Here is a 55,429-nt window from a genome sequence, read left to right as displayed (position 1 = left end):
CGAACGCGAAGCTATGCAGGAAATACGCCTCGCCCGGCTCGATTAGCGGATGCGCCACGGTCGGCACGACGTCGTTCCACCCCATATGCGGCACTTTTGCTTCCATCGTCCCAGGCTCCAGCCGCCGCACGCGTCCCGGAACCCAGCCGAGCCCGGCATGGGTCCCCATCTCCTCCCCCGCCTCGGCCATCAACTGCATACCGACGCAGATCCCGAGAAACGGCGCACCCTCGTCGCGAACCCGCCGGTTCAGCGCCTCGACCATCCCCGGCACCGCGCGCAACGCCGCCGCGCAAGCGCCATACGCGCCCACCCCCGGCAACACGATCCGCTCGGCCTTGGCAACGACGTCCGCATCCGAAGTCACGATCAGATCGACACACCCAGCCGTCCGCAACGCGTTCTCGACCGAATGCAGATTCCCCGCACCGTAATCGATCAGCGCGAGCGTCACGCCAGCAACTCCGCAATCCCCGGCAGGACCATGCTCGCGGTGAACGCGGTGATCTCAGGCGTCGCAAGTCCGCCGCTCACGAACGGATCGGTCGCAACCACCGCCTCGACCGCCGCCTTCTCGCCACGGATCAGGATGACGCCGCCGGTACGCGGAATCTGCCTACCCGACGCCAGGAACACGCCTTCCGCATAGCCCTTGGCGAGCCATGCAACGTGCTCCTTCATCTGCGCATCGATCGCGTCCAGTGGCGCGACGTAGGTCAGTACGACCACGCACAACGGCGCGTCGGTCCGCGCAAACGGCTCGCTCACAAGATCCCCTTGGTCGACGGAATCGCGTCGGCCTTGCGCGGATCGATCTCGATCGCGGTCCGCAGCACGCGCGCGACACCCTTGAATGCCGCCTCGGCGATGTGGTGGTTGTTCGACCCGTACAGCGTCTCGACGTGCAGCGTGATCCCCGCCGCCTGCGCGAAGCTGTGGAAGAAATGCTCGAACATCTCGGTATCCATCCCGCCCAGACGCTTCTGCGAGAACAGATCCTTCCACACCAGCCAAGGCCGCCCGGAAATATCCAGCGCCACCCGCGTCAGCGTCTCGTCCATCGGCGAAAGCGCATCGCCATACCGCACGATCCCCCGTTTATCGCCGAGCGCCTGCGCAAACGCCTGGCCGATCGCGATGCCGGTATCCTCGACGGTGTGATGCTCGTCGATATGCAGATCGCCCTTGGTCCGCACGCGGATGTCGATCAGCGAGTGGCGCGACAATTGTTCGAGCATGTGATCGAAGAAACCGACCCCGGTCTCGACGTCGTACACGCCGGTCCCATCGAGGTTCACGGTGACGTCGATCGCCGTCTCGGCGGTGGAGCGGGTGATCGTGGCGGTGCGCATGCCACCTCCCATAACGTGCGCCACGACGCATGCAATCTTGACCGCCAATCGAATGACGCTACCCAAGGGAGATGACCGATGGACTGCCCGATAGCCTGATTCCGTACGACGAGATCGTACAAGAAGCCCTGCGTGCCGTGGTCGGCCGCGTGCTCGGCTCCGTCGCGGAGGCCGGCGGGCTTCCCGGCGAGCATCATTTCTACATCACCTTCAAGACGCAGGCACCGGGAGTCGACATCCCCAAGCGGCTGATCGAGCGTTTCCCGGACGAGATGACGATCGTCATGCAGAACCGCTACTGGGACCTCATCGTCGACGACGAGCGCTTCTCGATCGGGCTTTCGTTCAATCAGGTGCCCTCGAAGTTGGTGATCCCATACTCGGCGATCACTGCGTTCCAGGACCCGGCGGTAAGCTTCGAACTCCGCTTCCAAGCACAGGAAGGTGCGGAGGACGCGCTTGGCGACCACGACGAAGCGGAAAACGACGGCCCGACCGCAGTGCCGATCGAGGATGGCTCGAACGTCGTAGCCGTGGATTTCAAACGGAAGAAGTGACCCAAACTCCCTCGCCCCTTCGGGGAGAGGGAAGGGGCCCGCCGCACTTGCGGTGGGAAGGGAGAGGGGAGTGAGGCTAAAGCCGCTTTCTCCCAACGCCCCTCACCCTTCCGTCGCCTGCGGCTCCTCCCTCCCTCTCCCCAAAGGGGCGAGGGATCCCGCCAAGCCCCGGAAGGTTCTCCCTCTATGACCACCCGCACAGAAACCGACACGATCGGCCCGATCGAAGTCCCCGCCGCCGCCTATTGGGGCGCCCAAACCGAACGCTCGATCGAGAACTTCCCCTTCGCTCCCCGCGAACGCATGCCGATCGAGATCGTCCACGCGCTCGCGCTCGTCAAACAAGCCGCCGCTCGCGTAAACCGGTCGCACGGCCTCGACGAAACCATCGCCACCGCAATTGACGCCGCCGCGCAGGAAGTCATCGACGGCAAGTTCGACGACCAGTTCCCCCTCGTCATCTGGCAGACCGGCAGCGGCACGCAGTCGAACATGAACGCGAACGAGGTCATCGCCGGCCGCGCGAACGAGGTCCTCACCGGCACCCGCGGCGGCAAGTCCCCGGTCCACCCCAACGACCACGTCAACATGAGCCAGTCGTCCAACGACAGCTTCCCCACCGCACTCCACATCGCCGCCGCGATCGCCACGACACGCCGCCTGATTCCCGCCCTCGACAAGCTCCACGCCGCGCTCGACGCGAAGGCCAACGCCTGGGACGACATCGTCAAGATCGGCCGCACGCACCTACAGGACGCGACGCCGCTGACGCTCGGCCAGGAATTCTCAGGTTATGCGAACCAGCTCTACCGCTGCCGTCACCGTATCGAGCCCGCGATCAGCCACGGCATGGTCATTCTCGCGCAGGGCGGCACCGCGGTCGGCACCGGCCTCAACGCCCCCGCCCGGTTCGGCGACGCGATCGCGCACGAACTGGCGGAAATCACGGGCCTGCCGTTCGTCAGCGCGCGCAACAAGTTCGAGGCGCTGGCGTCGAACGATCCGCTCGTCCACCTTTCGGGCACGCTCAACACGCTGGCGGTCGCGCTGACCAAGATCGCCAACGACATCCGCCTGCTCGGCTCGGGCCCGCGCTGCGGCTTCGGCGAGATCGACCTCCCCGCGAACGAGCCCGGCAGCTCGATCATGCCCGGCAAGGTCAATCCCACGCAGTGCGAGATGCTGACGATGGTCGCGGGCCAGGTGATGGGCAACCACGTGGCGGTCACCGTCGGCGGGATGCAGGGCCATCTGGAACTCAACGTCTTCAAGCCGCTGATCGGCGCCAACGTCCTCCGCTCGATCGACCTGCTCGCCACCGCGATGGAAGGATTCGCCGAACGCTGCGTCGATGGCATCGAACCCAATCGCGGGCGGATCGCGGACCTGCTCGACCGCTCGCTGATGCTGGTGACGGCGCTAGCACCCGAGATCGGCTACGACGCGGCGGCGAAAATCGCCAAATATGCGCACGCCGAAGGGCTGACGCTGAAGGAAGCCGGCCTCGCGCTAGGCCTCGTCGACGCCGAAACCTTCGACCGCGTCGTCAAACCCGAGTCGATGTTGGGCCGGTAATCTCCCCACACCGTCATCCTGACGAAAGTCAGGAACCAGAGCCACGATCGGCCCGCTGAGTAATCCTGGGTCCTGACTTTCGTCAGGATGACGGATGACGGTGGGGCGCGGGAACCCAATCCTCCGCCAAACGCTAACCCGCCACACGGACAGGAGAAATTACGTGGGCGCAACGACCATAGGCGCGCTGATCGGCGCAGGCATCGACTCGCTCAGCGGCGACGACGGCAACGCGGACGGCGCGATCATCGGTGCGATCACCGCCAACGTACTCAAGATCGTCGTGCCCATTGCCGTGACCTACGCGATCGGCTGGGCAGTGCTGCGCGGTGCAGCGGAACTCAAGGACCAGGTTTTCGGGGAGTCAGAAGCATGATCGGACGTATTATCAGTGCATTGGTCGGCCGCGAGATGGGCCGTCGCGACGGCTCGGGTGGCGCCTCGGGCGCAGTAAAGGGCGTCGTGGCGATGGGCCTGATGCGCCGCATGGGGCCGCTCGGCATGATCCTCGGCGGCGGCTACGCAGCCAAAAAGGCGTATGACCGCAACAAGGCACGCAAGGCCGGCTATTAATCCGCCTTCGTAATACCACGCGCGGGCCGCGCATGGGTTGACGCCCATATGCGGTCCGCGGCAAGGGCGCGCATGCCCCACACACTTCCGTCCGACCCGCATGGTTTCCGTCGTCGCGGAGTCCTGTTCGTCCTGTCCTCGCCCTCCGGTGCCGGCAAGTCGACCATCGCGCGCAGATTGCTCGCGGACGAGCACGAACTCGAGATGTCGGTCTCGGTCACGACCCGGTCGGTGCGACCCGGCGAAGTCGACGGCAAGGATTACCACTTCACCGACCTCGAGGGCTTCCGCGACATGGTCGCGAACGACGAGTTTCTCGAATGGGCGCACGTCTTTAACCACCGCTACGGCACCCCCCGCGCACAGGTCGAGGAGCTGCTCGCCGCCGGTAAGGATGTGCTGTTCGACATCGACTGGCAAGGCGCGCAACAGCTATTCCAGATCGCCGGCGGCGACGTCGTCCGCGTCTTCATCTTCCCGCCCTCGATGGAAGAACTCCACCGCCGCCTCACCAGCCGCGGCACCGACTCGACCGAGGTGATCGAAGCCCGCATGTCGCGCGCGGCGAACGAGGTCAGCCACTGGGACGGCTATGACTATGTGCTGGTCAACGACGACGTCGACAGCTGCATCCGCGGCGTGAAGACGATCCTGGCGGCGGAACGCCTCAAGCGCTCGCGCCAAACCGGCCTGATCGGTTTCATCCGCCGCCTGACGCGCTAACCCGCTGACCCGTTCTCCTGCGAATGCAGGAGTCCAGGGTTACAGGCCGTAGCGTTTGGTATCCTGGGCTCCTGCGTTCGCAGGAGAACGCTTAGAGCAGCCCCAGAAACGTCACCCCGACTCCAAACTCCTTGCGCTTCAACTCGCGCAACTGAGTCGCCTGCCAGTCCTCGCCCCACATCTCGACCGACCAGTCCTCGTCGATCCCCGCCGCTGCCCAGGCCGCATCCGCATCGATCTCGCCCTCGATCAACGCCAGCCCGATCACCAGCGACCCGGTCAACGTCACCACCGGCGACAAGCCCGCCAGCCTAAAATCGTCATACGCTGCCACAGCCTCATGAAGCCGCGCGACCGTCGCGTCCGGTTGCGCAACGTGCATCACGCCCGCAGTCACCACGAACGTCACGTCATACCGCCCCCGCGCCCACGCCAGCAGCGGATCCCACGCCGCCGCCTGCCGCTCGACCAGCAAAGGAGGCCCCTCGGCGCGGTAGCAGAGCAGGTCGCTCTCGCCATACGCCGCCAGCCGCGCGGCAAACTGCGCAGGATCGTTCGCGATCGGATCGGTCGCGGCATTGGCTAGGCCGGTCAGCGGCATTGTCCGCGGGTTGATCGTCTCGCCGACCGCGCGCCACTCTTCCGCGACCGCCTCGGCCAGCGCATCGCTCGGCAACGCGAGCGGCCGCCGCCCTGGCGTCCGCACCGGTTTGCCGTCGAGCGTCACCACCCGATCCGTATCGATCGCGACGTCTTTCCAGAACCGCTTCACGCGTCAGGACTCCGCCAGCGATGCGCAAGACTGCGCGGCACGATCGCAATCATCGCCATCGCCGACAGCACGATCGCCGTCCCGAGGATCTTTGGCGCCCAGTCATGCGCGCGCGCGATCAGGATCAGCCCGAGCAGCGCACCTGCCACGCCCGCCATCCGTACGACGACCAACACGAACCAGCGCCGCTGCGCCAATTTGTCCGCGTCGGTCATGGCCGAGCCACCATATGCAGCAGGTCCGGCACGGCCGTCGCGACGACATCCGCCCCCGCGTCTGAAAGCTCGTGCACGTCGTGATACCCCCACGCGACCCCGACGGCGCGCACACCGGCCGCGCGGGCCATGGCCATGTCGAAGCTCGTATCGCCGATCATCGCGGTCGTCTCCACGGCAGCACCTGCCTCGGCGATCGCCGCGAGCAGCATCGCCGGATCGGGCTTCGACGGATGCCGATCCGCGGTCTGCAACGTCACGAACCGATCGGTGATCCCGTGCGCGGCAAGAATATGCGCGAGCCCGCGATCGGACTTCCCCGTCGCCACGCCGAGCGCCCAGCCGTCATCGGCGAGCGTCTCGATCACCTCGGCGATCCCCTCGAACAGTGGCTCGTCGGCCAGCTCACCACTCGCGCGCATCGCATGGAAGGCGTTCTTGTAGTCGGTGGCGAGCGACCGGTGCCGCGCATCGTCCGCCTCCGGCAGCAACACCTGCATCGCCTCGACGAGGCTTAAGCCCACGATCCGCCGAATGTCCGCACGTGGCGGCGGGATCAGCCCGGCGCCCTCGAACGCACGCTCGCAGGCGACACAGATATTCGCTTGGCTGTCGACAAGCGTCCCGTCGCAATCGAAGACGGCAAGACGGATCATGAGATTTTCCAACGCATCGCCGCCTCGTAGATCACGCGTGCACGCGAGGGAACGCCAAACCGGAACGCGCGCGCCTGCGAACGGTTCGTGTCGGATAGCTCTGGAGACTCAACGATGGCGCACGCACAGACCCACACCCCGAACATCTGGGCCGCCGCCGCTGCGGGACTGGTCGCCGGCTTGGCCGCGTCATTGGCGATGGACCTGTTCCAGGCCGGCATCGCCGCGCTGTCCTCATCGGATAGCGATGCGGAACCGGCGACGGAGAAGGCGGCGGACAAAGTGTCGCAGGTCGTGGTCGGCCACGACATCCCCGACGATCGCAAGCCGCTTGCGGGGCAGGTCGTGCATTACGCGCTCGGGGCAGGGCTGGGGGTCGCCTATGCGGTGGCGGCGGAATACCGGCCTTCGGTGACCGCCGGCTACGGCACCGCGTTCGCTGCGGCGACGACGGCGTTGCTCGATGAGGCGGCGGTGCCGGCGGTGGGGCTTGGCGATGCGCCGTGGAACACCACGCCGACCACGCATCTGTATAGCGCGGCGTCGCATATCGTGTTCGGGACGGTGACGGAGGGCGTGCGGCGGTTGCTGCTCGGGTGGCTGAGGTAGGGCGCTAACTGCGCTCACCAGTTCCCCCGCGAACGCAAGGGCCCAGGAGTCAAGCAGCGCGACGATCATGGCCCCTGGACCCCCGCCTTCGCGGGGGAATGCAATGCGCGGAGAAGCTAGCGCTAACCAAATACCCCACCCCGGCGAAGGCCGGGGCCTAGTTGGAACGGTGGCAATAACGGAGCGATGCCCTCCGTCAGCACGTCCCCCAACTGGGCCCCGGCCTCCGCCGGGGTGGGGCAACTATAAGATCAGCGCAAACGTACCCATTTCACCCGCTCCCCTCAGGGGAGAGGGAAGGGGCCCGCGGCCGCTTGGCCGTGGGAAGGGTGAGGGCACGCGTAAGCCGACGAGCATCAACTACCGAGTCCCAGGCCCACTCCGAGGTCCAGGCTTACCAGCCCCGCCCGGACGCCCACGCCCAGCCGGCTTGGCGCCCTCAACCCGAGGCCCGCTCCGCGGCGCTCCGAACTTCGACCCAGCCCCGGTCCGAGGCCCACCCGTCTTCGGCGCAGGCTTGCCCGTCGCCTTCTCCTCGACAACCCCACGCCCACGCCGCTCACCCTTACGGTCTTTCCGCACCGACTTCGCATGCGCCTTAGCCCGCGACTTCATCTGCTCGCGCGTCGGCGCGGTCTTCTCGTCGAGCACCAGGTCGTCGCCCTGCTTCTCCTCGAAACCTAATTGCTTGAGGCTCTCGGCGAAATGCGTCGGCAGCTCGGCAGTCACGTCGATCGACCCGCCATCCGGATGATCGACCTTGATGCGGCGAGCATGCAAATGCATTTTCCGCGAGATCCCGCCGGTCAGGAACGCAGCGGCCCCGCCGTACTTGCCATCACCGACGATCGGATGCCCGATCGCCGCCATGTGCACGCGCAACTGGTGCGTGCGCCCGGTAAACGGCTGCAACTCGACCCAAGCCGCACGGTTGCCCGCGCGCTCGATCACGCGGTACCGCGTTCGCGCCGGTGCGCCCTCGGCCTCGTCGACGTGCATCTTCTCGCCGCCGGTGCCCGGCTGCTTGGCGATCGGCAGCTCGATCATGCCGTCCTCGATCGACGGCACGTCGACCACCAGCGCCCAGTAGACTTTCCGCGCGGTCCGCCCTGAAAACGCCTTGGCGAAGAACGCCGCCGCTCGCGACGTCCGCGCCACCAGCAGCGCGCCGGACGTATCCTTGTCGAGCCGGTGGACCAGCTTCGGCCGCCCCTCGTTGTCGTATTGCAGCCCGTCGAGCAGCCCATCGACATGCTGCGTCGTCTTGGTCCCGCCCTGCGTCGCCAGGCCCGGCGGCTTGTTCAGCACGAATGCCTGGAAATCCTTGTGGATGACCATGCTCTGCGCGAGTTCGGTTTCCTCGTCGGACAGGATCACGCGCTCGCGGACGCGCCTGGGCTTGTCGACGTCGGCGGCGGCCTTGTCGGCTTCGGGCGGCGGCACGCGGAGCATCTGGCCTGCCGCTATCCGGTCGCCCGGCGTCGCACGCGCGCCGTCGACGCGGAGCTGCCCGGTGCGCGCCCACATCGCCACCGTCGTGAAGCTCGTGTCGGGCAGATGCCGCTTGAACCACCGGTCGAGCCGGATGCCGTCATCGTCGAACCCGACGTTGAACTCGCGGAAACCCGTATCGCTATCGCTTTTGCCCGCAGTCATGCGACGGCCCTTACTGCGGAAAGACCCGCGAACAACGCGGCGACCGAACCGATCACCGACACCAAAACATACCCGAACGCGACGCCGAATGCGCCCCGCTCGATCATCGTGACGACGTCCAGCGAGAACGCTGAGAACGTCGTGAATCCCCCCAACACGCCTACGCCGAGCAACAGCCGCCACGTTTCCGAAGCGGTATTGCGGGCGAGTACGCCAACCAGCACCCCCATCAGCAACCCACCGATCAGATTCACGGCAAGCGTACTAAAGGGATAGTCAGGGCCGAGCAACGACAGCATCGCGCGGCCGGTCAGATAGCGCGCGCCGGATCCGACCGCACCACCGACCATGACATAGAGAAGGGGAAGCATTCTCGCGCCCTAGCGTGAATCGGGCAAAACGGAAAGGTGGGGTTGAGGGTAGGGGTGCGCGCGTTATCCGCGTCAGTTCGAGATCACCGTGCGAGCCCTGTCCCAAAGCTTGTTTCCCCGCGAAGGCGGGGACCCAGTCTGGGCTCCCGCCTTCGCGGGAGAACAAGGAGGGAAGAATTGACGCCACCCACTACGCCACCACGCCGCACGCCACCACCCCGGCGAAGGCCGGGGCCCAATTGGAAAGGTCGGAGTAACGAAGGACGGCGCTCAATTAGCAACGTTTCCCAATTGGGCCCCGGCTTCCGCCGGGGTGGTGCACCTATCGCAACACCTCACCGCCCAGCGTTGGAAACCAGATCCACGTCGCTCCCGCCACCAGCCCGCGCCGTCACATACACCACGTAAGCGTCATTCCCCCGAACCCCGCCCAGCACATGCTGCTTGCCGTCGGTGCTATGCCCCGCCGAATACCCAGCCACGCTAGCCTTCGTAAAATACCAGTCGAGCATCTTCTGCATCGGCGCAGCACTCGCGAAACTCACCACGCGAAGGCGACACCCGTCCCGATCCGCCCCAGCAGCCTCGGTCAACCGCGCCGCCGGATACAGCGGCAGGTCCGCCGGCAACCGGTTAGCCCACCCCGCAGAATACCCAATCTTCTGCGCGCAAACCCCGGCATCCGGCGTCGTCTGCCGCTCCGCCAGTGCCCCCAGCGTCAGCGCGCCGTTCGCGGTCTTGCACTCCGGACAGTCGTTGGACGCTGCCGGCGCGCGCTTGAGAGTCCGCGGATCCACCGGATCGGCCTTGAGCGGACCTTCCGGCGGCACCGCGCCACTATCCGGCTGGGGAGGAGGCCGCACCGCGTCGGTATTCGACGACTGCGCCAGCCGGGGATCGACCATGATCTGCCCCCCCAGCGACGACGTCAGCGCCGGATCGCGCGCCGCGCCGTTGGTCAGCTCGGCATCGAGGCTGTTGAGATCCTGCTGGTCGGTCGACGACCGGTCGCACGCGACCAGCGCAAGCGGCAAAAGGATCAGGGCGGGGCGCAGGGGAAAACTCATCACCGCCATCCTATGCGCGAAAGACGGTGAAGAAAGCGTTTTCCGCATGTCCCCAGTCGAGCGCGTGACGCCGATCTTGCCCGAACCCATGCGACTCGCCATGTTCACTCTATGCTGAACATCGTCTCGATCCTCATCGGCCTCGTCACCCTGGTGCTTGGCCTCGTTGCGTTCATCCCGCTGCTCGGCTGGATGAACTGGCTCGTCATCCCGATCGGCATCGTCGGTGCCGCAGTCGGCGCGCTCTCGTCGAGCAGCGGCGGCCGCAACCTCAACATCGTGCTGATCATCATCTTCGCGCTCCGCCTCAGCCTCGGCGGCGGGATCATCTGACGCAAGAAGGGCCCGGCGTTTCCACCGGGCCCTCCTGATTGCGAAACCTACCCGCAATTATTCGGCGAGGTTGTGCTCCAGCGTGATCTCGGCGTTGAGCACCTTCGACACCGGGCAGTTCGCCTTGGCATCCGCGGCGATCGCCTCAAACTCTTCCTTCGAGATGCCGTCGACCTTCGCGTTCAGCGTCAGCGCCGACTTGGTGATCTTGAACCCGTCGCCATCCTTGTCGAGCGTCACCTTGGCGGACGTCTCGAGCGTGCCTGCCTCATAGCCCTTGCCGGCGAGCGCGAAGCTCAGCGCCATCGTGAAGCACGATGCATGCGCGGCCGCGATCAGCTCCTCGGGGTTGGTGCCGGGCTCGTTCTCGAACCGCGTGTTGAAGCCGTAGGGGCTGTCGGACAACACGCCCGACTGGGTCGAGACATGGCCCTTGCCGCTCTTGCCGAGGCCCTCATACTTTGCCGAACCGCTGCGTGTGGTCATCGTTTGATCCTTTACCTGGACAAGAAAAAAGGCGCCGCGGTTTCCCACGACGCCCTTACACAACGCGCAACTATCGAAATAGCGGCATCGATTTAGCCGATGAGTGTCAGCGGCAACGACGGTTATTGTTGCTCGTGCCCTTGTCGATCGCGCGACCGGCGAGGCCACCGAGAACGGCGCCGCCCAGCGTGCCGACCGTGCGGTCGCCGCGGGTGTCGACCGTGCGGCCGAGCAGTGCGCCGCCGACGCCGCCGATGATCGTGCCGGTCGTGCCGTTGTTCTTCTTGCAATAGACCCGGCCGTCGCGACCACGCCATTCGCGACGATCGCGCGCATCTGCGGCCGAAACCGGCACGAGGACGGTCGGCAGGACCATTGCGCTGAGGCCCATGGCCAGAACGAACTTACGCATCATGTAACTCCCTAGTGAATTGATCTGTTGATGTAACGAGGGGACTATACCGCCAGTTGCATGAACCAAAAACAACACGGCGTTCATCTTCGGGACCGGCATCGGCGCATTGCTATCAACAGCCGACGGGCATCATTCCGCGGTCCCGCTTTACGCTGGATGGCAGGCCGGTTAGGCCGCCGCGATGTTGCCCGTGCCCTTGCCCGTCGAGATCCTCCCCGTCGCCGCCCCCTGGTTCGACTTGGCCGGGCTCGCGGTGTTCGCCGCGTCGGGGGCGCTCGCCGCGGCCAAGCGCGGGCAGACGTTCGTGACGCTCGTGTTCTTCGGGCTTATCACCGGCGTCGGCGGCGGCACGGTGCGCGACCTGCTGATCGGCGCACCAGTGTTCTGGGTGCATGACGCACGCGCCGCGAGCGTGTGCCTGGGCGTGGCACTGCTGATCTGGGTGACGCCCGAGCGGTGGTGGAAGGACGAAGCGCTCGGCTGGTTCGACGCGGTCGGGCTGGCGGCGTATGCGGTGTACGGCGCGGCCAAGGCTTTGGGGTATGGCGTGCCACCGGTGCCGGCGGCGCTGATGGGGGTGATGACGGCGTGCGTCGGCGGTATCATCCGCGACGTGCTGGCGGGCGAGCCGTCGATACTGATGCGACCGGAGCTGTACGTGACGGCGGCGGCGCTGGCGGCGGCGAGTTATGTCGGGCTGGTGTTGTTGGGGATGCCGCTCGGGTTGTCCGCGGTGATTGCGGCGAGCGCCGGCTTCACCCTGAGGGCGGCCGCAATCCGCTTTCATCTAGCGCTGCCTGCGTACGGCGGCCGCCGCTAACCTCACCGACCTTTACTATGTTTCCCCGCGAAGGCGGGGACCCAGTCTGGGCTCCCGCCTTCGCGGGAGAACAAGGATGGGTGGGCCGGTGGTTGGGCTTGAGCCGACGGTCCGATCTTACTCGATCCAATCTTGCGCGCCTGATCTCTACTTGTTGAGAGCGACACGCTCCAACGCAGCAACCACCCCGACATTCGCAAATCGCTTCGGCTCCACCGGCGGCACCGCAGGCTCGTTCAACTCACACTGCCAATGCCCGACATCGATCCACTGCCCGTTCTTGTACCCGACCTCCCGGTACACCCCGGCCCGTCGAAACCCGACCGCCTCATGCAGCTTGATCGACGAATCGTTCGGCAGCGCAATCGCCCCGATCGCCTGCGTAAACCCCTGAGCCCGCAGCGTATCGATCAGCGCCTCGTACAACAGCCGCCCCGCACCCTGACGCTGCGCCGCATCCGCGACATACACCGTCGTCTCGCACGCGAACCGGTACGCCTCGCGCTTGTGAAACGGCGCGGCATAGGCGTAGGCAAGCACGCCGCCCTCGGATCCGATCGTCGCGACCAGCCACGGATACAGCCCGTCCGACGCGGCCATCCGCGCGCGCATCTGCCGCGCATCGGGTGCTTCGGTCTCGAACGATACCGTCCCGACCAGCACGTGCGGCGCATAGATCGCCGCGATCGACGCAGCGTCCTCGGGGACCGCCGCCCGGATGACGATCCCGCCGCCGTTGCCAGTTGCGGGGATCGCCATCAGAACCCGATCCGTGCCAGCAGCAGATCGAGCAGCTTGGCATCGCCGATCCCCGCGCTCGTCGGCCCCATCCCGCCACACTCCAGGCAGCGCGCCTGGATCGCGCCCGAGGTCGCCAGCCGCTTCATGTCACCAACGGCGCGCGCGAGCATCTGGCGCCGGTCCGCCGCGACATGCGCGAACGCATCGCCACCACCTGCATCATCGTCGCCGTCACTGCCGAAATCCTGCGCGATCGTCGCGAGGAAGCCCGGCTTCTTCTCCAGATATTCGGCATGCACCTTCGCCGGATCGAGCTTGGCGCGTTTAGCCGCCTCGTCGATCGCGTCCTGCAACGTGCCGAACCGGTCGACCAGCCCGATCTGACGCGCGGTGCCGCCATCCCAGACGCGGCCCTGGCCGATCTCGTCGACCCGCGCCGGCGTCATCTTCCGCGATGCCGCCACGCGCGAGACGAACTGGCGATAGCCGTTCTCGATTCCCGCCTGCGCAATCGCGTCGAACATCGGCGTGGTGCCGCCGGTGATGTCGGGCTGGCCCGACAGCGGCGTGGTCTTCACGCCGTCGCTGGTCACGCCGATCTTGGCGAGCGCGTTCTCGAACGTCGGCACGACCCCGAAAATGCCGATCGAGCCGGTGATCGTGCCGGGCTCGGCGAAGATCACGTCGGCGGGCGTCGACACCCAGTATCCTCCGCTGGCCGCCAGCCCGCCCATCGATACGACCACGGGCAGCTTCTGCCGCTTGGCTTCGAGGATCGCGAGCCGGATCTGCTCCGACGCCATCACCGAGCCACCCGGCGAGTCGACGCGCACCACCAGCGCCTTCAGCGTCTTCTTGGCGAGCCCGTCGAGCACCGCCTTCTCGATCGTCTTGCCTGCCGCCTTGCCGGGGCCGCTCTCGCCGTCGACGATCTCGCCCGCGATCGTCAGTACGCCGATCGAATCGCCCGCCGTGGGGAGGGGATTGGCCTTTACCCACGCGTCGTACTTGATCGCGGTGTAGTTGCCCGCCGGCTTGGTGGCGTCGCTGCCGGCGATCTCCGCCACCCGCCGCCCGAAGCTGGTCCGATCGCCGAGCTTGTCGACGATGCCCGCGCGCAAATTCGCCTCGGCGATGTTGCCGTTCGCCGCGAGGATCACCTTGTCGGGCGCGGTCATGAACTGAGCGATCTGCGCCTTGGGCCGTGCTTTCGCGACGGCCTCGCGCCACTGCGCGAACAACGTGCCGTACAGCGCGGTGCTCGCCGCCTTCGCGTCCTCGCTTTGATCCGCCCGCGTGTAGGGCTCGACGAACGACTTGTAACGGCCGACGCGGTAGACGTGCGCGTTGACCCCGAGCTTGTCGATCAAGCCCTTGTAATAGAGCTGGTTGCCGCCCGGCCCCATGAAGATCGTGCCCCCCAGCGGGTTGACCCAGATCTCGCTCGCGTTCGCCGCCAGACGGTAGCCGCCATCGGTGTACGCGGTCGCATAGGCGAGCACCGGCTTGCCGCTCGCGCGCACCCGCGCCAGCGCATCGCCGACCTCGCCGAGGGCCGCCGGATACGCGCCGCCGAAGCTGTCGAGATCGAGCACGACCACCTTCACGCGAGCATCGGTCCGCGCGGTGTCGATCGAGCGGACCACGTCGCGCAGGCGAAATTGCCGCGTCCGGCTCTGCCCCGACAGTGCTGCGAACGCGGCCTGCTCCTCGGGCTGCTCGACGATCGAGCCGTTGAGGTCGAGGACCAGCGCGCCATCCTTGATCGCCGTGGTGCTCTGCCGCGCGTTGAGCGCCGCGAAGATCAGCCCGAAGAACAATAGCATCGCGATCAGGACGAGCGCATCCTTGATCGCGACAAGGAACTTCCACACGCCCCGCACGAGCCGCCATTTCCGCCGCGGCGGGCGGGCAGGGTCGACATAGGAGGGGGCGTAGGACGGCGCAGCGGTATCGGTCATGGGACGAGAGCTAGAGCAACGGGGCGCACAGGTAAATGCCCTGTATTACGCGTCCAACACAGGAAGCGTTCTAGCCCTCACATCGGCCCCAATCACCACGCAATCCCCCTCCCGCTTGCGGGAGGGGTTAGGGGAGGGGCGTCCTACGAGCACCCGGCCAAGAAACCCCTCCCCCGACCCCTCCCGCAAGCGGAAGGGGAGCAGAAGGCAGCATCCAACCGCCCAAGTGTTCTCCTGCGAACGCAGGAGCCCAGGATACCAGGCACCGCCCTCCGCCACCCTGGGCTCCTGCGTTCGCAGGAGAACGGCAGTGCTGTCGTTCAATGCTCCTCAGCCACGATGCCCGAATACCACGCTCGCCCGAAAAAATTTCACCCCCGGAACCTTTGACATGCCGCACCCCGAGGCACATATGCCGTCCGTTGGCACTCGATAACCTCGAGTGCCAGAAATCTGTCACAATCCAAAAGGACATGGACCCCATGAACTTTCGTCCGTTGCATGATCGCGTGCTGGTGAAGCGCCTCGAAGCCGAAGAGAAGACGGCTGGCGGCATCATCATCCCCGACACCGCCAAGGAAAAGCCGCAGGAAGGCGAAGTCGTCGCCATCGGCACCGGCACTCGCGCCGAGAACGGCACGATCACCCCGCTCGACGTCAAGACCGGCGACAAGATCCTGTTCGGCAAATGGTCGGGCACCGAGGTCAAGGTCGACGGCGAAGACCTTCTGATCATGAAGGAATCTGACATCCTCGGGATCGTCGGCTGACTTCTGCCGGGTTACCTTGGTGTAACCTAATCGTGACTTTTCAACTTATACGAAAGGGCAGCTAGCATGGCTTCCAAAGACGTAAAATTCGGTCGTGACGCGCGTGAGCGCATCCTCCGCGGCGTCGATATCCTCGCCGACGCAGTCAAGGTGACCTTGGGCCCCAAGGGCCGCAACGTCGTCATCGACAAGAGCTTCGGCGCACCGCGCATCACCAAGGACGGCGTCACCGTCGCCAAGGAGATCGAGCTCAAGGACAAGTTCGAGAACATGGGTGCGCAGATGCTGCGCGAAGTGGCCTCGAAGACCAACGACATCGCCGGTGACGGCACGACCACCGCGACGGTTCTGGCGCAGGCCATCGTTCGCGAGGGCATGAAGTCGGTCGCAGCGGGCATGAACCCTATGGATCTGAAGCGCGGCATCGATCTCGCCGTCATCAAGGTCGTCGAGGACGTCAAGGCGCGTTCGAAGCCGGTTTCGGGTTCGAAGGAAGTGGCGCAGGTCGGCATCATCTCGGCAAACGGCGACCGTGAAGTCGGCGAGAAGATCGCCGAAGCCATGGAGAAGGTCGGCAAGGAAGGCGTGATCACCGTCGAGGAAGCGAAGGGTCTCGAATTCGAGCTCGACGTCGTCGAGGGCATGCAGTTCGACCGCGGCTATCTGTCGCCGTACTTCATCACGAACCCCGAGAAGATGACCGTCGAGCTTCAGGATCCCTACATCCTGATTCACGAGAAGAAGCTGTCGAACCTGCAGGCGATGCTCCCGATCCTGGAAGCCGTCGTCCAGTCGGGTCGTCCGCTCCTGATCATCGCAGAAGACATCGAGGGTGAGGCTCTGGCCACGCTCGTCGTCAACAAGCTGCGCGGCGGCCTGAAGGTCGCAGCGGTCAAGGCACCGGGCTTCGGCGATCGTCGCAAGGCGATGCTCGAGGACATCGCGATCCTGACCAAGGGCGAGATGATCTCGGAAGACCTCGGCATCAAGCTCGAGACCGTCACGCTCGGCATGCTCGGCACCGCCAAGCGCGTCACGATCGATAAGGACAACACCGTCATCGTCGACGGTGCCGGCGATCACGACACGATCAAGGGCCGCACCGAAGCGATCCGCCAGCAGATCGAGAACACGACCAGCGACTACGACAAGGAGAAGCTCCAGGAGCGTCTCGCCAAGCTTGCCGGCGGCGTTGCCGTGATCAAGGTCGGTGGCTCGTCCGAGGTTGAGGTCAAGGAGCGCAAGGACCGCGTCGACGACGCGCTGCACGCAACCCGCGCAGCCGTTGAAGAAGGCATCGTCCCCGGCGGCGGTACGGCTCTGCTGTACGCAACCAAGGCGCTTGATGGCCTCGAGGGTGCGAACGACGACCAGACCCGCGGTATCGATATCGTCCGCAAGTCGCTGACGGCTCTGGTTCGCCAGATCGCGCAGAATGCGGGTCATGACGGTGCGGTGGTTTCGGGCAAGCTGCTCGACGGCAACGACTCGAACATCGGCTTCAACGCCGCGACCGACACGTACGAGAACCTGGTGGAAGCCGGCGTGATCGATCCGACCAAGGTCGTCCGCACCGCGCTGCAGAACGCAGCATCGGTCGCAGGCCTCCTGATCACGACCGAAGCGGCCGTGAGCGAAATGGCCGAAGACAAGCCCGCCATGCCCATGGGCGGCGGCGGCATGGGCGGCATGGGCGGCATGGACTTCTGATCCGCAGGGCGGCCGTAGCCACCCTGGCTACGGACTCGCTCGAGGACGGCCGGCGGGTCGGCGGCGCAAGCCACCGATCCCGTCCGACGAAAGCAGCGGCTTTGCCGCTGCTCGGTTCCAAGCCAAACACACCGACCAAAGCAAAGGGCCGGGGAGCAATCCCCGGCCCTTTGTTTGTCTACCCAACCAGCGTATGTCCCCCGTCATGGCGAGCGACCCGCACTACCGGCTGCTGACAGCCGAGGAATTCCTCCAGATCGATTTCGGCGCCGACATGAAGGCCGAACTCGACAACGGCGTCATCCGCATGATGGCCGGCGGCACACGCGATCATTCACGCGTACAGGTGAACCTGACGGCGTTCGTCCGTTCTGCCCTGCGCGGCTCGGGCTGCACACCCTACGGCTCCGACATGGCAGTCCGGACGCAGGATCGATCGGTGCGCTACCCCGATCTCACCATCGACTGTGGCGCGCCCGGCGACCGGCCCGACGATCTGACCCTGTCCGATCCTCGCGTCATAATCGAGATACTATCCCCCTCGACCCGACACTTCGATCTGACCGTCAAGAGAGACGAATACCGCGCGATCGATTCCGTCGACACGCTCGCCTTCGTCGACGTCGATGCCGAGGCGCTGTCGGTTCACCAGCGGATCGAGGGCGGCTGGATCGAGACGTTGTTCTCGACTTCGCTGGACCTCGTCATTCCCTCGCTCGGCCTTACGATCCCCCACGCCGAAATCTTCGCCCGAGACTGACTCGCTACTTGGTCGCTGCCCCGTCCGTGGCAATCTGGTCCAGCGCACGCCACACCACTGGCGCGATGTGGCTCAAGTCGAAGCTGTGATACGCCTCACCGTCGATCGGCACGACCAACGCCTTGCCACCAGCCGCCGCGCGCAACCGATCCGCCGCGGCGAACGGCACGACCTCGTCCTTGCGACCGTGCATCAGCAGCACCGGCACCGTCACGCGACGAATAGCCGCAACATTGTCGAACGCCGCTGCATATAGGCCACGCTCCAGGCCAGGCACGAACCGCGCGAAAGAGTCGAACGCGCCGAGCGTCACGACTCCGTCGACGCCCGCTCCGGCCGATAGATCCGCGGCCACGTGCAACGCCACTGCGGCGCCGAGTCCGTCGCCAAACAGGAAGTGCTTGCCGTCTGGCACGAGCCGTTGCGCCAAATCCACGAACGCGCGGCCATCCTGGTACAGTCCGCGTTCGTCCGGAACGCCCGGATTGTCGCCATAGCCTCGATACGACGCGACGAGGACGCCTCGGCCGTCACGCGCGAAGGCCTGTGCTGCCTTCGCCGCGATGTCGCGATTGCCCGCACGTCCTGGGACATAGATCAGCACCGCGCCGCCCGGTGTTTCCGGCGGCCAGAACAAGCCGTGCAAATGAACTCCGTCAGCCGCGATTGCTTCGACCAGCCTTGGCGTCCGTCCGGTCCATGTCGGCGTCGTTGCGAGCGGGGCAGGCTGGTACAGCGAACGGCCAACCGGATTGACGCAACCGGCGAGCATCGTGAACAGTATCGCCGCCGCAATCAGGGAAAATCCGCCCCGCCTCAGGCGTTGCCTTTCCTCCACGCGCAGGCCCAGCCTGGCGTTTGCCGCAGCATCGATCATCGCACCCTCTCTATTTGCGGCGATACTAAGATCTGCCCGTCGATTGGGCTCCAGAAATTCTTTCCAATTCAGAGGTTTGTAATTCAGTTTCTTCCGCTCTCACGCGGAAGGTGCAACCGCCATGGGTTCGCGCTACCATCGCGCAATGACCGCAGGACGCATCGATCAGTTGACCGAAGCCCAACGCGCCTGTCTCCGGCTCGTACTAACCCATCATAATTCGAAGGAGATCGCGCTGATCGTCGGCGTGTCGCCGTCAGCGATCGACAAGCGGATCGAGCGTGCGATCCAGATCCTCGGCGTCGGGACGCGGTTCGAGGCGGCGCGTCGCCTGCAGGAGCACGAGCGCGGTGGGGCCGACGACGCCCTGCTCGTTCGCGACCGCCTTCCCTCCTACCCCGACGCCCGTGCCGAGCCAGTATTACCTTCCGACCCGGCCGCCGCATACGAACGGCTACCATCCGAACCACTCGACGTTCCCCCCGGCCCCTCCAAGTCTGCAAGCAGTGATCAGAGCGAGCCGCGGGGGTTTGTTCGCCGCTTCCTCGGGTTGTCCGGTGGCAGCGGATCGACGGGGGGCGCGCGCAATCGGTTTTCGATCGGCGACAGGATATTTCGACTGCTTGCACTCATGGGACTGATCGCTGTCACGTCGATGGCGGTGGTCAATATGGCGATGACGTTGACGACGCTGTTACGATCGAACCGAGAGCAGAACGCTCCTGAGCACGGCACCGCAACGTCGGTGCCCAGGGGAGGAATTTCGATGTTGAGAGAACGCCGCCGCGCTGCCGACAGGGTAGCCAATGACTTTCTCGAGGCAGAGGCCGCGGTCGACAAGGCCGCGATGCTCACCGCCTCGTGCATGGCGACACTGATGCAGCAACGCGTCGCTGCGAACCTGCCGCTCGGCACGGGCGCCGCTGCATTGCAGATGGTCTCGCAGGCGTCGTTCGAGATGGTCGCCGTCCGGCAGCGCTTCATCGAAGCGCACCGTTCGCTGGTCGACGTCCGTACCGAGATCGGTCTCGGCCAGTTCTACGGCTACGGCGATACCGCGGAATGCCCGCCGAACGAAGGCGCGCTGCGGCTTGCAACCGACTTCGACGCCCCGGTCCATCTGGCCGCGGTCGCCTGAACGACCGACTACGGTCCTGCGGAGGTAAGAGTTGGATCGGGTCTGGGTGTTCTACGCGATACAGTTGACCGCATCCGGCTATGCGCTCCTGCGGGGCGGGGCACCGGAGCGGTTGACGGGCCTGGCCCTGTTGCTGGCGGCGCTTTCCACCAGCGTCATCCAGCGCGACATCCCGGTATTGTTCGCCGGGACGGAGGTCGGTGTCATGGTCGTCGACCTGATCCTGCTCGTCGTGATGATGGTGATCACGTTGCATGCCGATCGCTTCTGGCCAGCCTGGGTCACCGCGCTCCACGCATTGGGGACGGGGGCTCATCTGGCCAAGGCGATCAGCCCCGACGTCATCCGGCTCGTCTACGCCGTCCTCTCTGCCGTCTGGAGTTATCCCATCGTTCTGCTTCTCGTGATCGGGACGGTCAGGCATTCGCGGCGGATCCAGGCCCAGGGCTGGGATCTCGACTGGAGCCGTCAGGACCGCACGATCCGATAAGCGAATTCGGAAGACGTTTATGACTTACGCACTTGCCATGGCGCCAATCAATATCGCCAAGCGCGCGACGCCGTTCGCCGTATCGGATACCGTTCTGGTCGATATGGCCCGGCGGCTGTACGAACTCCGCAAGGTCCGGGATGCGATGCTCGGCGATGCACTGTTCTCGGAACCTGCCTGGGACATCCTGCTCGACCTGTTCATCTCGGAACACGAGCAGCGCCGGCTGAGCGTCTCGGCGGTCTGCATCGGCGCACGCGCGCCGTCGGCCACCGCGCTACGCTATCTGACGATGTTGCAGGAAGCGGATCTGGTCGAACGCATTCGCGATGCCCGCGACGGCCGCCGATCGCATGTCCAACTCACCGCACTTGGTAGATTGCGCATGGCGAACCTGCTGAGTCGCCTGATCGACGCGTAGCCGGGCAGGAGAACGCGAAGGGCAGGTCGCCTTTAAACAGCCGGAACCTGCCCTTCGCCGGGCCCTAGCGTGCCGCCGCTGGCTGGTGCGGCGTCACGATCTTCACCAGCGGATTGACCGCTTGGCGGGTCGGCAGGGGACCGGACGCGGTCAATGTCTTCGCCGCATCGTTCCAACGAAGAGCAGCGCTAGATCCGCTGCCCTTCTTGTAACCATTGGTCACGCCGTCATCGTCGTACAGCGTGAAGCTCGCGTCACGGCCGGGATAGACCTTGATCGTCTCGAGCGCCTGCTTCGTCGCAGTGCTCGGCACCTGCACGCCCATCGGCACGATGGAACCCGCGCGGACGAACAGCGGGATGCGGTCGATCGGCGCTGCGGCCACGATCGTCTGACCACCGGCATACCGCTGATCGGTCCAATAATCATACCATTCCGACCCGTCCGGGAGGTAGACCTTGCGGTTTGTGGCGCCTTGTTGCGTGACCGGTGCGACCAGGAAGGCCGGACCGAACATATATTCGTCGCCGATCGTCGCGACGGCGGGGTCGTTCGGGAAGTCCATGAACAGCGCGCGCATGAACGGCGCGCCCGTCCTGTAGGTCTGATAGCCGAGCGAATAGAGATACGGGATCAGCGCATATCGCAGCTTCAGGAAGCTCGCGAGCACCGGTTCGGCCGCCGCACCATAATCCCAGATCGCCGTCGCCGGACGCTGGCCGTGAATGCGCAGCGTCGGCGTGAAGCTGTTATACGCGAACCAGCGCGTGAACAGTTCGGGATAGTCGCTGTAGCTCGGTGACATCGCGGTCGCACCCGCCGGATCGAGCAACGGCGCATGCTCCGCCTTCGGCCCGTTCGGGTACTGCCATCCGCCGGTGTCGCTGCTCCAATAGGCCATGCCGGTCGCGGTAAAGCCGAGCCCCGCGGGAACTTGGCGGTGCAGCGTTTCCCAGTTCGCCTGCACGTCCGACGACCAGAACAGCGCGCCGTTCCGCTGCGTCCCAAGATAGGCGGCTCGCGCGAGGATCAGGTTGCGGAAGTCGGGCCGGTCGCGCGCGGACCCTTCCGCGACGCTGTTGGTGTGCACCAGCGGATAGAGATTGTGATACCGGTCGCCCGACCCGATCGAGAAGAAATTGCCGTCCGGCACGAGATCCGGCTCGGTCTCGTCGAGCCAAAACCAGTCGAAGCCCTGGCTCGCGATATTGTCGCGGATCCGGTCCCAGAACCAGCCGCGCGCATCCGGGTTGGTCGAATCGAGCAGCGCGCCGGCGCGGTCCGAACGGATAGGCAGGCCGTCCACCACGCCGCCGTCCTTGTCCTTCAGCAGCCACCCCTTGGTGCCCAGGAAATTGAAATAGCGCGATTCCTTCTCGAACCGCGGCCACACGCTGATGATCGAATGCATCCCCATGTTCTTCAGCGTGGCGTTCATGCCCTTGGGATCGGGGAAATAGGTGCGGTCGATGTCGAGTTGGCCCATTCGCGTCCAGTAGAACCAGTCGAGCACCATCACGTCGAGCGGAAGGCCGCGCTTCCGGTAGCCGTTGGCGACACCGAGCAGTTCGGCCTGCGTCTCGTAGCGTGCCTTGGACTGGATCAGCCCGAATGCGGCCTTTGGCGGCAGCGGCGTCGCGCCGGTCAGCTTGGCATAACCGGCGTACAATTCGTCGGTGGTGTTGCCGGTGATGACGAAGAACGACACGCGCTCGCCGACGTTCGACTGCCAGTGCGTCGAGTTCGACAGGCCGGGGGAGACGGTGGTCGCCGATGGGTTGTCCCAGACGATGCCGTAGCCCTTGTTGGTGACCATGAACGGCACGCACACCGTTTCGCCCGCAGGCGCGTCGTAGTTGTGGCGGCAATCGATCGTCCGCCCCTTGAGATCGAGCACGCCTTCCTGGTTCTGGCCGAGGCCGTAATAATGCTCGTTCGGCTGCACCGCGAAGCTCGCGCCGACGCGGAACGTCTTCTCGCCGTTGACGGTCTGCGGCGACATCTCCCAGCCGGTCATCTCGGCGATCGTCGATCCATCGGGCTTGCGCACGGCGATCGATACGGGCGGCAACGACGGCGCGAAGTACCGTTCCATCTGCGACGGCGCCTTGGGCCAGGGCTGTGCCTTGACGGTCAGCGCCATCGCGCTGGAGGCGAACACGTCGCCGCTTGCGTCGGTGCGGTGCGTCCAGCCGGTCGCGTCCGCCTTGGTGTTGGGGCCTTCGCCTGGTGGCGCATCGGCAAGCGCGCGGTCGAGCGAGATCGTCACGCGGACGATGTTCGGCGCATAGGGTTCGATCGCGACGAGGCTTCCGTTGCGGTCGAGCGTCGCGAGCGGATCGGCCTTTGCATGCGTCATGATTGCCGACGTCAGGCACGTGCCAATCAACAGGAGGCGCGCGGCACAAGGGAGGGTCGGCATAGTATCGTATCTTCCGTAAGCTCAGGCCGCGCTGGCGCCGTGTTCACCCGCAAGCATGCTCGGCTTGCAGTCGGAATGCCAGATATCACGTGGTCGTAAATCGGCTCGGGATGCGCGAACGGACAGGGGGCAATGTGACGGGTTCGGAAGTGGCGATGTCGCTCGGGGGTAGGCTAGTCGCTGCCGATCAGGCATGGCGTCTGCGTCTAACGAGGTGAGCGAGCAGATGGACGACCGAGCGACGATGCCGCGTATTGCGGGGCCCGAGGATCATGTCGTCGTCGTCGGGGGCGGGTTTTCGGGCGCGCTGTTCGCAGTCAATCTGATGCGCCACGAGGGGCCGCGCGTGACGTTGATCGAGAGGCGAGACCGGCAGCTTGCGCGCGGTGTCGCGTATAGTGCGGCGCATCCCGATCACCTGCTCAACGTCCGCGCGGGGAACATGAGCGCGCTGCCCGACGATCCCGACCACTTTGTCCGCTGGCTGGAGGCGCACGGCAAGGGCGACCGCAAGACCTTCGTCCCGCGCACGACGTATGGCGCGTATCTGCGCGAACTGCTCGACGCCGCGATCGCGGAGTCGGACGGCCGGCTGGTGCATGTCGAGGGTGAGGTCTGCGCGATCGATCCGGTCGAAGGCGAAGGCGACGGCGTGACGCTGACGATGGCGGACGGGCGCAAGATCGCCGCCGATACCGCGGTGCTCGCGCTCGGTAACCTGCCCCCGCACACGCCGCCGGGGTTGAAGCCGGACGCGCTGCCGGCTGGTGTCTATTACGCGGACCCGTGGGCGGCCAATCTCGCCGAGGGGCTGGGCGCGGACGATACCGTCGTGCTGGTCGGAACAGGGCTGACCGCGATCGACGCGGCGTTGCTGCTCGATGCGCAGGGGTTCGCCGGAAACATCCTGGCGATGTCGCGACGCGGATTGTCGCCACGGCGGCATGTCGATGGCGCGCCGGCGCACCGCGGTGTCTCAGACAAACCCCAGGGCGGGCTGACTGACCTCGTCCGCCATGTTCGTGCACGTGCCGCCGAAGAGGGCTGGCGCTGCGCCGTCGACGAGCTTCGTCCGGTCACGCAGATGCTGTGGTCGGCAGCGTCGCAGGAGGTGCGCGGACGCTTCCTTCGCCATCTACGCCCGTATTGGGACGTCCACCGCCACCGACTCGCACCGGCCGTTGCGGACCGTGTCGAGGCGCTCGTTGCGACCGGGCGGCTGACCTTCGCGGCGGGTAAGATCGTGTCCGCCGAAGCTGACGGTACGCAGGCAAGGTTGACGTGGCGACCACGGGGCGAGACTGATCCGGTCGTCACGCGCGCGGCGCGGATCGTCAATTGCACGGGGCCGCAGGGCGACCTGCTGCGCTCGGAGGAGCCGCTCGTGAAGCACCTGCTCGGAGCGGGTGCGATCCGGCCCGACCCGCTCAGGCTCGGCGTCGACGTCGATGCCCAGTCGCGCGCGATCCGCGCCGACGGGACCCCCGATGACCGGATCCACTGCATCGGGCCGATGACTCGCGGCGGGCTGTGGGAGGTGGTCGCGGTGCCCGATATCCGCGTCCAGAGCTGGGATCTCGCGCGCCGCCTGTCCAACGCGCAATGGGTCGGCGGCGAAGGTCTTTGACCGCGATCCGGCGCTTTTTCTCGAGTGATGCGGCGGGCGCCATCGTGCTGCTCGCGGCGGCGATAGCGGCACTGTTCGTCGCAAATTCACCGCTCGCGCCAACGTACTTCGCGACACTGCACCACGCAGTCGGCGGGATGAGCGTCCACCACTGGATCGACGACGGCGCGATGGCGCTGTTCTTCCTGCTGATCGGGTTGGAGGTGAAGAGCGAGTTCGTCTCGGGGCATCTCTCGACCTGGGGCGAGCGCATCATGCCCGGTGCGGCGGCGCTCGCGGGCATGGCGGTGCCGGCGGCCCTCTATGTGCTCGTCAATATGGGAACGCCCGACAATCTGCGCGGCTGGGCTATCCCGGCGGCGACCGACATCGCGTTCGCGCTCGGCATCCTTGCCCTGCTCGGATCGCGCGTCCCGACCTCTTTGAAAGTGTTGTTGACGGCGATCGCGGTGATCGACGACCTGCTCGCGATCCTCGTCATCGCGCTGTTCTACACCGGCCATATAGCGCTGTTGCCGTTGCTTGCGGCAGGCGCCGGGCTCGGCGTGCTCGTCATTCTGAACCTGTCGGGCGTGCGGTCGCTGGTGCTGTACCTGCTGATCGGCGTCGGGATTTGGTATGGTGTCTTGCTGTCGGGTGTCCATGCGACGCTCGCGGGTGTGGCGATCGCGTTGACGATCCCGCTGCGGACCGGGGACGGCGAGCCGCCGCTGAAGCGTCTCGAACACGCGCTCCAGCCCTGGTCGAGTTTCCTGATCGTGCCGGCGTTCGGGTTCGCCAATGCGGGCATCGCGTTCGGCGGGATGGTGGCGGCGGACGTGATCGCGCCGCTGCCGGTCGGGATCATGCTGGGGCTGTTCCTCGGCAAGCAGATCGGCATCTTCGCGACGATCCGCGGTCTCGTGACGTTCCGGCTGGCCGAGGCGCCCAAGAACGCGAGCTGGACACAGGTCTACGGCATGGCGGTGTTGTGCGGGATCGGCTTCACGATGAGCCTGTTCATCGGCGGGCTCGCCTTCGCCGGCGCGCCGCACGCGATGGACGCGGTAAAGGTCGGGGTGTTCGCGGGCTCGATCCTGTCGGGCGTCGCTGGCTGGCTGATCCTTCGCCGCACCGCACAATAATTCGACAATACTACGTGAAACATATGCTTCGCCCCGGCAATCGATCTCGAATTGCTACGTCGCTAGAGCCTAATTGCCAGTCCTCGCGAACCGCCATCCTTTCGGCGGCCCGCGCATGGGGACCACAATGCACATTCTTCGTTTCGTCGCCGCCACCGGACTTCTCGCCGGTATCGCCACGCCCGCGTTCGCGCAGGACACCGCGCCGCCTTCTCCCGTGACCGTCAGCGGTTCGGTGACGCTCGCGACCGATTATCGCCTGCGCGGCGTGTCGCAGTCGGACAAGGACGGCGCGATCCAGGGCGGGCTGACGATCGCACACGAGAGCGGTATCTACGTCGGCGCATGGGGCTCGAACCTGTCCGGCTGGGGCACGTTCGGCGGCTCGAACATGGAGCTCGACCTGATCGGCGGCTACAAGCACAAGCTCGCGAACAATGCGACGATCGACGTCGGCTTGACCTGGTACATGTATCCGGGCGGCGCCTCGAAGACCGACTATGCCGAGCCCTATGTGAAGCTCAGCGGCACGACCGGTCCTGCGACGCTGACCGCGAGCGCTTTCTATGCGCCGAAGCAGCAGGCGCTCGGCAAATGGTATCGCACCGGCGCCGATGCTGCGGCGGGAGTCTACACCGACGCGGGCGACAAGGAGGACAACCTCTACCTCACCGGCGACGGCGCGTTCGCGATCGCAGGGACGCCGATCACCGCCAAGGCGCATATCGGCCATAGCTGGGGCAATGATGGGCTCGGCCCCAACGCGACCAGCGCGGCGCCGACGGGTGATTACTGGGATTGGTCGCTCGGTGCGGACACTACGTATAAAAATCTGACGCTGAACGTGAGCTATGTCGACACAGACATCACGCGTCGCAGTGCTGCGTATCTCCAGCCGAGCTTCTCCCGCGGCCAGGACGGAACCGGATCGATCGCCGACGGCACCGTGGTTGCCTCGCTCACCGCAGCCTTCTGAAAGGAACCCAGCCATGCAGGACCTTCTCTGGATAGCCATCATGATCGGACTGGTGGCGGCGACGCTCGCCTATGTCCGCCTGTGCGACAACGCCTGAGCCCATGAGGACACAATCATGACCCTCGACCTCTGGCTCGCCGCGATCGTCGCGCTCGGGCTGCTTTTCTATCTCGTGGCGGTGCTGATCCGTCCCGAACGCTTTTAGGAGCGCGTCATCATGACATTCGAAGGATGGATCCTCATCCTGGGCTTCGTCGGCATCCTGCTGGCGTTGACCAAACCGGTTGGTATGTGGCTGTTCGCCTTGTACGAAGGCCGTCGCACGCCGATCCACGCCATCCTCGGCCCCGTCGAGACCGGCTTCTACAAGCTCAGCGGCATCGACCCGAAGGCGGAGCAAGGCTGGCGCCGCTACGCCCTCCACATGATCATGTTCAACGCGATGCTGATGGCGCTGACCTACGCGGTGTTGCGTCTGCAGGGCGTGCTGCCCGGCAATCCGCAGGGTCTCGCAGGGCTCAGCCCGCATCTCGCGTTCAACACCGCGATCAGCTTCACGACGAACACCAACTGGCAGAGCTATGCCGGTGAGACGACCATGTCGAACTTCAGCCAGATGTTCGGGCTGACGATCCACAACTTCCTGTCGGCGGCGACCGGCATCGCGCTGGCGTTCGCGCTGTTCCGCGGGTTCGCGCGGCGCTCGAGTGCGACGATCGGCAATTTCTGGGCCGATATGACGCGCGTCACGCTCTACGTGCTGCTGCCGATCTGCGTCGTCGTGACGCTCTTCTACATCGCCAGCGGCGTACCGCAGACGATGGCCGGTACGGTCGACATCACCACGCTCGAAGGGCTCAAGCAGACGCTGACGCTCGGGCCGGTGGCGAGCCAGGAAGCGATCAAGATGCTCGGCACCAATGGTGGCGGCTTCTTCAACGCGAACTCGGCGCATCCGTTCGAGAACCCGACCGCGCTTGTCAACCTCGTGCAGATGCTGTCGATCTTCCTGATCGGTTTCGGTCTCACCTGGACCTTCGGCAAGGCCGTCGGCAACACCAAGCAGGGCTGGGCGATCCTCTCGGCCATGCTCGTGCTGTTCCTCGCCGGCGTCACGATCACCTATTGGCAGGAAGCCGCGGGCAACCCGATCCTGCACAACATGGGCGTTGCGGGCGGCAACATGGAAGGCAAGGAGGTCCGCTTCGGGATCGCCGCGTCCGCCTTGTTCTCCGTCGTCACCACCGCCGCCTCGTGCGGCGCGGTCAACGGCATGCATGACAGCTTCACCGCGCTGGGCGGCATGATCCCGCTGCTCAACATCCAGCTCGGCGAAGTCGTCATCGGCGGCGTCGGCGCAGGCATCTACGGCTTCCTGCTGTTCGCCATCCTGGCCGTGTTCGTCGCGGGCCTGATGGTCGGCCGCACGCCCGAATATGTCGGCAAGAAGATCGAGGCGCGCGAAGTGAAGCTGGCGGTGCTGGCGATCGCCATCCTGCCGCTCGTCATCCTCGGCTTCACCGCGCTCAGCGCCGTGCTGCCGGACGGGCTCGCGGGGCCGCTCAACAAGGGGCCACACGGGTTCAGCGAGATCCTCTACGCCTTCACCAGCGCGGTCGGGAACAACGGCTCCGCGTTCGCCGGACTTACCGCCAACACGCCTTATTACAACGGCTTGCTTGGGGTCGCGATGTGGCTCGGCCGCTTCTTCATCATCGTGCCGATGCTCGCAATCGCCGGTGGTCTCGCGGCCAAGAAATACACGCCGGAAAGCGCAGGCTCGTTCCCGACGACGGGCGCGCTGTGGGTCGGCCTGCTGGTCGGGATCATCCTGATCGTCGGTGGCCTGACCTTCCTGCCGAGCCTCGCGCTCGGTCCTATCGCCGATCATCTCGCGATGATCAGCGGCAAAACCTTCTGACGGGACAAGCCAAAATGGCACGCACCCCTACCAAGTCGCTGTTTACTGCCGACTTGATCGTTCCCGCGATCGGCGACGCTTTCCGCAAGCTCGATCCGCGGCAGTTGATCCGCAACCCGGTGATGTTCGTCACCGCGGTCGTTGCCACGCTGTTGACGATCCTCGTCAATGTCGGCGGCGACGGGCTCTCGGTCGGCTTCAAGATACAGCTGGTGATCTGGCTGTGGCTGACGGTGTTGTTCGGCACCTTCGCCGAAGCGCTCGCCGAAGGCCGCGGCAAGGCGCAGGCCGCGTCATTGCGCGCGACCAAGGCCGAACTGACCGCCCGCCGCATGAAGGGCGACCAGGTCGAGTCCGTCCCCGCCAGCATGCTCCGCGCGGGCGACATCGTCCTGGTCACAATGGGCGACCTGATCCCGGCGGATGGCGAAGTCGTCTGGGGCGTCGCCTCGGTCAACGAAGCCGCGATCACCGGCGAAAGCGCGCCGGTAATCCGCGAGGCGGGCGGGGATCGCTCGGCGGTGACCGCGGGCACGCGCGTCATCTCCGACGAGATCCGCGTGAAGGTCACCGCCAATCCCGGCGAAGGCTTTCTCGACCGCATGATCGCACTCGTCGAGGGCGCCGAGCGGCAGAAGACGCCGAACGAGATCGCGCTGACGTTGCTGCTTGTCGGGCTGACGATCATCTTCCTGATCGCGGTCGGCACGATCCCTGGTTTCGCAAGCTATGCGGGCGGCCGCGTGCCGGTCGCGATCCTGGCGGCGCTGCTGATCACGCTGATCCCGACGACGATCGCGGCGCTGCTGTCGGCGATCGGGATCGCGGGGATGGATCGGCTGGTGCGCTTCAACGTGCTGGCGAAGTCGGGCCGCGCGGTCGAGGCGGCGGGCGATATCGACGTCCTGCTGCTCGACAAGACCGGCACGATCACGATCGGCGATCGCCAGGCGAGCGAGTTCCGCTCGGTCGGCGGCACGCGTGACGAGGATCTGGCCGAGGCGGCGTTGCTCGCCAGCCTCGCCGACGAAACGCCCGAGGGCCGCTCGATCGTCGTCCTCGCGCGCGAGAAGTTCGGCGTGACGACCAGCGAACTGCCGGGGGACGCGGAGGTCATCCCGTTCACCGCGCAGACGCGAATCTCGGGCGTGATCGTCGGGGGCTCGCTGATCCAGAAGGGGGCCGTGGACTCGATCCTGAAGGCCAATCCGGGGGCAGGAGCAACCGCCGCGGCCACCGAACTGCGCCGCATCACCGACGAGATCGCCCGTGCAGGCGGTACGCCGCTGGCGGTCGCACGCGACGGTCGGTTGCTAGGTGCGATCTTCCTCAAGGACGTCGTCAAGGCCGGCATCCGCGAGCGCTTCGGCGAGCTGCGCGCAATGGGCATCCGCACGGTGATGATCACCGGCGACAACCCCCTTACCGCCGCCGCGATCGCCGCCGAAGCAGGGGTCGACGACTTCCTCGCGCAGGCGACGCCCGAGGACAAGCTCGACCTGATCCGCAAGGAACAGCAGGGCGGGCGACTGGTCGCGATGTGCGGCGACGGTACCAACGACGCGCCGGCTTTGGCCCAAGCCGATGTCGGCGTGGCGATGAACACCGGCACGCAAGCCGCGCGCGAGGCGGGCAACATGGTCGACCTCGACAGCGACCCGACCAAGCTGATCGAGATCGTCGGTCTCGGGAAGCAGTTGCTGATGACGCGTGGTGCGCTGACCACCTTCTCGGTGGCGAACGACGTGGCCAAGTATTTCGCGATCATCCCGGCGATGTTCGTCGCGCTCTATCCGGGGTTGGGCGTGCTCAACGTGATGCGGCTGGGTTCGCCGGAAAGCGCGATCCTGTCCGCGATCATCTTCAACGCGATCATCATCCCGATGCTGGTGCCGCTTGCGCTGAAGGGGGTGGCGTACAAGCCGATGGCGGCGGGGCCGCTGCTGGCGCGCAACCTGGCGGTGTATGGCCTGGGTGGCCTGATCGCGCCGTTCGTCGGGATCAAGCTTATCGACCTTCTGGTCGGTGCGCTGGGGCTCGCATGATGATCCAGACCAGTCCGTTGCGCGCACATGCACCCTCGCACCGACCCCCAACACCACCCCGGCGAAGGCCGGGGCCCAGATGGAAAGGTCGCAGTAACGAAGCGCATCCGCAGTTAGCAACGTCACCCAACTGGACCCCGGCCTTCGCCGGGGAGGTGCCAGGTGGCTGGTCGCAAGCTTCGACGTGTGCCCTCACCCCAAAGAATTGTTCACCCGCGAAGGCGGGTGCCCAGACTGTGTCCCTGCCTTCGCGGGGACACATGGAGACGACAGCATGACTTCCGATTTCACCTCCGCGCTCCGTCCGGCGTTCGTCATGACGATCCTGTTCGCGCTGCTGCTCGGGATCGTCTATCCCCTGGCCATGACCGGGATCGGACAGGCCATCTTCCCCGCGCAAGCGAACGGCAGCCTCGTCATGGCCAACGGCAAGGCGATCGGCTCGACCGTCGTCGGCCAAGCCTTCACCACCGATCGCTATTTCCAGACGCGCCCCTCCGCCGCCGGCAAGGGCTATGACGGCCTCGCCTCGTCGGGTTCGAACTACGGCCCGACCAGCCAGGCGCTCGTCGACCGCACCAAGGTCGACGTCGCCAAGCGCCGCGCGGAAGGCGTGACCGGACCGCTGCCGGCCGATCTCGCCACCGCCTCGGGGTCGGGCCTCGACCCCGACCTGTCGCCAGCCTCGGCCTATGCCCAGGTCGCCCGCGTCGCCCGTACCCGCGGCCTTCCTGCCGACAAGGTCCGCGCGCTGGTAACCGCCAACGTCGACGGCCCGCTGTTTGGCATCCTCGGCGAGCCACGCGTGAACGTCTTCGCCCTCAACCGCGCCCTCGACGCAACGCATTGAACGACGACACGCGACCATCCCCCGAGGCCCTTCTGCGACAGGCGTCGCAGGAGGGTCGCGGCCGTCTGAAGATCTTCCTCGGCGCCGCCCCCGGCGTGGGCAAAACCTACGAGATGCTTTCCGAAGGCGCGGAACGTCACCGCGCCGGCGTCGACGTCGTCATCGGCGTGGTCGAGACGCACGGTCGCGTCGAAACCGAAGCGCTCACGCGGGGGCATGAAATCGTCCCACGAAAGGCGATCCCGTACGAAGGCCGCACGCTCGACGAGATGGACCTCGACGCCATCCTCGAACGCGCGCCCACGCTCGTCCTCGTCGACGAACTCGCGCACACGAACGCCCCCGGCAGCCGCCACCCCAAACGCTATCAGGACGTCGAGGAACTGCTCGCGGCCGGCATCGACGTCTATTCGACGATCAACATCCAGCATATCGAGAGCCTCAACGACGTCGTCGCCTCGTTCACGCGCGTCCGCGTCCGCGAGACCGTCCCCGACAGTATCGTCGAGGCCGCCGAGATCGAAGTCGTCGACATCCCGCCCGACGAACTGATCGAGCGGCTGAAGGCGGGGAAGGTCTATCTCCCCCACGAAGCCACCCGCGCCCTCGCGCACTTCTTCTCCAAGTCGAATCTGTCGGCCCTGCGCGAGCTCGCGCTCCGCCGTGCCGCGCAAGCCGTCGATGCGCAGATGCTCGAACACGTCCGCGCATTGGGCGTCGGCGGCACCTGGGCGGGCGGTGAGCGGATCGTCGTCGCGATCAGCGAGTTGCCCGGCGCGCTTGGCCTCGTCCGCGCGACCAAGCGGATCGCCGACGCGATGCACGCGCCGTGGACCGCGGTATATATCGAGACGCCCCGCGCGCAGACTTTCGGCGAGCCCGAGCACCGCCAGCTTGCCGCGGTTTTCAACCTAGCGACGCAACTCGGCGGCGATGTCGCGACTGTCCCGGCGACGTCGGTGGTCGACGGCCTGAAGACGTTCACCACCGAGGCGCGCGCGACGCAGCTGGTCGTCGGCAAGTCCACCCGCTCGCGCTGGTTCGAACTCCGTCACGGCTCGGTCGTCGACCAGATGGTCCGCGAGTCACCGGGGATCGCCGTCCACGTCCTGCCGATGGACCCGCCCACTGCGCCCCGCGGCACGCGCGTGCGGACCGGCGGATGGGGTAGCAAAGCCGGCTACGCCTGGACGACAGCGATGGTCGCGGGCGTTACCGGCGTGGCGAGCGCGCTGTTCCACATCCTCAACCTCGGCAACGTCGCGCTGCTCTATTTGCTGCCGGTGATGGCCGCGGCGAGCCTGTTCGGCCTGCGCACCGGGCTGTTCGCAGGCGTGGTTTCGTCGATCGCGTACAACTTCTTCTTCCTGCCGCCGACCGGCACGCTGACGATCAACAATCCCGAGAACGTGATCTCGATCCTCGTGCTGCTCGGCATCGCGTTCGTGACGAGCCAGCTCACGTCGCGGGTCCGCGCGCAGGCCGACATCGCCGCCGCCAGCGCGCGCACCAACGCCGCGCTTGCCGGGTTCCTCCGCCAACTGACCTCGCTCAACGAGCCGGTCGCGCTGGCCCGCGCGATCTGCGAGGAAATCGGCCGGTTGTTCGGCGTGCGTGCGGTGATCCTCGTCGCGGAGGACCCCGGCCTTGCGGTGCAGGCGGCGAACGGCGCGGACTACCGGCTCGAGACAATGGAGATGGCGGCCGCGCAATGGGCCTATGATACGGGCACGCCGGCAGGTCGTGGGTCGGGCACGCTGGCGGCATCGGAGTGGTTCTTCCAGCCGTTGCGCTCGGGCGAGCGGACGCTGGCGGTGCTCGGCCTTGCGCGTGAGGCGGGTGGCGATCCGGTGCGATCGGACCAGTTGCCGTTGCTGATGAGCCTGGTCGACCAGGCGTCGCTCGTGCTCGAACGCGCGCGGCTGGAGGTCGAGATGCGCGACGTCGATGCGGTGCGCGAGCGCGATCGGTTGCGGCAGGCGTTGCTGTCGTCGGTCAGCCACGACCTGCGCACGCCGCTGACCTCGGTGATGGCGGCGGCGGCGGAATTGCACCGCGGCGTCACGCCCGAGCTGATCGACACGATCGAGACCGAGGCAGCGCGGCTCAATCGCTTCGTCGGCAACCTGCTCGACATGGCGCGCGTGGAAGCGGGCGCGCTCCGGTTGCGGCTTGAACCAACCGATCTCACCGATGCGGTCGCGGGCGCGGTGCATGACACCAAGCGCGTGCTCGAAGGCCATGCGATCGACCTCGACGTCGCGCCCAACCTGCCGCTGGTCCGCGTCGATCCGCAATTGCTCCACCATTGCCTGCTCAACCTGCTCGACAATGCCGGCCGCTATGCCGACCCCGGCACGCCGATCGTGGTACGCGCGGAACACCGCTTCGGAATGCTCCGGCTGTCGGTGATCGACCAGGGACCGGGCCTGCCCCCCGGCCGCGAGAAGGAGGTGTTCGAGACGTTCCGCCGCCTCGAAGGCTCCGACCGCGCGGTCGGCGGCACCGGGCTGGGGCTTGCGATCGTGAAGGCGTTCGCCGAAGCGATGGGCATGACCGTCGAAGCCAGCAACCGCGAAGACCTCACTGGCGCGCAGTTCAGCCTGTGCTTCCCCGTGGCCTTGCTCGTTCGCGACATCGGTGGAGCGAACTTATGAGCACGCAAACGGTCCTGATCGTCGACGACGAACTGCATATCCGGCGGTTGTTGAAGAACACGCTGGAGCGGGCGGGGTACGGCGTCGAGGAAGCGGTCGACGCGCGTGAGGCGCTGCGCATCGCGGGAAGCCGGCCGTTGACCGCAGTGCTGCTCGACCTGGGGTTGCCTGATCGTGACGGGCTGGAACTGGTGCCGCTGCTGAAGAAGCTCGGCGATCCGATCATCCTTGTCGTGTCCGCGCGCGAAGCGACCGACCAGAAGGTCGCGGCGCTCGATCTGGGGGCCGAGGATTATGTGACCAAGCCGTTCGATACGGAGGAACTGCTCGCCCGCCTCCGCGTCGCGCTGCGCGGGCGGGGCGAGGCGACGTCTCGCCCGACGGTCCTGCATGCGCATGGGGTCGAGATTGATTTCGAACACCGCCTCGTCCGGCGCGGCAACGAGGAGGCGCATCTGACGCGGAAGGAGTTCGACGTGCTCTCGGCGTTGGCGGCGCATCCGGGGCGGGTGGTGACGCATCAGCGGATATTGGAGGCAGCGTGGCCGACCGATCATGACCGCCGGATCGAATATCTCCGCATCGTCGTGCGTAACTTGCGGCAGAAGCTGGAGGGGACAGGGGGAGTCGGCACGGTCATCGCGAACGAACTCGGCATCGGGTACCGGCTGTTGGTCGACGCCTGAACCGGGAATATTAGTGTGTTTCCCCGCAGCAGGTCGCCCCTGCCGCGCGAGGTTCCGGCTTTCGCCGGGATGACGGGGTTGCGCACTATGTGAACACTATGGCTCCCTTCGTTATCGATCTCGAACGCTTATGTGAGGGGAAATAGCTGAAGTGTCGCATGACCGACGCCCGCCGCCTCCGCACCGATCTCAGCCTCCGCGCGAGCGGTGTCCTGTCGCTCGCGATCGCCGCCACCGCGATCTACACGCTCGCTCGTCTCCATCAGCAAACCGGCGCACTCGCATTTCTGCTCGCCACGATCGGCTTCCTCTGCGCGAGTGCTGGCGCGATGTTGGTGGTCGTCGGTGGGCATATCCACGACCCGGTTAGGATCAGCGCCCGCTGGCAACGCGCGCGATAGGCTGCGCCCGCGGCGGGACCTGTCGACGCGCGCGCGTGTCGTCTCTATGCTACCGCATTGCAGCATGATGACGACAAGGGAGCGCTCTGCATGATCGGTCGACGCGAAGTAGTAACCGCGCTGGGTCTGTTGGGTGTCCTCCCGCAGGCCGCTGCCGCGATGCGTACGGCGCCCGGCAAGGCCGAGCCGTTCTCCTGGGACGCGCTCCAGCAGCGCGCCGCGACGCTCGCCACCAAGCCATATGCCGCCCCGGCCAAGGTCGCCGCCGCCGCCGCGATCGATTACGACAAGGTCGGCAGCATCCGCTACCGCGCCGACAAGACGCTCGCCGGTGGCATCCGCCTGTTCCCGCTCGGACGCTACGCGCCGATGCCGGTCGCGATCAACGTCGTCGAGAACGGGCAGGCGCGTCGCATCGAGTTCTCGCGCGACCTGTTCGAGGCGGAAGAGGGCCACGCCGCCGCGCTGGGCATCGCCGGATTCCGGGCGATGGCACCGGGCGGCACCAGCGACTGGATGGCGTTCCAGGGCGCATCCTATTTCCGCACCGCCGGCGCGCAGGACCAATATGGCCTGTCCGCGCGCGGGCTCGCGATCAACACCGGGCTGCCGGGCCGCGAGGAATTTCCCGACTTCACCGAATTCTGGATCGAGCGGACCGGCGCGGACGCATACACGATCTACGCGCTGATGGACGGCGCCAGCGTCACCGGGGCGTACCGCATCCAGTCGCGCCACATCGCCGGCGCTGGCGTCGAGCAGCAGGTCTCGTCCGTGCTCAACGTCCGTCGCGACATCGAACGGCTCGGCGTCGCGCCTGCGACCAGCATGTTCTGGTACGGCGAAGGCAATCGCGCCGCTGCGGTCGACTGGCGTCCCGAGATCCACGATTCGGACGGCTTGGCGCTCCTCACCGGAGCCGGCGAACGAATCTGGCGCCCGCTCAATAACCCGCCGCATGATACGCTGGACAGTTTTGTGGACCAAGCACCCAAGGGTTTCGGGCTGATCCAGCGCGACCGGAACTTCGATCACTACCAGGACGACGGCGCCTTTTACGATCGGCGGCCGAACCTGTGGGTCCAGCCGCAGGGTGACTGGGGCAAGGGCGCGGTGATGCTCTATGCGTTCCCGACCAACAGTGAGACGGTCGACAATGTCGTGTCGTTCTGGACCCCGGCCGCGCCTGCGAAAGCGGGGCAGCGGTTGCAGTTCGATTACTCGCTGTCGTGGAAATCGGTCGATCCGACCGCCGTCGCCGCGACAGCGCACGTCGTCGATTGCTGGCAGGGCGTCGCCGGCCGACCGGGCGCCGAGCCGGTGAAGGGCGCGCGGAAGCTCGTGGTCGATTTCATCGGTGAGGGTCTTGCTGGTCTCGATCGCCAGAGCGGCGTAACCGCCAAGATCGATGTCGTCCGCGGCAAAGTGCTCGCCAACGCGGCCTATCCCGTCGTCGGCCAGAAGAACCGCTGGCGCGTCACCGCCGACGTGGCCCCCGATGCGCAAGGGCCCGCCGACGTCAGGCTGTTCCTCACGCGCGGCGGTCGTGCGCTTAGCGAAACCGTCCTGACCCCGATCTTCTGATGCCCGCGATTCCCATGATGCCGGGCGAAACACCGATCGAGATGCCCCCGCAGCGTTTCGACGGCCCGCCGCCGCCTTGGTCCGCGCCTGAGCCGGGCCCGGGCATGGTCGTATCCTCCGACGACATGCTCGCGCGCCGCATCCTCCTCGTGCTGATGACCGGGTTGCTGGCCACCGCGGCGTCATCGGCGGTGCAGGAATCGCTGCTCGCCGACGGATTGAGCTTCTGGGACGCGGCATTGCTCGCGCTGTTCTTCCCACTGTTCGCCTGGATCGCGTTTGGCTTCATGAATGCGGCGATCGGCTTCTTGCTGTTGATGACCGGCGGGCATCCGGGGTTCGTTCCGACGCCGCGCCAGTCCGAACCACTCGAAGGTCGCACCGCGATCCTGATGCCGGTCCACAACGAGGACATCGACGCGGTTTTCGAGCGGATCGCCTGGATGGCGCGCGCGATCGCCGCCGGCGGTGTCGCCGACCGGTTCGATATCTTCATCCTGAGCGATTCCGGCGAAGCGGCGGAGGCGGCTGAGATCGCGGCGTGGGAGCGCCTAGCCCCGACGCTCGACTGCGCGCTCTATTACCGGCGCCGCACCGTGAACGTCGGCCGCAAGCCCGGCAACGTGGCGGAGTGGATCCGGCGGTTCGGCGGCGGCTATCGCTACATGCTGATGCTCGACGCGGACAGCCTGATGGGCGGCAACACGATCATCGGCATGGCGCAGGTGCTTGAGCGGCGGCCTGCGGTGGCGCTGCTCCAGACGGTGCCGGCTGTGATCAACGGCGTGACGTTCTTCCAGCGCTGGATGCAGTTCGCCAGTCGGTTGTATGGTCCGATTTCCACCGCCGGACTCGTATGGTGGTCGGGTTCGGAGGCGACCTTCTGGGGCCATAACGCGATGATCCGGATCGAGGCGTTCGCGTCGAGTTGCGGGCTCCCCGATCTGCCGGGGCGGGCGCCGTTCGGCGGCGTCATCATGAGCCACGACATGGTCGAGGCGGCGCTGTTACGGCGGCGCGGCTGGCGCGTCCATATGCTGATGACCGAGGAGACGTTCGAGGAATATCCGCCGACGCTGATCGATGCGGCGGTGCGTGACCGGCGCTGGGCGCAGGGGAACATCCAGCATCTAAGCCTGCTGACGTCGTCGGGGTTCCACTGGGTCAGTCGGCTGCAATTGCTGATGGGCGCGTCGGCGTTCATCACCTCGCCGGTGTGGCTGCTGATGATCGCGACCAGCGTCGTGCAGGCGCTGATCGGCGAGCGGAATATCGTCGAGGCGCAGACGTCTCTGCAGGTGCTGTTCGTCACGCTGTTGCTGCTGTTCGGGCCCAAGCTGCTAAGCGTGATCTGGGCGTTCTCGAATGCAGAGCGTCGCGCGGGGTTCGGCGGGCGGCGCGGGATCGTCAGGTCGGTGCTGGTCGACGTGCCGTTCTCGATGCTGTCCGCGCCGGTGATCGCGCTGACCCAGACGATGGACCTCGCGGGGATTCTAATGGGGCGGAAGTCCGGTTGGGCGCCGCAGAACCGTGACGCGCACGAGCTGTCGCTTGGCGACGTGATGCCGCGGTATCGCTGGCATGTCGGAGTGGGGGTGGCGTTGTTGCTCGTGACGCCGTTCGCGCCGGTCACGGCGGCGTGGCTTGCGCCGGTGACGCTGGGGCTGTTGCTCAGTCCGTTCCTGACGATTCTGACGGCGAGCGAGAAAGCGGGGCGGTGGGCGCTGTTGCACGGGATGTTCGTCGAGCCCGGCGAGCATGTATCGGTGCTCTCGCGGCCTTCGCTGCCGGCGCATAGCGGCTAGCCTCCGTCATCCTGACGAAAGTCAGGATCCAGGGTAACTAAGCGTCGCCGGTCTTGGCTCTGGATCCTGACTTTCGTCAGGATGACGGCGCGTTTTGAACCGATCTAAGCCCGGTGCCCGCTTAACTCCGCCCCCGCATTCACCGCAAATCGCCGGTTCCAGATCGTCGCTGAGGCCGACACCGCAGTCACCACCAGGAACGCCAGCGTGAAGTCCGTCAGCGCCGGCCGGGTCGCGCCCGTTCCCAGCATCCCGACATGCAGCGATGCCGCCCCCACGCAGATGCCGAGCGACAGCATCAGTTGCTGGAACGTCGCGTAGAAGCTCGTCGCGCTGCTCATCCGCGACGACGGGATCTCGTCGTACGCGATCGTATTGTACGCCGAGAACTGGAACGACATGAAGAAGCCCGAGATCATCAGCACGCCGAAGATTGCCGGGATCGGCCAGTCGGGGCGGAACAGGCCGGCGACCGCATAGCCCGAACTCGCGCAGAGTCCGCCGACGATCAGGCTGTTGCGGAACCCGAAGCGCCTGAGCACGCGCGGTGCGAGGCTCTTCATCATCAGCGAGCCGATCGCGCCGGCGATGGTGATCGCGCCGCTCGCCGCCGCGGTCATCCCGAACCCAAGCTGGAGCATCATCGGCAACAGGAACGGCTGCGCGCCCTGCGTGATTCGGGTCAGCGATCCGCCGATCACCGACAGCCGGAAGGTCGGGATGCGCATCAGCGAGAGGTCGAGGATCGGGTCGCTGCGATGTTTCGCGTGGCGGATATAGGCAACGCCCGCGACCAGCCCGACCGCGATCAGCACGATCGCACGCGCGAGTTCGCCGGTGCGGCTGGTCATCTCGAACCCGAACAACAGACAGCCGAGCGACACGCCCGACAGGATGAAGCCGGGTACGTCGAAGCGCGCCGGTTTGTTCTCGCGCACCTCGCCGATGAAGCGCGTCACCAGGATCACGCCGAGCAGGCCGATCGGGACGTTGAGGTAGAAGATCCAGCGCCAGTCGAGATACGTCACGATCGCGCCGCCGACCGGGGGACCCAGGATCGGGCCGATCAGCGCGGGCATGATCAGCCACGACATCGCCTGGACCATGTCCTCCTTGGCGACGCTGCGGAGCAGGACGAGGCGGCCGATCGGGATCATCATCGCGCCGCCAAGCCCTTGCAGAAAGCGGGCGATCATCATGAACGGCAGGCTGGTCGCCTGGCCGCACAGCATCGAGCCACCCACGAAGATCAGGATCGCCGCGCGGAAGATCGTCCGTGAGCCGAACCGGTCGGCGAGGCGTCCACTTGCCGGGATAAAGATCGCGAGCGCCAGCAGGTACGACGTCAGCGCCGAACTCATGCTGGTGGCGGGGACGCCGAAATCGCGCGCCATCGTCGGTAGCGCGGTCGCGAGCACGGTCGAGTCCATCTGCTCCATGAACAGCGCGCAGGCGATGATCAGCGCGGTGATGCGGTAGTTGCTCGGCGTGTGCGGCAGCGCGTCCGGGTCCTTGGCAACGCGCGCGATCGTGTCGGCGGCGGGCATGATGCCATCGCGGATTTCGCTGTTGATCGAGGCCAGCCCGCGGCGACGCAGCCTCAAGTCTGCCACCCCCCGCCGAGCGCCTTGAAGACGTCGACCTGGCGATCGACCAGCAGCGCATCGGACGCGGCGAGGTTGGCTTGCGCGGTGGTCAGCGCCGCTTGCGCGGTCAGCAGCGAGAGGAAGTCGGTGCGGCCGAAGCGGTAGAGCGTGCCGGCCTGATCCGCGGCGCGTGCGGCGCTGGACTGCGCGCGTCGGAGGGCTGCGTTGCGGTCGCCTTCGCGGGCATAGGCGGACAGTGCGGTCTCGGTCTGGCGGAGTGCTTCGAGCGTGGTCGAGTCGAACTGCGCGAGGGCCTGGTCCGCGGTGGCGCCGGCTTGGGCGATCTGCGCGCGGATGACCGGGCGGTTGGGGAAGCTCCAGCTGATCAACGGTCCGAGCCCGAGATGGAACGCATTGGTCGAGCCGAGCGACGAGACCGGCCCGGTGAACCCGGCCGAGCCGCCTAGACTGACCTGCGGATAGAGGTTGGCCGTCGCCACGCCGATCCGCGCAGTGGCAGCGGCGAGCGAGCGTTCGGCCTGGCGGATATCGGGGCGGCGCAGGATCAACGCGGTCCCGTCGCCGATCGGCAGCGGGCGGGTTAGCGCTGGGGGCTTCGCACAGGTCGCGACGTCCTTGGGATAGTCGGCGGGGGCGCGGCCCATCAGCGTGGCGAGGCGGTAGAGCGCGGCGGTGCGCGTCGCGACCTGTGAAGGGATTAGCGCCTCGCTCTGGTCGACTGCGGTGCGCGCGCGCGTCACGTCGAACGCGGTGCCGCGCCCGCCGCGTTGCAGGCGTTGCGTGACGTTTAGCGTCTGGCGTTGCAGTGCGAGAATGCGGTTGTTCGCGGCGAGCACCGAGTTGGCGGTGCAAGCGGTGGCGTAGCTGCGCGCGGTTTCCGCGGCGACGGTGACGCGGACGTTGTCGCGTGCGGCGGCGACCGCCTCGGCATCGCCTTGAGCCGCCTCGATCGCACGGCGGATGCGGCCGGACAGGTCGAGCGGGTAGGCTAGCGTGATGCCGAGGTTGTAGTCGAGCGTGCCGGGCAGGCTGCCGCCGGTGGTATAGGGACGGTCGAGCGATGTGCCGCCGCCGAGAGCGGTCGACAACGTGCGGCCCGCGGCGACTTCGGCGACGACCGCGTCTGCGCGGCGCAGGTTGGCGTCGGCGGCGCGGAGATCGGTGTTGGCGGCGAGCGCTTCCGTGACGAACGCGTCGAGGCGGGCGTCGCCGTAGAGTTGCCACCAGTGGTCGGGGAGGGGGGTGTCGGCGAACGCCTTCTCGTGGCCGCTGTCGAAACTGCCTTGGGCGGAGGGGCGGTTGACGACTGCGGACTCGGGGAGCGCGTAGTTTGGGCCGGCGGTCGTGCAGGCTGTTAGCAACGTGGAGGCTACCAGGGCAGCCATCGACGCAACCGCTCCCCTCCCTGGAAGGGAGGGGTTGGGGGTGGGTTGGCCTGCTTGAGGCACACCGGTGCGGATTTGTGGAAGCCGACCCACCCCCGGCCCCTCCCTTGAAGGGAGGGGGGAAGAAGGGGCGGTGCCTAGCGACGCGGGGCGGCGACCGAACATCATGCCGTCGTCCCCGGTGCGACGCGCGGCTGGACCGTCACCGTCGCCGTGCGGCCGACGATCAGCTGCGTCCCCTTCGGCACGCTGGTCAGCTTGACCCGCACCGGGATACGCTGTGCCAGTCGTACCCAGTTGAAGGTCGGATTCACGTTCGGCAGCAGGTTGGTCGTGTTGGTCCGCTCGCTGTCGTTGATTCCGGCCGCGATGCTGTCGACGCGGCCGTGCAACGCCTGTGGTTCGCCCATCAGGTGGACGACGACCGGATCGCCGACCCGGATGCTGCCGAGCTTGGTCTCCTCGAAATAGCCCTCGACGCGGAGCGAATCCGTATCGACCAGCGCCATCGCCTGCGCGCCCGTCGCGATATAGTCGCCAGGGTGGAGATCGAGATTGGTGACGATCCCGTGCACCGTCGCGCGCACCGTCGTCCGCGCGAGGTTGAGCGCCGCGGTGGAGCGTGCGCTCTGCGCCTGCGCCAGTGCCGCCGACGCTGTGGCGACGCGCGCGACGTTCTGCTCGTGCGTCTCCTTCGCGACCAGATCGCCGAGCGCCAGATCGCGCTGTGCCTCGCGTCGTGCCTGCAGTAGCGTCGCGCGTGCGCTCGCGATCGACGCGTCGGACTGCGCCAGCGTCAGCTGGAAGCGCGGACGATCGACCACGAACAGCACGTCGCCGGGCTTCACCGCCTGGTTGTCGTGCACCGCGACCTGCGTGACGAGGCCGGCGACGTCGGGCGTCACGCGGACGATGTCGGCGCGGATGTGCCCGTCGCGCGTCCACGGATCGGTCTCGTACCGCTTCCACAGCCACAGCGCGACCAGCACCGCTAGCGCGACGATGATCAGCGTGACGGCCGAGCGACCCAGCGGGGCGAACAGCGACTTGAGGCGGGAAGAGGTCATGCGGAAGGTCCGGTCAGCAGGGCGAGCAGCCCGAGGATGAGGATGAACAGCGCGAGGTCGACGAGCGGTCGATACGTCACCACGCGGTAGGCGCCCGCGAACGCGAGCAGCCGCGTGGCGATGCCGGTGAGGATTACCGCGGCGACGGCGAGCAGCAGGATGCTCGGCAGATAGACGCCGCCGATCGAGATTTCGCCGGTCATGCGGGTGCTCCGTAGGCTGGCGCTTGCGGGAAGAGGTTGCGGCGCAGCGAGGTCAGCGCGAGCACGCCTGTGCGGTGGCGATCGGGCGTGCTGGTCGCGAAACCGGTCATCGCGGCGTCGATTCCGGCGAGCAGGTCGGGTTCGGGTGGCGCGGGCTCATCCGGACGTAACGCACGGTAATGCGCGCCGATACCACGAAGGACCGGCGTGATCATCGCGGCCTCGTCGGGGGAGCCATCGATCCGCAACTGCTTGAGTTCGCCGACCGCGACGCCGACGCGCAGATCGGTCAAGGCGTCGAGCAGCGGCTTGCCCGGATCCTCGCCCTGCAAAGCAAGCCGTGGCGCGAGCAGGCCGATGCGGTCGAGCATCCGGGCGATCCAGCCCGCCGCGTCCGGGCGGCTCATCGAGTCGCTGCGCGCCGCCAGTTCGCGCCAGCCTGCGCGGATCAGCCGCCGGGCGCTGGTATCCGCGCCGATCGTCTGGAACAGGCCGACCGTGACGACCGCGAACAGCGTGCCGATCAACTGCGCGATGCCGCCATTGAGGAACGCGTCGAAGCTGCCACCGAACCGATCGTTGAGGCCGACCGTGTTCAGCGCCCCGAGCAAGCCGCCGAGCGTCATCAGCAAGGTCGCCGGACGGGCTAGGAACATCCCTCCGATCAGCATCGGCGGTGCGAGCACGGCGGCGAGCGTCACGAAATCGGTCACGCGCGGCAGAATCGCGAAGGCGTAGACGGCGGATATGACCAGCCCGATGATCGTGCCGTAGAAGAACGCCAGGATCGATGGTGCGGGGTCGTCGCTGTTGCCGAACAGCGCGCAGCACACCCCGGCGATCAGCACCGCGCCCGCCCCGTCCGACCAGCCCGTACCGATCCAGAAGACGCAGCCGAGCAGGATGGTGGCGACGGTGCCGGCGGCGGCGCGGAGTGCGATACCCCGGTCGCGGTGGAGCGGTCGCTTGGCGATCCGGGCGAGCAGCCGTGCGACCGCGGGCGTAACCGGCGCGCGCGACGGCGAGCGCATCTGGTCGCGCAGGTCGCGCGCGTTACGGTGCGCGTCGACCAGTTCGCCGAGCCGCGCGAGCAGGCTGAGCCGCAACGCATCACGCCAGATGAGCGTATCGCCCACCACCGGTTCGAGGACGCGGGCGCGTTCGATCAGTGCGTCCGCTGCCGCGCCACGCTCAGCGACGGGCGGCGGATCGCGCAACCATTCGCGGACGTCCTCGATCAGCGCGAGCGCTTCGGGGCGGGGCGCGTCGGCACCGCGCTTCAGTTCGACGATCCGGTCGTCGACCGCGCTCGCCAGGGGCAGCAGCATCGACAGTTCGGCCTGAAGCGCGCGCAGGGTCCGCGTGCGGGGCAGCAGGCGCGCGGTGTCGAACGGCAGGTGAATCGACAGCTGGTGAAGCTCGTTGATGTCGAGCGCCAGCCGTCGCCGATCGCGGTCGAGCGCGGCATCGGACGCCCCTGCAAGCGAATCCCGCGACCAGCGCTCGGCATCGGCCAGGATCGCATCGATCCGCGCGAGCAGAGTGGCGGTCACGGTCTGCGGGAAGACGAAGCCGTGGATCAGGCTCCCGCACAGAATGCCGATCGTGATCTCCTGCACGCGCAAGGCGGCGATCGTGAACACCGCGCCCGGCGTCGTGACCGACGGAAATCCGATGATGCTGGCCGTATAGCCTGCGAGCAGGAACAGATATGCGCGCGGCGTCCGATCGAGCAGCGAGATATACAGGCACAGCCCGAGCCACAGCGCCAGGCCGAGCGAGAGAAGCTCGGGCGCGTTGACCAGATTCGGTACCAGCACCACCGCCGCGGCCGCGCCGAGTACCGTACCGGCGACGCGGAACACCGCCTTCGACAGCACCGCGCCCGCCAGCGGCTGCGCGACGATGTACGACGTCGTCACCGCCCAATACGGACGCGTCAGGCCGATCCTGAGCGCGATGTAATAGGCGAGGAAAGCAGCGATCAGGCATTTGACCGAGAAGAGCGCTTCCTTCCCGCCGAACCGGGTGAGGTTCATCGTGCCGGGCTCATCGGGCGTGATCCGCCGTGAACCGTGCGCCGAGCCGCTCCGCGACGTGCAACGCAGTGGTGAGATCGTCGTCGGACACGTCGTCGAGCATCCCCGCGCGCAGGCTGGCGAACTTCGCCTCGATCGTGGTGACCAGCGCACGGCCGTGATCGGTCAGGCGAATGCGGCTGACGCGTGCATCGACGGGGTCGCGGCGACGCTCGACGAGGTTGGCGGCCGACATCTGATCGATCGAGCGAACCAGCGAGGCTTGCGTCACGTCGAGTTGGTTCGCGAGGTCGGTTTGGCGCACGTCGTCGCCGAGCCTCCCGACCTGGACGAGCGCCCAGCCGGTCGATGCCGACACGTTCATGTCGCGCAACGCCCGATCGGCCGCCCGCCGCCACATCTTCGCAAGCGGTAGAAGGGTGCGAGCGTAGGATGACTCGAGGATGGCGCGGGGGGAAGTCATTAGCGTGCTAAGTAATGGTGATCGCGTGTGCTGCAATGCGGAATCGGTTTATGACGGAAATGTTAGGATTGGCGTCCAAACCGATTGGCACCTCCCCGGCGGAGGCCGGGGCCCCGTTGGCAAGGCCTAGGTAACAGGGGGCAGTGTGTAGTTGGCGACGTCTCCCAATTGGGCCCCGGCCTCCGCCGGGGTGGTGCGCTCAACGGAAAGGTCTTACTCGACCGCCAGGATTACATGGCTCGCCTTGATCAACGCCAGTGCGCGCGTGCCGATCTGTAGGTCGAGCGCCTCCGCGCTCTCCTTGGTCAACGTCGCTGTCAGCGTCTTGCCGAGCGTCAGTTCCAGCGTCACCTCGCTGGAGATCGCGCCGTCTTCGCGTGCAATCACGGTCCCTGCCAATGTGTTGCGGGCCGAGGTCCGCAGGCTCTCGTCACCGCGTGCGAGGATCACGAAACTCGACTTGATCAGCGCCAGCGCGGTCGCGCCCGGTACCAGTCCCAGATCCTCGGCACTGCCGCGCGTGATCGTCGCGACGATCTCGACGCCGTCCGCCACCGCCAGCGTAACCTCGGCATCGATCGTCCCCGGCGTCACGCGCGACACGGTGCCGCGCAACACGTTGCGTGCGCTCGTCTTCATTCCGATTCCCCACAGCAACGGCTTCAGCGACAGCCCGTTCGATACGCTAGCCTCGATCCGCGCCATCGCGCTCGCGAGCTCCGCTTCGGCGACCGCATAGCCGTCGAGTACCGCCACGCCCGCCTCGGTGATCGGGCTCGCGCCGCCGTCCTTGCCGCCCGCCGCAGGGAGCACGAGCGGGCGGTCGAACAGATTGTTCATCACCTGCACCGCGTCCCATGCCGCCTTGTAGCTGAGGCCGACGACTTTCGCCGCGCTGGTGATCGAGCCGCCGTTGCGGATCGCGCGCAGCAGCGCGATCCGGTCGGCGCCGACGCGGCCGGTCTGGTCCTTGGCGAGCAGGATCGTGGCGTGGAGGGCGGGGTCCGGCGGTAGCGTCATAGCCCCCCTCTTACCTACTGCTTGATGCGGAAGGTAAGCCCGATCGTACGCGGGTCGCTCGGCGTGGCGAGGATCAAACCCGAATTGCCCGCCTGGATCGTCACGTTCTGGATGTAGTCTTTGTTCAGCAGGTTGCGCGAGAAGACGGCGAGTTCCCAGCCGTCCTTCGAGCGAAAGCCGATGCTGCCGTTGACGATCGTGTAGCCCTGGATGACCGTGAACGCCGAGCCCGAGGGATCACCGAACTGCCGCGTGCGGGTGTTAGAGTCGACATGGACGAAGCCGCTGCCGATGTCGGCGATCGGCTGGTTGTAGTCCGCGCCGAGCGTGTACGACCAGCGGGGCAGGCTCGACAGGCGCTGGCCGCTGAGATCGCAGAACGCCGCGGTGTTGAAGATCCGCTCGATCGGGCAGGGGGCGGCCGGGTAGGAATTGAACTTGCCGTCGGCGTAGGCGACGCTGCCGCGCAACGAGAGGTTGCGGGTGACGAGCGCGGTCGCGTCCGCCTCGAAGCCGCGGACGGTGACCTTCGGGATGTTGGCGAGGTAGGTACGCAAAGCGGCGGCGGCGCGCGTATCGGTCACGTTCGACTGGAAATCCGTGACACGCGTGTAATAGCCGTCGACGTTGAAGATCAGGCGATTGTCGAACAGCTGCGTCTTCAGGCCGATTTCGTACGCAGTGTTCTTCTCGGGGCGGACGACGGCGGTGCCGATCGCCGGCCGGTTCTGGTCGTTGAGCGGAAGGCCAGACATGTTGATACCGCCCGACTTCTCGCCACGCGCGTAGCTGGCATAGGCGAGGACGTTATCTGTCGCTTGGTACGCGATGTTGCCGCGCCCCGTCAGCGCGCCGTCCTTGTCGCTGGCGGCGTAGTTCTGGCCGCGCAGGATCGAGAGCTTGGCCGCGTTCAGTGCGGCGTTGGTGGTCTGTAAGCCGCCGAAGGTGAAGGTGTCGTACGTCCCTTCCTTCTCCTCATAGGTATACCGAAGCCCGCCGGTCAGCGTCAGGCGGTCGATCGGCTTCCAGTTCACTTCGCTGAACGCGGCATAGCTGTCCGAGCGGAAATCGGTGCGGCCGTCGGTGCCGTAGCCGTCGAGCAGGTTGTTCGGGACGGCAGTTGCAGCGGCGCCCGTGCCTGTCGACGTGCCGATCAGGTAGCGTGCAGCGGCGGGGCCGTAGATCGAGATCGGACGGCCGATCACGCGCTGGCGGAAGAAATACAGCCCGCCGACGTAGCTCAATTTGTGGTCGCCGTTCGAGGCGAGGCGCAATTCCTGGCTATACTGGTCCTGGCGCGATGGGATGTGCTGTTCGGTCTGGATCGGGATGCCGGTATAGTCGCGATCGTTGTCGGCATCCCAGTTCCAGAACCGCCATGCGCTGACCGAGGTGAGCGTCGCGGCCCCGAGGTTCCAGTCCGCGATCACGCCGACGCCGCCTTCGTTGGTATCGACGCCGAGCGCCGCGTCGATGTCGGTCTTGCGGTCGTACGGATTGGTGCTGGGCGGTGCGTAGTTGAACTGCGCGGCGAGGCCGGTCGGGCCGCCGAACTGGCGCGTGGCGGTGCGGAACAGACGGCCATCGGTACCACTGCCGGGCCGGGTCGCTACATTGTAATAGACCTGCGTGCAGCAGTTGCTCTGGAAGTTGGTGAAGTCGGCGCTGACCTTCACCTGGAACACTTCCGAAGGGCGGAACAGCAATTGCCCGCGGATCGCCTGGTTGCCGATGGTGTTCTGATCGCGGCCGGTGACGACGTTGTCGATCACGCCGTCGCGGCGCGTGCTGACCACCGACACGCGGCCGGCGAGCGTGTCGCCGACGATCGGGCCTGAGACAGCGCCCTTCACCTGGAGGAAGTTGTAGCTTGCATAGCTGATCTCCGCCTCGCCTTCGGTGGTGAAGGTCGGAGCTCTCGTCGTGATGTTGATCGCGCCGGCGGTGGAGTTCTTGCCGAACAGCGTGCCCTGCGGCCCACGCAACACCTCGACCTGCTCGATGTCGCTGAAGTCGAAGGCGGCGGTGGCGGGGCGCGCGTGATAGACCTGGTCGACATAATAGCCGACGCCGGGTTCGAGCCCGTCATTGGCCTGACTGACCGCGACGACGCTGCTGCCGAGCCCGCGGATCGTGAATGCGGTGTTGCGGGGGTTCGCGGAGCTGTAGTTCAGCGCGGGGACGAGCTGCGCCAGTTGCTGCGTGTTTACGGTGTAGGAGCGGTCGAGCAACGCGCCGCCGACGACGGATAGTGAGCCGGGGATTTTCTGCGCGTTTTCTGCGCGACGACGGGCGGTGACGATCACTTCCATCGAGATGTCGGGGTCGATGCTCGCCTGCGCGTTGCCTTCGGTGCGAGCCTGTTCCGGATTGGCGGCGCTGGCCTGCGCGGCTGCCATCATCGGCAGGCAAGTTGTAGCCAGCAGCGCGGCACTCAGCCGCGTGAAATCATGTCCCCGCATTGTCGTCACCCCTTCGTTATATAGTCGAGCTACATAACGAGAAGTTTGAAAACGAATAGAGGGATTTGCGGACGCGCACGTACGCGCAACCGCACACCACCCCGGCGAAGGCCGGGGCCCAATTGGGGGACGACGCTTGGCGAGCGTCGCGTGCCGTTACTGTGACATTTCCAATTGGGCCCCGGCCTCCGCCAGGGTGGTACGGCGTCAGGCGAGGAGGGCGACGATTTCCGCGGCGATCTCGGTGGGCAAGCGCGACGCGCCGTCAGCCACCGTCGACACCGTCGCCCAGCGCCCCAGCAACCCAGCCTCCGCCATCGCAGCGTAATTAGTCCGCACCCGATCCTGCAGTCCTGTATCCGCCTCGTACGCATCGAACGCATCGTCGGTGTAGGACCGCTTCCGCTTCTTCAGGATAAGCCCGCGCGCGATCGCGGCCGGGGTGTCAAGATACACCGAGAGATCAGGCTTCGGCAGCGCGAACGACCCCGTTTCCAGGTCGGCGATCCACGCCATCATTGCGTCCGCTTCGTCCGCCGGCACCTGCGCCGCCTGATACGCCATGTTCGAGGCGATATAGCGGTCGAACACTACCACATCGTTCGCCGCCATCGTCGCCAGCAGGTGCTCCCGCGACTCCATCCGGTCGAGCGCATACAGCACCGCCGCCGCCTTGGGCGACGTGCCGCGCGGCAAGGTGCCGGCCAGCATCGCGCCGAGTGCCCAGCCGCCGACCGTCTCGGTATAGCGCGGGAACGACACGACGTCGGCGGTGCGGCCAGTGGCGCGCAACTGCTCGACCACCAATGCCGAGGCGGTGGCCTTGCCCGCGCCGTCGGCGCCTTCGATTGCCAGGAGGAAGCTCATTAGTGAGCCCTAGCAAGCCTTACCGACTCACCAAAGCCCGCAAATCTATCAATCCACGCAGCAAGGACGTGCCGCCCGGCGAGGCGATATAGCGCGGTGTCCAGTTCGGGCGGAACTTCTCCTTGTACGCGCGCAGGCCGGCAAACCCGTAGAAACGCTCGCCGTGGCGGAACAGGAAGGCCGCCACCTTCGACCAGGTCGGGGACAGCCGCCGCGCCTCGATTCCCGACAGTGGCGCCATGCCGAGCGAGAAATGCCGATAGCCATGCTCGTGCCCCCACACCATCAGCCGCGTGAACAGGAAATCCATGCCACCCTGCGGCATGTCCTCGGCGTGGCGCATCAGGTCGACCGACAGCTCCTGCCTGTTCGGCGTGCCCCAGACGTTGGCGAAGGCGACGATCCTGCCCTCGATCCGCACCACCGCGCAGTCGAACTTCGCCATGTATCCCGGCTCGAACCGACCGACGCTGAAACTCTTCTCGGCATGATCCTTGTCGGCGAGCCACCAGTCGGAGATCGCTTGCAGTTCTGGGATGATCGCGGGCATTTCGGCGGCCGGCACGACCGCGAACTCCGCGCCCGCCCGCTCGGCGACACGGCTGGCCTTCCGCACGCTGCGCATCTCGGGCGTCTCCAGCGTGAAGCCGTCGAGCTCGACCGTCGCCTCTTCGCCGTACTTGACCAGCTTAAGGCCCATCTCGATCGCGATCGGGACGATGCGCAGGCCGATCTGGTACAGCAGCAGCCGGCCCTGAGCTGCGTCGGCGCGGGCGCGGATGGCCCATAACAGCTCCGACCATGCCTCGCTCGGTCCCACCGGGTCACCGAGCACGATCCAGCTCGCGCCCTTCACCTGATACATCAGGAACGCGTCGCCGCTGTCCGAGACCAGGAAGCGCTTGTCGCCGGTGAAGGCGAGCATCGCGTCGGTGCGGTCGGCATGCGCGAGCGCGGCGGTCGCGACGTCGTCGGGCAGCATGTCGTGGACCATCGGCACGGGCGCCGCCGCGAACAGCCGCCAGATCGCCGCGCCGATCAGCAGCAGACCGACCGCGAGGCTGGTGCGCAGGAACCGCGAGGCGTTGGCGTTGGTCTCGAACTGCCACCACAGGTCGCTCGAATAGCCGACGCGGCGATAGGCGAAGAAGCCGATCAACACCGACAACCCGATCGCGGCGCCGACGCCGACCAGCCATTCGGGCGACAACGGCTCCGCAGTCAGTCGCGTCCGCCGATAGAACGCCGCGCGCGTCCATTGCAGCGCGGCGGCGGTCATCAGCAGGATCGTCGCCTCCTCGTAATCGAGGCCCTTGGCGATCGACAGCAGCGCGCCTGCGACGAGCAACGTCCGCGCCGCCCAGAACGCGCCGTCGAGCCGCCGGTACAGGCCAAGCGCGACCAGCAGCAGCATGACGCCGACGAGGCTCGCCGCGACGTGCGCCATCTCGCTGATCGGCAGCGGCAGGATCGTCGCCAGCGTGTCCATGCGACCGGGCGCCGCGGGCAGTGCGCCCGACACGAGCAGCATCGCGCCACTCAGGAACACCAGCACGCCCAGCAGCAAGGGCGCCAGCGGCAGTGCGATTGCGAGCGGATCGGTGCCTCGCCCACGCCATTGGCGTCCCTCGTGGAACGCCATCAACACTGCGGCGAGGATCAGCGGCGCGACGTAATAGATGATCCGGTAGGCGAGCAGCGCGGCGAGGACCGTCGCATTGTCCTGCGGCATCGTCGCTATGATCACCGCCTCGAACACGCCGAGCCCGCCTGGCACATGGCTGATCAACGCAACGACGATCGCCACCGCGTAGCCGAGGAACAGCACCGGATAGAGCTCGGGCGAGGCATTGGGGAGCAGCACGAACAACGCCGCACTTGCCGCCGCCAGGTCGACCGTCGAGACCAGCAGGAGCGCGAGGGCCTGCCGCCAATTCGGCAGGGGCAGTCGCCAGCCGAGCAGCCCGATCGATCCACCCCGCCGGTGACGCAGGACGACCCCCAGCATGACGAGCGGGATGACGATGCCGACGCTGCGCTCCAGCAGAGGCGGCATCGTCCACCTCACGATCGGTAGCGTCCCCGGATGGATCGCCATCGACAGGCACGCGACCGTGACGACCCCCGCCCAGAACGTCACGCCGGCTATCAGCACGACGCGCGCCACGGCGGCTTCGTCTAGCCCGGCGCGGCTATACACGCGGTACCGCGCCGAGCCGCCGGTCAGCATGGCCAGCCCGAGATTGTGGCTGATCGTGTAGCTGGTGAACGACGCGACTGCAGCGGTCCGCCACGGCAGCGGATGGCCGATCACTTTCAGTGCGATCGAATCGTAGAAGGTCAGCGCGATATAGCTGACGACGGTCAGCCCGATCGCCACCGAGAGCTGCGACCAGCCGAGCGCGGAAAACGCGGCGCGCACTTCGGACAGACGGATTTCGGCGGTCAGCTTGTGGATCGCAGCGAAGCCAAGCACCGCGACGATGAGTACCGCCAGCGCGATCAGCGTGCCCCGGCGATGCGCGATCCAGTCGCGGGTCCGGATGATCAACGGACGAGTCGTCATCGGGTCAACCGCGGTGCCAGGTCTGCGTCTTGCACAGGAACCCGCCGATCAGGCAGCCTTTCACGTCGATCGTATTCGCGTCGACCAGCGTCAGCGTCGACCCGAAGGTGCGGCCCATGTCGGGGACGAAGATCTGGCCCGACCATTTCCTGCGGCCGCTAGGGCGATATTCGCGAAGCAAGGCGGTGCCGATCAGTTTCGGCGTGCCGCCGTCGCGGGCGTCGGCCTGCGCCTCGTCGCTAGCGCGCACCACCCAGCCGCACAGCCTGTCCCCGCAGGCGCCTGTCTTTACGGCCACGCTGTTCTTCGGATTGTGCCAGGTGCCTTCCACGGGGGAAGCAGGGGCCGGGCTGCCCACGGCCATCGCGAGCGCCATCATCACAGGAATCATCGGTCGATCCTCAATCCGCGAAAACGAACCGCGCCAGCACCTCGTAGAGCGCATCGGCGTCGCGGTGAAGCGGGTGTCCGCCCGGCAACGCGATCCGCGTCGCATTGGCCTGGGTCAGCAACGGGCACAGGCTGCCCACTTCCTCCGCGCCCTGGACGCATAGCAAAGGCGCCCAGGTCAGCTGGCGCGCTGTCGGCATCGCGTCGACGGTCGGGGTCCAGAGATCGAAGACCTCGCTTGGCGACGCGCGGAACTGGACGTTGTCCTCGGGCACGATCAGCGCGACTTTTGCAATCTTCGCGCGGAGTTCGGGGGCAAGGTCGATCAGCCCGACATGCAGCATGTCCGCGCCGAACGACTGGCCGATCAGGACCACCCGGTCGGTGTGGCCGAGCCGCAACGCGCGCTGTTCGGCGCGCGCGATCAGCGTCGTGATGTCCGCCGGCGTCCGCGTCGTACGCAGATAGGTCAGCGTGTTGACCGCGACCACCGGCACGCCGTCCGCCGCCAGCCGCCGCGCGATCTGCGGCGCCATGCCGATCTTGTAGCCGAGGTCGCCGGTGAGAAGCACGACGGCGAACGGCCGCTGCGGCTTGGTCGGGTAGACATCGGTGAACAACGGCCCACCGAAATAGCCGAGCCAGCCCATGAAGCCGGTCGCGACAATAGCGGCCAGAACCAGCGCGAGCAGGGATCGGTAGAGCCACGTCATCCGCAACCGATTGCACCGCGGCGGGTGATCGGCACGTGGAGCGACAGTGAAGTTTTCTTCACGCACTGCTCCCCTCCCTGACAGGGAGGGGCTGGGGGTGGGGTGGCTCGCTCGTGCCGTAACGGTCTGATATGCGGAAACCGACCCACCCCCGACCCCTCCCTTGCAGGGAGGGGAGAAGAACCCATCTGGCCCCTCAAACCGGATCGTGCGCCAACCGCTCATGGTGACGGATCACCTCGTCGATGATGAAGCGCAGGAATTTTTCCGAAAACTCGGGATCGAGCTGCGCTTCCGCCGCCAGATGCCGCAATCGAGCGATTTGGCGCTCCTCACGCCCCGGATCCGCGGCGGGCAGGCCGTGCGTCGCCTTGTGGCGGCCTACCGCCTGCGTCACCTTGAAGCGCTCCGCGAGCATGTGGATCAGTGCCGCATCGATGTTGTCGATGCTCTGCCGGTATCCGGTCAACAGGTCGTCAGCCACCAAAATACCCTTTCGTTGGTTCGGCGCGCCTTTTGCGGTGGTGCAACCGGATCGGCAAGGCGTCGCACGGCAGATCGGGGCGAGCCGGGGCAGCTCGACGCCCGGCAAGGGTTGCTTTGCAGGGGCATAGGCGTCAGAGGCTCGGGAAGATGAGCGCCACCGTCCACCGCCTCGACACCCTTCGTCCCACGCCCGAGTCCCAGCCTTCGCTGGACCCGATGGTCAAGCTTGTCCGTGGCGACATGGACCAGGTCAATGCGGTGATCCGCGGCCGGATGGAGTCCGAGATCCCGCTGATCCCCGAACTCGCCGGTCACCTGATCGCGGGTGGCGGCAAGCGGATGCGGCCGATGCTGACGCTCGCGAGCGCGCAACTGATCGGCTATGCGGGCACGCAGCATCATCTGCTCGCGGCCGCGGTCGAGTTCATCCACACCGCGACGCTGCTGCACGACGACGTCGTCGACGGCTCGGACCTGCGCCGCGGCAAGCGCACCGCCAACATCATCTGGGGCAACCCCGCCAGCGTGCTGGTCGGCGATTTCCTGTTCAGCCGCAGCTTCGAACTGATGGTCGAGGCGGGTAGCCTGAAAGCGCTGAAGATCCTGTCCTCGACCAGCGCGGTCATCGCGGAAGGCGAGGTCAACCAGCTCACTGCCGCACGCCGCGTCGATCTCGGCGAGGAGCGCTATCTCGACATCATCGGCGCTAAGACCGCGGCGTTGTTCGCGGCCGCGTGCCGGATTTCGGCGGTCGTTGCCGATCGTCCCGAGGCCGAGGAGGCCGCGCTCGACGCCTATGGCCGCAACCTCGGCATAGCGTTCCAGCTGGTCGACGATGCCATCGATTACGTCTCCGATGCTGATACGATGGGCAAGGATGCGGGCGACGACTTCCGCGAGGGCAAGATGACTCTGCCGGTGATCCTCGCCTATGCGCGTGGCTCGGACGAAGACCGCGCGTTCTGGAAGGATGCGGTCGAAGGTCGTCGTGACAGCGAGGCCGATCTGCAACACG

Annotated in this window: 55 protein-coding genes (2 of these 55 only partly in view); 27 read left to right on the top strand and 28 right to left on the bottom strand. The window is 66.6% G+C overall.

The genetic code is table 11. The features are described 5' to 3' along the window. The 3 genes in view from hisH to hisB are tightly spaced (each overlapping or abutting the next) and all read right to left on the bottom strand, a layout consistent with a single transcriptional unit that may run on beyond the window. A protein-coding gene (hisH, locus tag J4O76_RS01045; protein WP_426279798.1) for an imidazole glycerol phosphate synthase subunit HisH crosses the window boundary here: on the bottom strand, positions 1–454 show its 5' portion. Its footprint begins 152 nt before the window's first position; 454 of the gene's 606 nt are visible here — the first part of the coding sequence; it begins with the start codon at positions 452–454; its stop codon lies off the left edge, out of view. Next, positions 451–768, bottom strand: coding sequence for a YciI family protein (locus tag J4O76_RS01040; RefSeq protein WP_253071257.1), 318 nt, complete (start codon positions 766–768; stop codon positions 451–453). The genes hisH and J4O76_RS01040 overlap by 4 nt, the downstream gene beginning before the upstream one ends. Next, positions 765–1,352, bottom strand: coding sequence for an imidazoleglycerol-phosphate dehydratase HisB (gene hisB / locus J4O76_RS01035; protein ID WP_426279796.1), 588 nt, complete (start codon positions 1,350–1,352; stop codon positions 765–767). The genes J4O76_RS01040 and hisB overlap by 4 nt, the downstream gene beginning before the upstream one ends. Positions 1,353–1,423: 71 nt before the next feature. On the opposite strand from hisB, the gene J4O76_RS01030 reads away from it, so the two are divergent. From J4O76_RS01030 to gmk, 5 genes are all read left to right on the top strand, one after another. Next, entirely contained in the window at positions 1,424–1,909 is a 486-nt protein-coding gene (locus J4O76_RS01030) for an SspB family protein (protein ID WP_056489744.1), read from the top strand. Positions 1,910–2,095: 186 nt separating this feature from the next. Beyond that, the gene (fumC, locus tag J4O76_RS01025; RefSeq protein ID WP_426279794.1) at positions 2,096–3,484 is read left to right on the top strand and encodes a class II fumarate hydratase; all 1,389 of its coding nucleotides are present in this window, start codon (positions 2,096–2,098) and stop codon (positions 3,482–3,484) included. Between the two features lie 163 nt (positions 3,485–3,647). Next, positions 3,648–3,860 (top strand): hypothetical protein, encoded by a 213-nt coding sequence (locus J4O76_RS01020; RefSeq protein WP_426279792.1) that lies wholly within the window; start codon positions 3,648–3,650, stop codon positions 3,858–3,860. After that, entirely contained in the window at positions 3,857–4,057 is a 201-nt protein-coding gene (locus J4O76_RS01015) for a hypothetical protein (RefSeq protein ID WP_056052077.1), read from the top strand. The genes J4O76_RS01020 and J4O76_RS01015 overlap by 4 nt, the downstream gene beginning before the upstream one ends. A 72-nt stretch (positions 4,058–4,129) precedes the next feature. Beyond that, the gene (gmk, locus tag J4O76_RS01010; protein WP_426279791.1) at positions 4,130–4,780 is read left to right on the top strand and encodes a guanylate kinase; all 651 of its coding nucleotides are present in this window, start codon (positions 4,130–4,132) and stop codon (positions 4,778–4,780) included. A 91-nt stretch (positions 4,781–4,871) separates the two neighbouring features. Here the strand turns inward: gmk and J4O76_RS01005 are convergent, their stop codons facing one another. Genes J4O76_RS01005 through J4O76_RS00995 form a run of 3 tightly spaced genes read right to left on the bottom strand, consistent with a single transcriptional unit; the run spans position 4,872 to position 6,423 of the window. Next, on the bottom strand, positions 4,872–5,552 hold the full coding sequence (locus tag J4O76_RS01005; protein WP_426279789.1) for an ATP12 family chaperone protein: 681 nt from the start codon (positions 5,550–5,552) through the stop codon (positions 4,872–4,874). After that, positions 5,549–5,767: a hypothetical protein gene (locus tag J4O76_RS01000; RefSeq protein WP_426279787.1), complete on the bottom strand. Its 219-nt coding sequence runs from the start codon at positions 5,765–5,767 to the stop codon at positions 5,549–5,551. Before J4O76_RS01000 ends, J4O76_RS01005 begins: the two co-directional genes overlap by 4 nt. After that, on the bottom strand, positions 5,764–6,423 hold the full coding sequence (locus J4O76_RS00995; protein WP_426279785.1) for an HAD-IA family hydrolase: 660 nt from the start codon (positions 6,421–6,423) through the stop codon (positions 5,764–5,766). The genes J4O76_RS01000 and J4O76_RS00995 overlap by 4 nt, the downstream gene beginning before the upstream one ends. Positions 6,424–6,537: 114 nt before the next feature. On the opposite strand from J4O76_RS00995, the gene J4O76_RS00990 reads away from it, so the two are divergent. After that, positions 6,538–7,032 carry a DUF1440 domain-containing protein gene (locus J4O76_RS00990; protein ID WP_426279783.1) on the top strand — a complete coding sequence of 165 codons (495 nt, stop codon included), beginning with the start codon at positions 6,538–6,540 and terminating at the stop codon, positions 7,030–7,032. 360 nt (positions 7,033–7,392) lie between these two features. On the opposite strand, the gene J4O76_RS00985 is transcribed toward J4O76_RS00990, so the two are convergent. From J4O76_RS00985 to J4O76_RS00975, 3 genes are all read right to left on the bottom strand, one after another. Next, complete coding sequence (locus J4O76_RS00985; RefSeq protein WP_426279781.1) at positions 7,393–8,688, bottom strand: RluA family pseudouridine synthase; 1,296 nt, start codon at positions 8,686–8,688, stop codon at positions 7,393–7,395. After that, the gene (gene crcB, locus J4O76_RS00980; RefSeq protein ID WP_426279779.1) at positions 8,685–9,059 is read right to left on the bottom strand and encodes a fluoride efflux transporter CrcB; all 375 of its coding nucleotides are present in this window, start codon (positions 9,057–9,059) and stop codon (positions 8,685–8,687) included. The genes J4O76_RS00985 and crcB overlap by 4 nt, the downstream gene beginning before the upstream one ends. Positions 9,060–9,394: 335 nt before the next feature. Continuing rightward, positions 9,395–10,126: a hypothetical protein gene (locus J4O76_RS00975; protein WP_426279778.1), complete on the bottom strand. Its 732-nt coding sequence runs from the start codon at positions 10,124–10,126 to the stop codon at positions 9,395–9,397. A gap of 111 nt (positions 10,127–10,237) precedes the next feature. On the opposite strand from J4O76_RS00975, the gene J4O76_RS00970 reads away from it, so the two are divergent. Beyond that, positions 10,238–10,459: a hypothetical protein gene (locus J4O76_RS00970; protein ID WP_056052052.1), complete on the top strand. Its 222-nt coding sequence runs from the start codon at positions 10,238–10,240 to the stop codon at positions 10,457–10,459. A 57-nt stretch (positions 10,460–10,516) separates the two neighbouring features. Here J4O76_RS00970 and J4O76_RS00965 read toward each other — a convergent pair whose 3' ends face one another. Together J4O76_RS00965 and J4O76_RS00960 are read right to left on the bottom strand one after the other, a co-directional pair. Continuing rightward, on the bottom strand, positions 10,517–10,945 hold the full coding sequence (locus tag J4O76_RS00965) for an OsmC family protein (protein WP_426279776.1): 429 nt from the start codon (positions 10,943–10,945) through the stop codon (positions 10,517–10,519). Positions 10,946–11,051: 106 nt separating this feature from the next. Further along, positions 11,052–11,357: a glycine zipper 2TM domain-containing protein gene (locus J4O76_RS00960; protein ID WP_056489725.1), complete on the bottom strand. Its 306-nt coding sequence runs from the start codon at positions 11,355–11,357 to the stop codon at positions 11,052–11,054. A gap of 184 nt (positions 11,358–11,541) precedes the next feature. Here J4O76_RS00960 and J4O76_RS00955 point away from each other — a divergent pair, with 184 nt between their 5' ends. Then, complete coding sequence (locus J4O76_RS00955; protein ID WP_353434969.1) at positions 11,542–12,180, top strand: trimeric intracellular cation channel family protein; 639 nt, start codon at positions 11,542–11,544, stop codon at positions 12,178–12,180. Between the two features lie 147 nt (positions 12,181–12,327). Here J4O76_RS00955 and J4O76_RS00950 read toward each other — a convergent pair whose 3' ends face one another. Continuing rightward, positions 12,328–12,939: a GNAT family N-acetyltransferase gene (locus tag J4O76_RS00950; protein WP_426279773.1), complete on the bottom strand. Its 612-nt coding sequence runs from the start codon at positions 12,937–12,939 to the stop codon at positions 12,328–12,330. Next, on the bottom strand, positions 12,939–14,882 hold the full coding sequence (gene sppA, locus J4O76_RS00945; protein WP_426279771.1) for a signal peptide peptidase SppA: 1,944 nt from the start codon (positions 14,880–14,882) through the stop codon (positions 12,939–12,941). Before sppA ends, J4O76_RS00950 begins: the two co-directional genes overlap by 1 nt. Positions 14,883–15,364: 482 nt before the next feature. Between sppA and groES the strand changes: the two genes are divergently transcribed. From groES to J4O76_RS00930, 3 genes are all read left to right on the top strand, one after another. Further along, positions 15,365–15,652: a co-chaperone GroES gene (gene groES, locus J4O76_RS00940; protein ID WP_056052039.1), complete on the top strand. Its 288-nt coding sequence runs from the start codon at positions 15,365–15,367 to the stop codon at positions 15,650–15,652. A 66-nt stretch (positions 15,653–15,718) separates the two neighbouring features. Further along, positions 15,719–17,362, top strand: coding sequence for a chaperonin GroEL (groL, locus tag J4O76_RS00935; RefSeq protein ID WP_056052034.1), 1,644 nt, complete (start codon positions 15,719–15,721; stop codon positions 17,360–17,362). A gap of 205 nt (positions 17,363–17,567) precedes the next feature. Further along, complete coding sequence (locus tag J4O76_RS00930) at positions 17,568–18,122, top strand: Uma2 family endonuclease (RefSeq protein WP_426279768.1); 555 nt, start codon at positions 17,568–17,570, stop codon at positions 18,120–18,122. 4 nt (positions 18,123–18,126) lie between these two features. Here J4O76_RS00930 and J4O76_RS00925 read toward each other — a convergent pair whose 3' ends face one another. Then, the gene (locus J4O76_RS00925; RefSeq protein WP_426279766.1) at positions 18,127–18,999 is read right to left on the bottom strand and encodes an alpha/beta hydrolase; all 873 of its coding nucleotides are present in this window, start codon (positions 18,997–18,999) and stop codon (positions 18,127–18,129) included. 145 nt (positions 19,000–19,144) lie between these two features. Between J4O76_RS00925 and J4O76_RS00920 the strand changes: the two genes are divergently transcribed. The 3 genes from J4O76_RS00920 to J4O76_RS00910 are packed head-to-tail and all read left to right on the top strand — an operon-like array spanning position 19,145 to position 21,048. Beyond that, positions 19,145–20,137 carry a sigma factor-like helix-turn-helix DNA-binding protein gene (locus J4O76_RS00920; protein WP_426279765.1) on the top strand — a complete coding sequence of 331 codons (993 nt, stop codon included), beginning with the start codon at positions 19,145–19,147 and terminating at the stop codon, positions 20,135–20,137. A gap of 31 nt (positions 20,138–20,168) precedes the next feature. Further along, the gene (locus J4O76_RS00915) at positions 20,169–20,627 is read left to right on the top strand and encodes a hypothetical protein (RefSeq protein WP_426279763.1); all 459 of its coding nucleotides are present in this window, start codon (positions 20,169–20,171) and stop codon (positions 20,625–20,627) included. A 37-nt stretch (positions 20,628–20,664) separates the two neighbouring features. Then, positions 20,665–21,048, top strand: a complete 384-nt coding sequence (locus tag J4O76_RS00910) for a winged helix DNA-binding protein (protein WP_426279761.1) — start codon at positions 20,665–20,667, stop codon at positions 21,046–21,048. 64 nt (positions 21,049–21,112) lie between these two features. Here J4O76_RS00910 and J4O76_RS00905 read toward each other — a convergent pair whose 3' ends face one another. Continuing rightward, a complete protein-coding gene (locus J4O76_RS00905; protein ID WP_426279759.1) occupies positions 21,113–23,407 on the bottom strand; it encodes a TIM-barrel domain-containing protein in 2,295 nt (764 codons plus the stop codon). Between the two features lie 289 nt (positions 23,408–23,696). Between J4O76_RS00905 and J4O76_RS00900 the strand changes: the two genes are divergently transcribed. The 12 genes from J4O76_RS00900 (at position 23,697) to mdoH (ending at position 39,146) form a co-directional block, all read left to right on the top strand. Next, entirely contained in the window at positions 23,697–25,097 is a 1,401-nt protein-coding gene (locus J4O76_RS00900; protein WP_426280386.1) for an FAD/NAD(P)-binding protein, read from the top strand. After that, on the top strand, positions 25,094–26,221 hold the full coding sequence (gene nhaA, locus J4O76_RS00895) for a Na+/H+ antiporter NhaA (protein WP_426279757.1): 1,128 nt from the start codon (positions 25,094–25,096) through the stop codon (positions 26,219–26,221). The genes J4O76_RS00900 and nhaA overlap by 4 nt, the downstream gene beginning before the upstream one ends. 127 nt (positions 26,222–26,348) lie before the next feature. Continuing rightward, a complete protein-coding gene (locus J4O76_RS00890) occupies positions 26,349–27,197 on the top strand; it encodes a TorF family putative porin (RefSeq protein ID WP_426279755.1) in 849 nt (282 codons plus the stop codon). Between the two features lie 115 nt (positions 27,198–27,312). After that, positions 27,313–27,402: a K(+)-transporting ATPase subunit F gene (gene kdpF / locus J4O76_RS00885; RefSeq protein WP_055875324.1), complete on the top strand. Its 90-nt coding sequence runs from the start codon at positions 27,313–27,315 to the stop codon at positions 27,400–27,402. 12 nt (positions 27,403–27,414) lie between these two features. Next, positions 27,415–29,118 (top strand): potassium-transporting ATPase subunit KdpA, encoded by a 1,704-nt coding sequence (gene kdpA / locus J4O76_RS00880; protein WP_426279753.1) that lies wholly within the window; start codon positions 27,415–27,417, stop codon positions 29,116–29,118. A 14-nt stretch (positions 29,119–29,132) separates the two neighbouring features. Beyond that, positions 29,133–31,163, top strand: a complete 2,031-nt coding sequence (kdpB, locus tag J4O76_RS00875) for a potassium-transporting ATPase subunit KdpB (RefSeq protein WP_426279752.1) — start codon at positions 29,133–29,135, stop codon at positions 31,161–31,163. Positions 31,164–31,437: 274 nt separating this feature from the next. Then, the gene (gene kdpC / locus J4O76_RS00870; protein WP_426279751.1) at positions 31,438–32,013 is read left to right on the top strand and encodes a potassium-transporting ATPase subunit KdpC; all 576 of its coding nucleotides are present in this window, start codon (positions 31,438–31,440) and stop codon (positions 32,011–32,013) included. Continuing rightward, positions 32,010–34,670, top strand: coding sequence for a DUF4118 domain-containing protein (locus J4O76_RS00865; protein ID WP_426279750.1), 2,661 nt, complete (start codon positions 32,010–32,012; stop codon positions 34,668–34,670). Before kdpC ends, J4O76_RS00865 begins: the two co-directional genes overlap by 4 nt. Continuing rightward, on the top strand, positions 34,667–35,356 hold the full coding sequence (locus J4O76_RS00860) for a response regulator transcription factor (protein ID WP_426279749.1): 690 nt from the start codon (positions 34,667–34,669) through the stop codon (positions 35,354–35,356). Before J4O76_RS00865 ends, J4O76_RS00860 begins: the two co-directional genes overlap by 4 nt. 158 nt (positions 35,357–35,514) lie before the next feature. Further along, the gene (locus tag J4O76_RS00855) at positions 35,515–35,757 is read left to right on the top strand and encodes a hypothetical protein (protein WP_426279748.1); all 243 of its coding nucleotides are present in this window, start codon (positions 35,515–35,517) and stop codon (positions 35,755–35,757) included. Between the two features lie 90 nt (positions 35,758–35,847). Further along, positions 35,848–37,341 carry a glucan biosynthesis protein gene (locus J4O76_RS00850; RefSeq protein ID WP_426279747.1) on the top strand — a complete coding sequence of 498 codons (1,494 nt, stop codon included), beginning with the start codon at positions 35,848–35,850 and terminating at the stop codon, positions 37,339–37,341. Continuing rightward, positions 37,341–39,146: a glucans biosynthesis glucosyltransferase MdoH gene (gene mdoH / locus J4O76_RS00845; protein WP_426279746.1), complete on the top strand. Its 1,806-nt coding sequence runs from the start codon at positions 37,341–37,343 to the stop codon at positions 39,144–39,146. The genes J4O76_RS00850 and mdoH overlap by 1 nt, the downstream gene beginning before the upstream one ends. Positions 39,147–39,250: 104 nt before the next feature. Here mdoH and J4O76_RS00840 read toward each other — a convergent pair whose 3' ends face one another. The 13 genes from J4O76_RS00840 to J4O76_RS00780 form a co-directional block, all read right to left on the bottom strand. After that, positions 39,251–40,750 (bottom strand): DHA2 family efflux MFS transporter permease subunit, encoded by a 1,500-nt coding sequence (locus tag J4O76_RS00840; protein WP_426279745.1) that lies wholly within the window; start codon positions 40,748–40,750, stop codon positions 39,251–39,253. Continuing rightward, positions 40,747–42,138 carry an efflux transporter outer membrane subunit gene (locus tag J4O76_RS00835; protein WP_426279744.1) on the bottom strand — a complete coding sequence of 464 codons (1,392 nt, stop codon included), beginning with the start codon at positions 42,136–42,138 and terminating at the stop codon, positions 40,747–40,749. Before J4O76_RS00835 ends, J4O76_RS00840 begins: the two co-directional genes overlap by 4 nt. 164 nt (positions 42,139–42,302) lie before the next feature. Next, complete coding sequence (locus tag J4O76_RS00830; protein ID WP_056065727.1) at positions 42,303–43,205, bottom strand: efflux RND transporter periplasmic adaptor subunit; 903 nt, start codon at positions 43,203–43,205, stop codon at positions 42,303–42,305. Further along, a complete protein-coding gene (locus J4O76_RS00825; protein WP_056065737.1) occupies positions 43,202–43,408 on the bottom strand; it encodes a DUF1656 domain-containing protein in 207 nt (68 codons plus the stop codon). The genes J4O76_RS00830 and J4O76_RS00825 overlap by 4 nt, the downstream gene beginning before the upstream one ends. Next, the gene (locus tag J4O76_RS00820; protein ID WP_426279743.1) at positions 43,405–45,447 is read right to left on the bottom strand and encodes an FUSC family protein; all 2,043 of its coding nucleotides are present in this window, start codon (positions 45,445–45,447) and stop codon (positions 43,405–43,407) included. Before J4O76_RS00820 ends, J4O76_RS00825 begins: the two co-directional genes overlap by 4 nt. Positions 45,448–45,457: 10 nt before the next feature. Further along, positions 45,458–45,847 (bottom strand): MarR family winged helix-turn-helix transcriptional regulator, encoded by a 390-nt coding sequence (locus J4O76_RS00815; RefSeq protein ID WP_426279742.1) that lies wholly within the window; start codon positions 45,845–45,847, stop codon positions 45,458–45,460. A gap of 276 nt (positions 45,848–46,123) precedes the next feature. Then, entirely contained in the window at positions 46,124–46,930 is an 807-nt protein-coding gene (locus J4O76_RS00810; RefSeq protein ID WP_426279741.1) for a TOBE domain-containing protein, read from the bottom strand. 14 nt (positions 46,931–46,944) lie between these two features. Then, positions 46,945–49,392 carry a TonB-dependent receptor gene (locus J4O76_RS00805; RefSeq protein WP_426280385.1) on the bottom strand — a complete coding sequence of 816 codons (2,448 nt, stop codon included), beginning with the start codon at positions 49,390–49,392 and terminating at the stop codon, positions 46,945–46,947. Positions 49,393–49,599: 207 nt separating this feature from the next. Next, complete coding sequence (locus tag J4O76_RS00800; RefSeq protein ID WP_426279740.1) at positions 49,600–50,259, bottom strand: dTMP kinase; 660 nt, start codon at positions 50,257–50,259, stop codon at positions 49,600–49,602. Positions 50,260–50,278: 19 nt separating this feature from the next. Then, on the bottom strand, positions 50,279–52,825 hold the full coding sequence (mprF, locus tag J4O76_RS00795; RefSeq protein WP_426279739.1) for a bifunctional lysylphosphatidylglycerol flippase/synthetase MprF: 2,547 nt from the start codon (positions 52,823–52,825) through the stop codon (positions 50,279–50,281). A 4-nt stretch (positions 52,826–52,829) separates the two neighbouring features. After that, positions 52,830–53,216 (bottom strand): DUF2147 domain-containing protein, encoded by a 387-nt coding sequence (locus tag J4O76_RS00790; RefSeq protein WP_120301320.1) that lies wholly within the window; start codon positions 53,214–53,216, stop codon positions 52,830–52,832. Between the two features lie 10 nt (positions 53,217–53,226). After that, the gene (locus J4O76_RS00785; protein WP_426279738.1) at positions 53,227–53,994 is read right to left on the bottom strand and encodes an AcvB/VirJ family lysyl-phosphatidylglycerol hydrolase; all 768 of its coding nucleotides are present in this window, start codon (positions 53,992–53,994) and stop codon (positions 53,227–53,229) included. Positions 53,995–54,124: 130 nt separating this feature from the next. Next, complete coding sequence (locus J4O76_RS00780) at positions 54,125–54,412, bottom strand: chorismate mutase (protein ID WP_107954710.1); 288 nt, start codon at positions 54,410–54,412, stop codon at positions 54,125–54,127. Positions 54,413–54,561: 149 nt separating this feature from the next. Between J4O76_RS00780 and J4O76_RS00775 the strand changes: the two genes are divergently transcribed. Then, positions 54,562–55,429, top strand: partial view of a polyprenyl synthetase family protein gene (locus J4O76_RS00775; RefSeq protein WP_426279737.1) — the 5' portion only. 161 nt of this gene lie beyond the right edge of the window; only the first 868 of its 1,029 coding nucleotides appear in the window; the start codon lies at positions 54,562–54,564; its stop codon lies beyond the right edge, outside the window.

This window comes from Sphingomonas sp. NFX23, from assembly GCF_049887795.1.
GTDB lineage: Bacteria > Pseudomonadota > Alphaproteobacteria > Sphingomonadales > Sphingomonadaceae > Sphingomonas.
This window is presented reverse-complemented; position numbering and strand designations above follow the sequence as displayed.

What these genes read in the sequence shown, in the direction of transcription:
- groL (WP_056052034.1), top strand. Translation starts at nt 15,719, where the DNA reads ATGGCTTCCAAAGACGTAAAATTCGGTCGTGACGCGCGTGAGCGCATC.
- J4O76_RS00825 (WP_056065737.1), bottom strand. Translation starts at nt 43,408, where the DNA reads ATGACCGGCGAAATCTCGATCGGCGGCGTCTATCTGCCGAGCATCCTG.
- crcB (WP_426279779.1), bottom strand. Translation starts at nt 9,059, where the DNA reads ATGCTTCCCCTTCTCTATGTCATGGTCGGTGGTGCGGTCGGATCCGGC.
- groES (WP_056052039.1), top strand. Translation starts at nt 15,365, where the DNA reads ATGAACTTTCGTCCGTTGCATGATCGCGTGCTGGTGAAGCGCCTCGAA.
- J4O76_RS00930 (WP_426279768.1), top strand. Translation starts at nt 17,568, where the DNA reads ATGGCGAGCGACCCGCACTACCGGCTGCTGACAGCCGAGGAATTCCTC.
- J4O76_RS00810 (WP_426279741.1), bottom strand. Translation starts at nt 46,930, where the DNA reads ATGACGCTACCGCCGGACCCCGCCCTCCACGCCACGATCCTGCTCGCC.
- J4O76_RS00975 (WP_426279778.1), bottom strand. Translation starts at nt 10,126, where the DNA reads ATGAGTTTTCCCCTGCGCCCCGCCCTGATCCTTTTGCCGCTTGCGCTG.
- J4O76_RS00790 (WP_120301320.1), bottom strand. Translation starts at nt 53,216, where the DNA reads ATGATTCCTGTGATGATGGCGCTCGCGATGGCCGTGGGCAGCCCGGCC.
- J4O76_RS00950 (WP_426279773.1), bottom strand. Translation starts at nt 12,939, where the DNA reads ATGGCGATCCCCGCAACTGGCAACGGCGGCGGGATCGTCATCCGGGCG.
- fumC (WP_426279794.1), top strand. Translation starts at nt 2,096, where the DNA reads ATGACCACCCGCACAGAAACCGACACGATCGGCCCGATCGAAGTCCCC.
- J4O76_RS01000 (WP_426279787.1), bottom strand. Translation starts at nt 5,767, where the DNA reads ATGACCGACGCGGACAAATTGGCGCAGCGGCGCTGGTTCGTGTTGGTC.
- J4O76_RS00860 (WP_426279749.1), top strand. Translation starts at nt 34,667, where the DNA reads ATGAGCACGCAAACGGTCCTGATCGTCGACGACGAACTGCATATCCGG.
- gmk (WP_426279791.1), top strand. Translation starts at nt 4,130, where the DNA reads ATGCCCCACACACTTCCGTCCGACCCGCATGGTTTCCGTCGTCGCGGA.
- J4O76_RS00855 (WP_426279748.1), top strand. Translation starts at nt 35,515, where the DNA reads ATGACCGACGCCCGCCGCCTCCGCACCGATCTCAGCCTCCGCGCGAGC.
- J4O76_RS00815 (WP_426279742.1), bottom strand. Translation starts at nt 45,847, where the DNA reads ATGTGGCGGCGGGCGGCCGATCGGGCGTTGCGCGACATGAACGTGTCG.
- J4O76_RS00985 (WP_426279781.1), bottom strand. Translation starts at nt 8,688, where the DNA reads ATGACTGCGGGCAAAAGCGATAGCGATACGGGTTTCCGCGAGTTCAAC.
- J4O76_RS00805 (WP_426280385.1), bottom strand. Translation starts at nt 49,392, where the DNA reads ATGCGGGGACATGATTTCACGCGGCTGAGTGCCGCGCTGCTGGCTACA.
- J4O76_RS00925 (WP_426279766.1), bottom strand. Translation starts at nt 18,999, where the DNA reads ATGATCGATGCTGCGGCAAACGCCAGGCTGGGCCTGCGCGTGGAGGAA.
- hisB (WP_426279796.1), bottom strand. Translation starts at nt 1,352, where the DNA reads ATGCGCACCGCCACGATCACCCGCTCCACCGCCGAGACGGCGATCGAC.
- sppA (WP_426279771.1), bottom strand. Translation starts at nt 14,882, where the DNA reads ATGACCGATACCGCTGCGCCGTCCTACGCCCCCTCCTATGTCGACCCT.
- J4O76_RS00890 (WP_426279755.1), top strand. Translation starts at nt 26,349, where the DNA reads ATGCACATTCTTCGTTTCGTCGCCGCCACCGGACTTCTCGCCGGTATC.
- J4O76_RS00850 (WP_426279747.1), top strand. Translation starts at nt 35,848, where the DNA reads ATGATCGGTCGACGCGAAGTAGTAACCGCGCTGGGTCTGTTGGGTGTC.
- J4O76_RS00910 (WP_426279761.1), top strand. Translation starts at nt 20,665, where the DNA reads ATGGCGCCAATCAATATCGCCAAGCGCGCGACGCCGTTCGCCGTATCG.
- J4O76_RS00970 (WP_056052052.1), top strand. Translation starts at nt 10,238, where the DNA reads ATGCTGAACATCGTCTCGATCCTCATCGGCCTCGTCACCCTGGTGCTT.
- J4O76_RS00995 (WP_426279785.1), bottom strand. Translation starts at nt 6,423, where the DNA reads ATGATCCGTCTTGCCGTCTTCGATTGCGACGGGACGCTTGTCGACAGC.
- J4O76_RS00960 (WP_056489725.1), bottom strand. Translation starts at nt 11,357, where the DNA reads ATGCGTAAGTTCGTTCTGGCCATGGGCCTCAGCGCAATGGTCCTGCCG.
- J4O76_RS00830 (WP_056065727.1), bottom strand. Translation starts at nt 43,205, where the DNA reads ATGACCTCTTCCCGCCTCAAGTCGCTGTTCGCCCCGCTGGGTCGCTCG.
- kdpC (WP_426279751.1), top strand. Translation starts at nt 31,438, where the DNA reads ATGACTTCCGATTTCACCTCCGCGCTCCGTCCGGCGTTCGTCATGACG.
- kdpB (WP_426279752.1), top strand. Translation starts at nt 29,133, where the DNA reads ATGGCACGCACCCCTACCAAGTCGCTGTTTACTGCCGACTTGATCGTT.
- J4O76_RS00920 (WP_426279765.1), top strand. Translation starts at nt 19,145, where the DNA reads ATGACCGCAGGACGCATCGATCAGTTGACCGAAGCCCAACGCGCCTGT.
- J4O76_RS01015 (WP_056052077.1), top strand. Translation starts at nt 3,857, where the DNA reads ATGATCGGACGTATTATCAGTGCATTGGTCGGCCGCGAGATGGGCCGT.
- mprF (WP_426279739.1), bottom strand. Translation starts at nt 52,825, where the DNA reads ATGACGACTCGTCCGTTGATCATCCGGACCCGCGACTGGATCGCGCAT.
- J4O76_RS00800 (WP_426279740.1), bottom strand. Translation starts at nt 50,259, where the DNA reads ATGAGCTTCCTCCTGGCAATCGAAGGCGCCGACGGCGCGGGCAAGGCC.
- J4O76_RS00965 (WP_426279776.1), bottom strand. Translation starts at nt 10,945, where the DNA reads ATGACCACACGCAGCGGTTCGGCAAAGTATGAGGGCCTCGGCAAGAGC.
- kdpF (WP_055875324.1), top strand. Translation starts at nt 27,313, where the DNA reads ATGACCCTCGACCTCTGGCTCGCCGCGATCGTCGCGCTCGGGCTGCTT.
- J4O76_RS00820 (WP_426279743.1), bottom strand. Translation starts at nt 45,447, where the DNA reads ATGAACCTCACCCGGTTCGGCGGGAAGGAAGCGCTCTTCTCGGTCAAA.
- J4O76_RS00990 (WP_426279783.1), top strand. Translation starts at nt 6,538, where the DNA reads ATGGCGCACGCACAGACCCACACCCCGAACATCTGGGCCGCCGCCGCT.
- mdoH (WP_426279746.1), top strand. Translation starts at nt 37,341, where the DNA reads ATGCCCGCGATTCCCATGATGCCGGGCGAAACACCGATCGAGATGCCC.
- J4O76_RS00835 (WP_426279744.1), bottom strand. Translation starts at nt 42,138, where the DNA reads ATGGCTGCCCTGGTAGCCTCCACGTTGCTAACAGCCTGCACGACCGCC.
- J4O76_RS00905 (WP_426279759.1), bottom strand. Translation starts at nt 23,407, where the DNA reads ATGACGCATGCAAAGGCCGATCCGCTCGCGACGCTCGACCGCAACGGA.
- kdpA (WP_426279753.1), top strand. Translation starts at nt 27,415, where the DNA reads ATGACATTCGAAGGATGGATCCTCATCCTGGGCTTCGTCGGCATCCTG.
- J4O76_RS01030 (WP_056489744.1), top strand. Translation starts at nt 1,424, where the DNA reads ATGACCGATGGACTGCCCGATAGCCTGATTCCGTACGACGAGATCGTA.
- J4O76_RS00900 (WP_426280386.1), top strand. Translation starts at nt 23,697, where the DNA reads ATGGACGACCGAGCGACGATGCCGCGTATTGCGGGGCCCGAGGATCAT.
- J4O76_RS00955 (WP_353434969.1), top strand. Translation starts at nt 11,542, where the DNA reads ATGTTGCCCGTGCCCTTGCCCGTCGAGATCCTCCCCGTCGCCGCCCCC.